Origin of the sequence: Rhizobium chutanense, from assembly GCF_002531935.1 — a bacterium.
Classification (GTDB): Bacteria; Pseudomonadota; Alphaproteobacteria; order Rhizobiales; family Rhizobiaceae; genus Rhizobium; species Rhizobium chutanense.
Genome location: NZ_NWSV01000016.1, coordinates 55,475 through 110,953, shown reverse-complemented (window position 1 = coordinate 110,953; position 55,479 = coordinate 55,475). Strand labels below are relative to the sequence as shown.

At 62.6% G+C, this 55,479-nt stretch carries 57 protein-coding genes; 28 read left to right on the top strand and 29 right to left on the bottom strand.

All coding sequences use genetic code 11. The features are described 5' to 3' along the window. The first annotated feature begins 187 nt into the window (after nt 1-187). A complete protein-coding gene (locus CO666_RS21895) occupies nt 188-589 on the top strand; it encodes an acyl-CoA thioesterase (RefSeq protein WP_097614288.1) in 402 nt (133 codons plus the stop codon). A 27-nt stretch (nt 590-616) separates the two neighbouring features. Here CO666_RS21895 and CO666_RS21890 read toward each other — a convergent pair whose 3' ends face one another. Then, on the bottom strand, nt 617-1,231 hold the full coding sequence (locus CO666_RS21890) for a 2'-5' RNA ligase family protein (RefSeq protein ID WP_097614287.1): 615 nt from the start codon (nt 1,229-1,231) through the stop codon (nt 617-619). A 698-nt stretch (nt 1,232-1,929) separates the two neighbouring features. On the opposite strand from CO666_RS21890, the gene CO666_RS21880 reads away from it, so the two are divergent. Beyond that, nucleotides 1,930-3,066 (top strand): acyltransferase family protein, encoded by a 1,137-nt coding sequence (locus tag CO666_RS21880; protein ID WP_097614285.1) that lies wholly within the window; start codon nt 1,930-1,932, stop codon nt 3,064-3,066. A 218-nt stretch (nt 3,067-3,284) separates the two neighbouring features. Here CO666_RS21880 and CO666_RS21875 read toward each other — a convergent pair whose 3' ends face one another. From CO666_RS21875 to CO666_RS21865, 3 genes are read right to left on the bottom strand one after another with little or no spacing between them, the layout of a single operon-like run. Then, entirely contained in the window at nt 3,285-3,848 is a 564-nt protein-coding gene (locus CO666_RS21875; RefSeq protein ID WP_097614284.1) for a biotin transporter BioY, read from the bottom strand. 23 nt (nt 3,849-3,871) lie between these two features. After that, a complete protein-coding gene (locus CO666_RS21870) occupies nt 3,872-4,480 on the bottom strand; it encodes an energy-coupling factor transporter transmembrane component T family protein (RefSeq protein ID WP_097614283.1) in 609 nt (202 codons plus the stop codon). After that, complete coding sequence (locus CO666_RS21865; RefSeq protein ID WP_097614303.1) at nt 4,480-5,154, bottom strand: energy-coupling factor ABC transporter ATP-binding protein; 675 nt, start codon at nt 5,152-5,154, stop codon at nt 4,480-4,482. Before CO666_RS21865 ends, CO666_RS21870 begins: the two co-directional genes overlap by 1 nt. 347 nt (nt 5,155-5,501) lie before the next feature. Here CO666_RS21865 and CO666_RS21860 point away from each other — a divergent pair, with 347 nt between their 5' ends. After that, on the top strand, nt 5,502-6,692 hold the full coding sequence (locus tag CO666_RS21860; protein ID WP_097614282.1) for a winged helix-turn-helix domain-containing protein: 1,191 nt from the start codon (nt 5,502-5,504) through the stop codon (nt 6,690-6,692). A gap of 188 nt (nt 6,693-6,880) precedes the next feature. Here the strand turns inward: CO666_RS21860 and ribB are convergent, their stop codons facing one another. From ribB to CO666_RS21845, 3 genes are all read right to left on the bottom strand, one after another. Then, nucleotides 6,881-7,984 (bottom strand): 3,4-dihydroxy-2-butanone-4-phosphate synthase, encoded by a 1,104-nt coding sequence (gene ribB / locus CO666_RS21855; protein ID WP_097614281.1) that lies wholly within the window; start codon nt 7,982-7,984, stop codon nt 6,881-6,883. Between the two features lie 9 nt (nt 7,985-7,993). After that, nucleotides 7,994-9,091, bottom strand: coding sequence for a chorismate synthase (aroC, locus tag CO666_RS21850; protein ID WP_097614280.1), 1,098 nt, complete (start codon nt 9,089-9,091; stop codon nt 7,994-7,996). Between the two features lie 174 nt (nt 9,092-9,265). Then, nucleotides 9,266-12,439, bottom strand: a complete 3,174-nt coding sequence (locus CO666_RS21845; protein ID WP_097614279.1) for a bifunctional diguanylate cyclase/phosphodiesterase — start codon at nt 12,437-12,439, stop codon at nt 9,266-9,268. 253 nt (nt 12,440-12,692) lie between these two features. On the opposite strand from CO666_RS21845, the gene CO666_RS21840 reads away from it, so the two are divergent. Next, nucleotides 12,693-12,953 carry a DUF1344 domain-containing protein gene (locus CO666_RS21840; RefSeq protein WP_003569889.1) on the top strand — a complete coding sequence of 87 codons (261 nt, stop codon included), beginning with the start codon at nt 12,693-12,695 and terminating at the stop codon, nt 12,951-12,953. 22 nt (nt 12,954-12,975) lie between these two features. Next, complete coding sequence (locus CO666_RS21835; RefSeq protein ID WP_097614278.1) at nt 12,976-13,215, top strand: DUF1902 domain-containing protein; 240 nt, start codon at nt 12,976-12,978, stop codon at nt 13,213-13,215. A gap of 19 nt (nt 13,216-13,234) precedes the next feature. Here the strand turns inward: CO666_RS21835 and CO666_RS21830 are convergent, their stop codons facing one another. The 4 genes from CO666_RS21830 to CO666_RS21815 all read right to left on the bottom strand — a co-directional run bounded on the left by CO666_RS21830 (nt 13,235) and on the right by CO666_RS21815 (nt 16,767). Further along, a complete protein-coding gene (locus CO666_RS21830; protein ID WP_097614277.1) occupies nt 13,235-13,825 on the bottom strand; it encodes a histidine phosphatase family protein in 591 nt (196 codons plus the stop codon). 21 nt (nt 13,826-13,846) lie between these two features. After that, nucleotides 13,847-14,665, bottom strand: a complete 819-nt coding sequence (gene fabI, locus CO666_RS21825) for an enoyl-ACP reductase FabI (protein WP_049736024.1) — start codon at nt 14,663-14,665, stop codon at nt 13,847-13,849. Between the two features lie 122 nt (nt 14,666-14,787). Then, nucleotides 14,788-15,990, bottom strand: coding sequence for a J domain-containing protein (locus CO666_RS21820; protein WP_097614276.1), 1,203 nt, complete (start codon nt 15,988-15,990; stop codon nt 14,788-14,790). Nucleotides 15,991-16,308: 318 nt separating this feature from the next. Then, entirely contained in the window at nt 16,309-16,767 is a 459-nt protein-coding gene (locus tag CO666_RS21815; protein ID WP_085736446.1) for an RT0821/Lpp0805 family surface protein, read from the bottom strand. Between the two features lie 65 nt (nt 16,768-16,832). On the opposite strand from CO666_RS21815, the gene pdxH reads away from it, so the two are divergent. Continuing rightward, complete coding sequence (gene pdxH, locus CO666_RS21810) at nt 16,833-17,453, top strand: pyridoxamine 5'-phosphate oxidase (RefSeq protein ID WP_097614275.1); 621 nt, start codon at nt 16,833-16,835, stop codon at nt 17,451-17,453. Nucleotides 17,454-17,458: 5 nt separating this feature from the next. On the opposite strand, the gene CO666_RS21805 is transcribed toward pdxH, so the two are convergent. Next, a complete protein-coding gene (locus tag CO666_RS21805) occupies nt 17,459-18,496 on the bottom strand; it encodes a polysaccharide deacetylase family protein (RefSeq protein ID WP_097614274.1) in 1,038 nt (345 codons plus the stop codon). Between the two features lie 334 nt (nt 18,497-18,830). On the opposite strand from CO666_RS21805, the gene CO666_RS21800 reads away from it, so the two are divergent. The 3 genes from CO666_RS21800 to CO666_RS21790 all read left to right on the top strand — a co-directional run bounded on the left by CO666_RS21800 (nt 18,831) and on the right by CO666_RS21790 (nt 21,153). Next, on the top strand, nt 18,831-20,114 hold the full coding sequence (locus CO666_RS21800; RefSeq protein ID WP_097614273.1) for a serine hydrolase: 1,284 nt from the start codon (nt 18,831-18,833) through the stop codon (nt 20,112-20,114). A gap of 76 nt (nt 20,115-20,190) precedes the next feature. Beyond that, the gene (locus CO666_RS21795; protein ID WP_097614272.1) at nt 20,191-20,508 is read left to right on the top strand and encodes a nucleoside triphosphate pyrophosphohydrolase family protein; all 318 of its coding nucleotides are present in this window, start codon (nt 20,191-20,193) and stop codon (nt 20,506-20,508) included. A gap of 162 nt (nt 20,509-20,670) precedes the next feature. After that, nucleotides 20,671-21,153 carry a hypothetical protein gene (locus CO666_RS21790; protein ID WP_097614271.1) on the top strand — a complete coding sequence of 161 codons (483 nt, stop codon included), beginning with the start codon at nt 20,671-20,673 and terminating at the stop codon, nt 21,151-21,153. A 114-nt stretch (nt 21,154-21,267) separates the two neighbouring features. Here CO666_RS21790 and CO666_RS21785 read toward each other — a convergent pair whose 3' ends face one another. From CO666_RS21785 to CO666_RS21775, 3 genes are all read right to left on the bottom strand, one after another. Beyond that, nucleotides 21,268-21,759 carry a GNAT family N-acetyltransferase gene (locus CO666_RS21785; protein WP_097614270.1) on the bottom strand — a complete coding sequence of 164 codons (492 nt, stop codon included), beginning with the start codon at nt 21,757-21,759 and terminating at the stop codon, nt 21,268-21,270. An 11-nt stretch (nt 21,760-21,770) separates the two neighbouring features. Beyond that, entirely contained in the window at nt 21,771-23,186 is a 1,416-nt protein-coding gene (gene tldD / locus CO666_RS21780; RefSeq protein WP_097614269.1) for a metalloprotease TldD, read from the bottom strand. Between the two features lie 364 nt (nt 23,187-23,550). After that, nucleotides 23,551-24,216, bottom strand: coding sequence for an invasion associated locus B family protein (locus CO666_RS21775; RefSeq protein ID WP_179869741.1), 666 nt, complete (start codon nt 24,214-24,216; stop codon nt 23,551-23,553). Between the two features lie 317 nt (nt 24,217-24,533). Between CO666_RS21775 and coxB the strand changes: the two genes are divergently transcribed. The 6 genes from coxB to CO666_RS21745 all read left to right on the top strand — a co-directional run bounded on the left by coxB (nt 24,534) and on the right by CO666_RS21745 (nt 29,841). Continuing rightward, the gene (gene coxB / locus CO666_RS21770; protein ID WP_097614267.1) at nt 24,534-25,418 is read left to right on the top strand and encodes a cytochrome c oxidase subunit II; all 885 of its coding nucleotides are present in this window, start codon (nt 24,534-24,536) and stop codon (nt 25,416-25,418) included. An 18-nt stretch (nt 25,419-25,436) separates the two neighbouring features. Further along, nucleotides 25,437-27,143, top strand: coding sequence for a cytochrome c oxidase subunit I (ctaD, locus tag CO666_RS21765; RefSeq protein WP_097614266.1), 1,707 nt, complete (start codon nt 25,437-25,439; stop codon nt 27,141-27,143). 66 nt (nt 27,144-27,209) lie between these two features. Then, complete coding sequence (locus CO666_RS21760; RefSeq protein ID WP_097614302.1) at nt 27,210-28,160, top strand: heme o synthase; 951 nt, start codon at nt 27,210-27,212, stop codon at nt 28,158-28,160. Further along, nucleotides 28,160-28,297: a hypothetical protein gene (locus CO666_RS34220; RefSeq protein ID WP_089152703.1), complete on the top strand. Its 138-nt coding sequence runs from the start codon at nt 28,160-28,162 to the stop codon at nt 28,295-28,297. The genes CO666_RS21760 and CO666_RS34220 overlap by 1 nt, the downstream gene beginning before the upstream one ends. Beyond that, nucleotides 28,294-28,902, top strand: coding sequence for a cytochrome c oxidase assembly protein (locus tag CO666_RS21750; protein WP_097614265.1), 609 nt, complete (start codon nt 28,294-28,296; stop codon nt 28,900-28,902). Before CO666_RS34220 ends, CO666_RS21750 begins: the two co-directional genes overlap by 4 nt. 60 nt (nt 28,903-28,962) lie before the next feature. After that, on the top strand, nt 28,963-29,841 hold the full coding sequence (locus CO666_RS21745; protein ID WP_097614264.1) for a cytochrome c oxidase subunit 3: 879 nt from the start codon (nt 28,963-28,965) through the stop codon (nt 29,839-29,841). Nucleotides 29,842-30,301: 460 nt separating this feature from the next. Here CO666_RS21745 and CO666_RS21735 read toward each other — a convergent pair whose 3' ends face one another. Beyond that, complete coding sequence (locus CO666_RS21735; protein WP_097614262.1) at nt 30,302-30,943, bottom strand: chloramphenicol phosphotransferase CPT family protein; 642 nt, start codon at nt 30,941-30,943, stop codon at nt 30,302-30,304. A gap of 216 nt (nt 30,944-31,159) precedes the next feature. Here CO666_RS21735 and CO666_RS21730 point away from each other — a divergent pair, with 216 nt between their 5' ends. The 5 genes from CO666_RS21730 (at nt 31,160) to rnhA (ending at nt 34,860) form a co-directional block, all read left to right on the top strand. Next, entirely contained in the window at nt 31,160-31,540 is a 381-nt protein-coding gene (locus tag CO666_RS21730; RefSeq protein ID WP_097614261.1) for a DUF983 domain-containing protein, read from the top strand. Continuing rightward, on the top strand, nt 31,533-32,288 hold the full coding sequence (locus tag CO666_RS21725; RefSeq protein WP_097614260.1) for an SURF1 family protein: 756 nt from the start codon (nt 31,533-31,535) through the stop codon (nt 32,286-32,288). The genes CO666_RS21730 and CO666_RS21725 overlap by 8 nt, the downstream gene beginning before the upstream one ends. Nucleotides 32,289-32,364: 76 nt before the next feature. After that, nucleotides 32,365-33,366, top strand: a complete 1,002-nt coding sequence (gene ispH, locus CO666_RS21720) for a 4-hydroxy-3-methylbut-2-enyl diphosphate reductase (RefSeq protein ID WP_097614259.1) — start codon at nt 32,365-32,367, stop codon at nt 33,364-33,366. Nucleotides 33,367-33,442: 76 nt separating this feature from the next. Further along, the gene (locus tag CO666_RS21715) at nt 33,443-34,408 is read left to right on the top strand and encodes a homoserine kinase (protein ID WP_097614258.1); all 966 of its coding nucleotides are present in this window, start codon (nt 33,443-33,445) and stop codon (nt 34,406-34,408) included. Then, complete coding sequence (gene rnhA, locus CO666_RS21710; RefSeq protein WP_003584727.1) at nt 34,405-34,860, top strand: ribonuclease HI; 456 nt, start codon at nt 34,405-34,407, stop codon at nt 34,858-34,860. The genes CO666_RS21715 and rnhA overlap by 4 nt, the downstream gene beginning before the upstream one ends. 251 nt (nt 34,861-35,111) lie before the next feature. Here the strand turns inward: rnhA and CO666_RS21705 are convergent, their stop codons facing one another. The 3 genes from CO666_RS21705 to CO666_RS21695 all read right to left on the bottom strand — a co-directional run bounded on the left by CO666_RS21705 (nt 35,112) and on the right by CO666_RS21695 (nt 37,206). Further along, nucleotides 35,112-36,185 (bottom strand): zinc-binding metallopeptidase family protein, encoded by a 1,074-nt coding sequence (locus CO666_RS21705; RefSeq protein ID WP_097614257.1) that lies wholly within the window; start codon nt 36,183-36,185, stop codon nt 35,112-35,114. A gap of 94 nt (nt 36,186-36,279) precedes the next feature. Beyond that, nucleotides 36,280-36,471 (bottom strand): CsbD family protein, encoded by a 192-nt coding sequence (locus tag CO666_RS21700; protein ID WP_097614256.1) that lies wholly within the window; start codon nt 36,469-36,471, stop codon nt 36,280-36,282. A 129-nt stretch (nt 36,472-36,600) separates the two neighbouring features. After that, nucleotides 36,601-37,206: a YqgE/AlgH family protein gene (locus CO666_RS21695; RefSeq protein WP_097614255.1), complete on the bottom strand. Its 606-nt coding sequence runs from the start codon at nt 37,204-37,206 to the stop codon at nt 36,601-36,603. Nucleotides 37,207-37,346: 140 nt separating this feature from the next. On the opposite strand from CO666_RS21695, the gene CO666_RS21690 reads away from it, so the two are divergent. The 6 genes from CO666_RS21690 to CO666_RS21670 all read left to right on the top strand — a co-directional run bounded on the left by CO666_RS21690 (nt 37,347) and on the right by CO666_RS21670 (nt 42,057). Next, nucleotides 37,347-38,210, top strand: a complete 864-nt coding sequence (locus CO666_RS21690) for a protein-disulfide reductase DsbD domain-containing protein (RefSeq protein ID WP_097614254.1) — start codon at nt 37,347-37,349, stop codon at nt 38,208-38,210. An 89-nt stretch (nt 38,211-38,299) separates the two neighbouring features. Continuing rightward, on the top strand, nt 38,300-38,785 hold the full coding sequence (locus CO666_RS21685) for a peroxiredoxin (protein ID WP_097614301.1): 486 nt from the start codon (nt 38,300-38,302) through the stop codon (nt 38,783-38,785). Nucleotides 38,786-39,400: 615 nt separating this feature from the next. Beyond that, nucleotides 39,401-39,532 carry a hypothetical protein gene (locus CO666_RS34910; RefSeq protein WP_280951817.1) on the top strand — a complete coding sequence of 44 codons (132 nt, stop codon included), beginning with the start codon at nt 39,401-39,403 and terminating at the stop codon, nt 39,530-39,532. Further along, nucleotides 39,529-40,278 carry a metal ABC transporter ATP-binding protein gene (locus tag CO666_RS21680; protein ID WP_097614253.1) on the top strand — a complete coding sequence of 250 codons (750 nt, stop codon included), beginning with the start codon at nt 39,529-39,531 and terminating at the stop codon, nt 40,276-40,278. Before CO666_RS34910 ends, CO666_RS21680 begins: the two co-directional genes overlap by 4 nt. Further along, nucleotides 40,275-41,147 (top strand): metal ABC transporter permease, encoded by an 873-nt coding sequence (locus CO666_RS21675; RefSeq protein ID WP_097614252.1) that lies wholly within the window; start codon nt 40,275-40,277, stop codon nt 41,145-41,147. Before CO666_RS21680 ends, CO666_RS21675 begins: the two co-directional genes overlap by 4 nt. A gap of 16 nt (nt 41,148-41,163) precedes the next feature. Further along, complete coding sequence (locus CO666_RS21670) at nt 41,164-42,057, top strand: metal ABC transporter solute-binding protein, Zn/Mn family (protein ID WP_097614251.1); 894 nt, start codon at nt 41,164-41,166, stop codon at nt 42,055-42,057. Between the two features lie 38 nt (nt 42,058-42,095). Here the strand turns inward: CO666_RS21670 and CO666_RS21665 are convergent, their stop codons facing one another. The 6 genes from CO666_RS21665 to CO666_RS21640 form a co-directional block, all read right to left on the bottom strand. Next, a complete protein-coding gene (locus CO666_RS21665; RefSeq protein WP_097614250.1) occupies nt 42,096-42,800 on the bottom strand; it encodes a substrate-binding domain-containing protein in 705 nt (234 codons plus the stop codon). 76 nt (nt 42,801-42,876) lie between these two features. Beyond that, nucleotides 42,877-43,185: a Dabb family protein gene (locus tag CO666_RS21660; protein ID WP_097614249.1), complete on the bottom strand. Its 309-nt coding sequence runs from the start codon at nt 43,183-43,185 to the stop codon at nt 42,877-42,879. Nucleotides 43,186-43,289: 104 nt separating this feature from the next. After that, entirely contained in the window at nt 43,290-43,715 is a 426-nt protein-coding gene (locus CO666_RS21655) for a hypothetical protein (RefSeq protein ID WP_097614248.1), read from the bottom strand. A 119-nt stretch (nt 43,716-43,834) separates the two neighbouring features. Further along, nucleotides 43,835-44,995, bottom strand: coding sequence for a M20 aminoacylase family protein (locus CO666_RS21650; RefSeq protein ID WP_097614247.1), 1,161 nt, complete (start codon nt 44,993-44,995; stop codon nt 43,835-43,837). Continuing rightward, nucleotides 44,992-46,236, bottom strand: a complete 1,245-nt coding sequence (locus tag CO666_RS21645; RefSeq protein ID WP_097614246.1) for a Zn-dependent hydrolase — start codon at nt 46,234-46,236, stop codon at nt 44,992-44,994. Before CO666_RS21645 ends, CO666_RS21650 begins: the two co-directional genes overlap by 4 nt. Then, nucleotides 46,233-47,444, bottom strand: coding sequence for a diaminopropionate ammonia-lyase (locus tag CO666_RS21640; protein WP_097614245.1), 1,212 nt, complete (start codon nt 47,442-47,444; stop codon nt 46,233-46,235). Before CO666_RS21640 ends, CO666_RS21645 begins: the two co-directional genes overlap by 4 nt. A 105-nt stretch (nt 47,445-47,549) precedes the next feature. On the opposite strand from CO666_RS21640, the gene CO666_RS21635 reads away from it, so the two are divergent. Continuing rightward, nucleotides 47,550-48,035 (top strand): Lrp/AsnC family transcriptional regulator, encoded by a 486-nt coding sequence (locus CO666_RS21635; protein ID WP_097614244.1) that lies wholly within the window; start codon nt 47,550-47,552, stop codon nt 48,033-48,035. Between the two features lie 13 nt (nt 48,036-48,048). Here CO666_RS21635 and CO666_RS21630 read toward each other — a convergent pair whose 3' ends face one another. The 4 genes from CO666_RS21630 to thrC are packed head-to-tail and all read right to left on the bottom strand — an operon-like array spanning nt 48,049 to nt 54,324. After that, nucleotides 48,049-50,961 carry a sensor domain-containing phosphodiesterase gene (locus tag CO666_RS21630; RefSeq protein WP_097614243.1) on the bottom strand — a complete coding sequence of 971 codons (2,913 nt, stop codon included), beginning with the start codon at nt 50,959-50,961 and terminating at the stop codon, nt 48,049-48,051. Continuing rightward, nucleotides 50,958-51,572: a GNAT family N-acetyltransferase gene (locus CO666_RS21625; RefSeq protein ID WP_097614242.1), complete on the bottom strand. Its 615-nt coding sequence runs from the start codon at nt 51,570-51,572 to the stop codon at nt 50,958-50,960. Before CO666_RS21625 ends, CO666_RS21630 begins: the two co-directional genes overlap by 4 nt. A 28-nt stretch (nt 51,573-51,600) precedes the next feature. Then, nucleotides 51,601-52,896, bottom strand: a complete 1,296-nt coding sequence (locus CO666_RS21620) for a M16 family metallopeptidase (protein ID WP_097614241.1) — start codon at nt 52,894-52,896, stop codon at nt 51,601-51,603. Between the two features lie 3 nt (nt 52,897-52,899). Continuing rightward, complete coding sequence (gene thrC, locus CO666_RS21615) at nt 52,900-54,324, bottom strand: threonine synthase (protein WP_097614240.1); 1,425 nt, start codon at nt 54,322-54,324, stop codon at nt 52,900-52,902. A 263-nt stretch (nt 54,325-54,587) separates the two neighbouring features. Between thrC and CO666_RS21605 the strand changes: the two genes are divergently transcribed. Further along, nucleotides 54,588-55,232, top strand: a complete 645-nt coding sequence (locus tag CO666_RS21605) for a hypothetical protein (RefSeq protein WP_097614300.1) — start codon at nt 54,588-54,590, stop codon at nt 55,230-55,232. The last annotated feature ends 247 nt before the right edge of the window (nt 55,233-55,479 follow it).

Here is a 55,479-nt window from a genome sequence, read left to right as displayed (position 1 = left end):
CATCGCCATGCCTATTCCGGCGTTTTCCCCGAGCAATACCGCTGCGACAGCGCCGCACCTTCACGCAGACGCGTAAATTGCGCTGTAACACTTTGAACTGCTGCATTATTTCGTCTTTAAACCGTTTCCGATTTGAAGATTTATGCAATACTGTCGGCCCTGGGGGATTTTGTAAGGCAGTTTGTTGATGAGTCAGTCGAAACGACCTGGTGTGGCGGAAATACATGTGCCGTTTCGCGATGTCGACATGACCGGCCGGATGTTTCTAGCCTCCTATATTTCCTACGCCGAGTCCGTCCTTGTGAGCTTCTGGTCGTCCCGGCCCGACGTGGATGACGAACCGCTCTATAGCCCCAGCAAGGTCTCCTGCATTCTCCACCGCCCGCTGCACTACGACGAGCCGGCAGTCTTCACCGCCGCCGTCGACAAGATCGGCGTCCGCTCGATCGGCTTCCTCATCTCGGTCGACATCGGGGAAGAACGCGCCGCCGAGGTGGAAATCATCTGGCAGGCCCGCAGCAAAGAAGACCAATCGCCGGCCTCATTGCCGGAGGAGACGCGCGACTGGCTTTATCGGTTTTTGGACTAATGCCTCGGCTCGAAAACCGGGGCATTGTTATCCCGTGCTTTTGCCCTGGAGAAGCGGCTCGCCGAGTATGGTGATCTCGACATTCGGATAAATCCGTTCCTCCAGCAATGTCAGGGATCCAACTCTCACCTCCGTGGGCAAAAGACCTGTGTCGAAGTCGACCGGCGGCAGCCATTCTTCGGCAAAAAATCTGAACAGGGTGATGTGCGCTATTCGCGGCGGGGTTGGACGCCAATCTTCGAAGCAGACGACATCGGAAATGGCCAAGCGCAGCCTGCGCAATGCAGGCGGCTCCTCTGCTTTTACAAAGATAGCGGCTTCCGAGGCCGCCACCTCATGAAAATGGAGGTCAAACGGCGAAGTCTCCTCGACCGATCTCTCCACGATCTCCTTCCATCTCTCCCCGTTCAGCTTCCAGACCGCGTCATTTGCAATACTGACCCGGGTCGCTGCGTTGACCAGAGTGACGATCGTCATGTGCAGGCTCGTTGCCGGAACGCGCGAAAGCGGCGCCGGGCTGTTGCGCTCGATACTGTCCTGCAAGTCGCAGAGCTTTGACAGCGTCTCATGATCAGGCAGGAACTGCAGGTGAAACGCGCAGCACCGCCTGAACCAAAGAGTGTCGACCTTCGTGCGGATCACAGCAGCAGGGTCCTTTCGCCCGGCACAGGCGCGCTGGAGCAGTCGCGCGCAATCCTTATGTCCTGCCATCAGATCATGAAATCCAATGGCGGCACAGTCCGTTTTGACGTGATCGAGAATGTCATAAAAGTTTCACATCGAGGCTCTTGCCGGGATCGGGAAAGTAATCCACTATTTTAATCAGGAAACGAGATTTCCTGAAGCAAACGAAAGGAAACTGATTGGATTCATATCTGTTGATGACCATGCTCGTTGCAGGCGTCCTGGCTTTTGCCCTGACTGCGGTGACAGAAAGAACGACCGCCCAGGCCACCGCAAACACCAGAGCCGGTCCGGACGTAGGCGGTGATGCTGGAGTTGGGTTCGAGGCCTCTGACGACGGGGGGTGCCATGGCGGCGATGACGGAGCCTGCGACGGCGGCGATGGGGGTGGTGGAGATGGTGGAGGAGACTAAATCAAACTGAAATCGATAGAATGCCCGACCGCCTCAAGGCGGTTTTTTGTTGCCCGGAATCCGGGCCGTGCCGTGACGGCTTTAGGCCGGAATGTCAGATGCAGACGGGAATTGCCGAACTGACCCGACCGGCAAGCAGATGAACGGATCCGGCACTTAATCCAATTTCTCGCTCGCCGCGATGATCCTGCGCCCTATGTCAGTCGAGGCGGTGCTGGGCGGAAGGTGTTGGAGACAATCAATATGGTAAAATCCGCGGCCGCTAGCCCGTATATTTACGGGATCGACGCACTGCGCTTTGTGTGTGCCCTCATGGTGACGCTATTTCATCTTGGATTTGCTTCCTGGGCTTCTCCCTTATATCTCAGGCCGTACCGAATGCCGCTGATCGAGAATATCGCCCAGCCCGGATGGGTCGGCGTCGAATTGTTCTTCGTCATATCGGGCTTCGTCATCGTCAACTCCGCCGCTTCGGCCACTGCGATGTCGTTTCTCAAGGGGCGAATTCTGCGGCTCTATCCGGCGGTATGGATTTGTGCGTCGCTGACGCTGATCGTCATCGCAACCGACGATGTCAACCGGCGCATCCTCAAGAATTATCTGCGCTCGATCACGCTCTATCCTGGCGGGCCATGGATAGACGGCCAATATTGGACGCTGGCATGTGAGATCTGTTTCTATGCGATCGTCTTTGTCATGTGCGTAACCGGGCAAAAGACGAGGATGCCCGCGTTGGCTTTCGGACTGTCGCTGGCCAGCACGGTCTTCATCGCCCTGCTATATGCCTTTCCCGATGCAGCCATCCCGACGATATTCACCGAGACCGCCTGGCGGGCGATTCCCTTCTATTACGGCTGCCAGTTTGCCCTCGGCATCTACATATGGCTGCTGTTTCAAGGTCGGATGAGCCGGATTTCCTGGCTGGGTTTCCTCGGCGCCCTGGTGACGGGGGCTGTGCAGATCTACATGGCAGGCGAAAACGCCAGCGACCGCACGCTTGCGACAGCGGGTCATTCCTTCTCATCATTCCCCGCAATCGGAATCTGGCTGGGGGGGGTGACATCGATCGCTGCAAGCGTTGGCTACGGCAGGCGGATCAGCCGGCTGCCGGCCTCCTTCCTTCAATCGATCAAGACCGTCGGCGCGATGACTTACCCGCTCTATCTCCTGCATTTCGCAATCGGCGTCCAGCTTCTCGATTGGCTGACCGACCTGGGAATGGCGCCGCTGCCGGCGCTCACTCTCGCCGTCGCGATCATCTGCGCAATGTCCTTCGCCGTGTGCAAATGGGGAGAACCGCCTATCCGCAGCTTTTTGCGGGAGTTCCTCGACCGGCTTGGGCAACGCGTCGATTTTCGGGCGAAGGAGTCCCGGGTTTAGGGGTGAAATCAAGGAGGGGAGTCGGCCGAGGCGGAGCGCACCCACCCTCTGTCCTGCTCGCGCTTGACCCGAGCATCGACGCGCCGCTCTCGGCACGAGGCGCCACCGGCCGCCGCCGAGCCGGGTCGATGACGCAAGTTGACCACCAACGCACAACGGCCGCCTTCGCTTGGAAGGCGGCCGTTGGCGGCATGCGCAGTAATCTGGCCTTTACGCGCTCAAGCGCGCGCCGGCAGCAGGGGATAGCCGACCATGACGGCGCGGCCGACGAGGGCGGCGACGAAAGCCTTGATCACGTCGCCGGGAATGAAGGCCATCGAGCCGATGAAGGCCTTCTGGAAGCCCATGCCGCCGGCGGTCGCGAGATAGGTGATGCCGAAGGCGTAGAGCACGGCGATGCAGCCGATCACGGCGGCGAGAAAGAAGCTCACGCCCTGCACCAAACCGGATTGCTGATGGTTGACCAGCCGCTCGCTGAGATAACCGGTGACGAAGGCGGCGAAAATCCAGCCGACCAGGAAGCCGGCGGACGGCGAGGCGAAGATGGCAAGCCCGCCGCGGCCGCCGGAAAGCACCGGCTGGCCGGCCGCAACCAGCGCCAGCACGATCAGCACGGCAATGGCGCCACGCCGGGCGCCAAGCACGACGCCGGCCATCATGACGCCGAGGGATTGGGCGGTGATCGGCACCTGGATGAAGCCGAGCGTGATCGGCGGCAGCAGGCCGAGCGCCACGATGATCGCGGCAAAAAGGGCGGTAAGAACGAGGTCGCGAGTGCTCATCATCAATTCCTGTTTATAGATCGTTAACTCACATGCCGCCGAATGCCGCGCGCGTCAATCGCCGCGGCGATATTATCCGCATCCCTGAGCGTCAGGATGATCAGCGGCGCAAGCAGCGTTATCGGCCGGACCTTCAGCCCGCGCGCCCGATGCGCCTCGCGAATCGCCTGGTAACGGCCGACGATCTCAGGCACGAAACGCAGCGCCAGACCGAGCGCCAGACCGATATCGTCGGCCTGCACCAAGCCGGTGCGTTCGAGCGGCCGGGCAAGCGCCGTCACCTCGTCGATGAACTCGGTGATCGAGGTCGTCGCCGTCACCGCGGCGGCCAGAAGCATCAGCGCCGTCAGCCGCAGCAGCGGCACGAGCGCTGCCTGCCAGGGATTGAAGATCAGATTGAAGAGCGCCACGACCGCAATCGTCAGGAAGATCGGCCGCAGCCGCTTGAGCGCCTCGCCGAGCGGCTGGCCGACCATGCGGTAGAGAACCGCCGTCAGCAGCACGGCGATCGAAAGCAGGATGAGGTTGTCGCTGATAAAAAGCACGATGCCGAAGGCCGTCAGCGACAACAGCTTCAGCCGCGGCGAGAGCCGGTGCATCAGGCTGTTGCCTTCGACATAGAGCGACTGCATCAGACGGCGATCTCCCTGTAGCGCGCGATCGCTTCGGCAGCCGGCGCATCGGCGGCAAGCCGCCCTTCATGAAACAGCAGCACCCGCTCGAAACCGGCGATCAGCTCCAAATCATGGGTGATGATGATGGCGCTTTCGTCAAGTCCGGCAATGATCTTCTCGACCAGCGCCCGGTTCTTCAGGTCGAGCTGATTGGTCGGCTCGTCGAGGATGAGAATGCCCGGCCCCGTCGCCAGCACCGAGCAGAGGGCGGCCACCTGCAATTCGCCGCCGGAAAGCTCGTGCGCCCGGCGCTCGGCCAGCGCCCCGGCGCCGAAGCGGGCCAGCACGCCCGCTACCTTCGCCTCGATCTCCGCCTTGGTGAAGCCGCGCCGCTTCAGCCCGAAAGCGATGTCGTCTTTGACGATCGGCAGGATGATCTGGTTCTGCGGCGATTGGAAGATGAACCCGACATCGGTCGCAGCGGTCTTTTCGTCGCTGGTATCGCGGCCATTGACGGTGACGCGGCCGACGGTCGGCTTGGTCAGCCCGTTGATCAGCCGGGCGAAGGTGGTCTTGCCCGAACCGTTGAGCCCGATGACGCCGATGCGTTTGCCGCTGACGCCGAGCGTCAAGGGCTGCAGCGCCACTCGCGTCCCGAAACTGACCCCGGCACCTTCGAAACGAATATCCAAACCCATCCCTCGCATTTTTCACCGGAGGAGATTGCCGAGACCAGCCCCTCATCCGCCTGCCGGCGCCTTCTCCCCGCAGGCGGGGAGAAGGGGATATGCCGCACCGGCTTCCTTTACCCTCGACGTTGCGTTTGGCACGTCCCTTCTCCCCGCGAGCGGGGGTCCGAAGGACGGGCCGAGACGAGTGGCTCGGCCCCGGCAAGGTTGGGGTGAGCGGCAGCCATTGGCGCCAACCTGACAGCAGTGCTTCTATACGGGGAATCGATGATGATGAAAGCGCAAATCGCGATGTCGATATTGGGTCGATATCGGGTGGCTAGGAAGATTTTCCGCGTTATGATGTGCCCATGACGAATCTGCTTTCCAATTCCGACGCCCGTCGTGTCTTTCTTGCCAAGCAGGGCCTCAGCGCGCCGCCGAACCGCGCTTTGACCAAGGAGGGCCTGTTGCAGCTCATCCGTGAGCTGGGTTTCGTCCAGGTGGACAGCATCCAGACGGTGGAGCGGGCGCATCATCAGATCCTGTTTTCCCGCAACCAGACCTACAGGCGCGAACACCTGACCGCGCTGCTCGAAAAGGACGGGGCGCTGTTCGAACATTGGACGCACGACGCCTCCATCCTGCCGAGCGCCTTCTTCGTCTATTGGAAGCACAAGTTCCGCCATCAGGAGAAGGTGATCGTCGAACGCTGGCGCAAATGGCGCGGCGAGGGTTTCGAGGCGGCATTCGCGGAAACCTACGAGCGCGTCGAGCGCGGCGGCGCGATCCTGGCGCGCGACATCAAGGCCGATGGCCACGTCTCCGGCGGCTGGTGGAACTGGCATCCGAACAAGACGGCGCTCGAATATTTCTGGCACACCGGCAAGTTCGCCATCGCCGGGCGCTCGAACTTCCAGAAGATCTATGATCTCACCGAGCGCGTCATCCCGGAGGAGTTCCGCAAGCCGGAGGTGAGCCGCGAGGAATTCGTCGACTGGGCCTGCCGCAGCGCGCTCGCCCGGCTCGGTTTTGCCACCCATGGCGAGATCGCAGCCTTCTGGAACCTCGTCTCGCCCGATGAGGCCAAGGCCTGGGTATCAGCCCATCGCGACGAGTTGATCGAAGTGCTGATCGAACCGGCGCTCGAGGCCAAGCCGCGCCCTTCCTGGGCCTTTGCCGATTTCCTCTCGACCCTCGACAACTACCCCGGCGCGCCGCCGCGCATCCGCGTCCTCAGCCCCTTCGATCCGATGATCCGCGACCGCAACCGCACCGAACGCCTGTTCGGCTTTTTCTACCGCATCGAGATTTTCGTGCCCGAGCCGAAGCGCGAATATGGCTATTACGTCTTCCCGCTGCTCGAAGGCGACCGGCTGATCGGCCGCATCGACATGAAGGCCGATCGGAAGAAATCGACGCTCGACGTCAAACGGCTCTGGCTGGAACCGGGCGTGAAGGCGTCTGTCGGGCGGCTGGAGCGGCTGGAGGCCGAGCTGGACCGGGTGGCGCGGTTTGCGGGGGTGGAGAAGGTGGTGCTTTTGGAGGGGTGGAGAGGGTAGTCCCCTTCGCCGGAGCTGCGGCAGAAAAAGACCCCTCCCCAACCCCTCCCCACAAGGGGGAGGGGCGGCCGTGTGGCCCCGTCGAGTTTCATTCCTGACGATGCAGCATGTAGCGGCGCTTTTTGGTGGCAGGACCCCGCCGCGGGTTAGTCCCTCCCCCTTGTGGGGAGGGGTTGGGGAGGGGTTTTTCAGCAGATCTCCGTCTTGCTGATCTTGATCCCAAAACCTTCCAGGCCGACATAATGCCGCTCGCGGCTGGTGAGCAGCTTGATCGAGCTGACGCCGAGGTCCTTCAGGATCTGGGCGCCGAGGCCGATTTCCAGCCATTCGCTGTCGCGGGTCTGCGCTTCGGCATGGGCCTCGCGGCCCTGGCTGCGGGCCTTGCGGCCATTGTCGGTGTGGCCGACGCCGACCGAGCCTTCGCGCAGATAGACGATGACGCCGCGGCCTTCCTCGGCAATCTTCTGCATGTAGAAATCGACCGGGCTGTTCTTGCCGAACAGATCCTCGGCGACATTTTCCGGATGCAGGCGCACCGGAATGTCGACGCCGTCGCGGATGTCGCCGAAGACGACGGCGAGATGCTGCATCGGGTCCCAGGGCAGGGCATAGGTATGGGCCTTGGCCTTGCCGAACGGCGTGTCGACATCGAAGCTCGCGCCATGTTCGATCAGCGTTTCCTTGCGCTGGCGATAGGCGATGAGATCGGCGACGGAGACGAGCTTCAGCCCGTGCTGCGCGGCGAAATCGACCACCTGCGGGCCGCGCGTGACGGTGCCGTCGTCATTGACCAGCTCGGAGATGACGCCGATCGGCGGCAGGCCGGCAAGTTTGCAGAGGTCGACGGCGGCTTCCGTATGGCCGGAGCGCATCAGCACGCCGCCTTCGCGGGAGACCAGCGGAAAGATGTGGCCGGGACGGACGAAATCGGCCGCACCCACATTCGGATTGGCGAGGTTGCGCACCGTCAGCGTCCGGTCGTCGGCCGAAATGCCGGTCGTCGTGCCGTGCTTGAAATCGACCGAGACGGTGAAGGCCGTCGTATGGGCCGAATCGTTTTCCGCCACCATGGCGTTGAGGTTGAGGCGCTTGGCCTCTTCCTTCGGCATCGGTGCGCAGACGATGCCGGAGGTATGGCGCACGATGAAGGCCATCTTTTCCGGCGTCGTATGGACGGCGGAGACGATCAGGTCGCCCTCGTTTTCGCGGTCATTGTCGTCCATGACGACGACGATCTCGCCGGCCTCGAAGGCCCTGATGGCGTCGACGACGCGCTTCTGATCATAAGCCATGGGACGCTCCTATTTCAGGCGGCCGGTCTGGCCGCGGTCGCGAAGATAATGATCGGCGATGGCGCAGGCGACCATCGCCTCGCCGATCGGCACGGCGCGAATGCCGACGCAAGGGTCGTGCCGGCCCTTGGTGCGGATGTCGACATTCTTGCCGTCGGCATCGATCGACTGGCGCTCGGTCAGGATCGACGAAGTCGGCTTGACGGCAAAACGCGCCACCACCGGCTGTCCGGTCGAGATGCCGCCCAGAATACCGCCGGCATGGTTGGAAAGGAAGATCGGCGTGCCGTCATTGCCCATGCGCATCTCGTCGGCATTGTCTTCGCCCGAGGTTTCGGCAGCGGCAAAACCATTGCCGATCTCCACACCCTTGACGGCGTTGATCGACATCAGCAGCGAGGCGATATCCTGGTCGAGCTTGGCATAGATCGGCGCGCCGAGGCCGGCCGGCACACCTTCGGCGATCACTTCGATGACGGCGCCGATCGACGAGCCGTTTTTGCGGATGCCGTCGAGATATTCTTCCCAGACCGGCACGATCGCCGCATCGGGCGAGAAAAACGGGTTCTGCCCGACCTGGTCCCAGTCCCAGTTGCGCCGGTCGATCTTGTGTTTGCCGATCTGCACCAGGGCGCCGCGCACCGTCACGCCAGGCACGACGAGGCGGGCGATGCCGCCGGCGGCAACGCGCGCAGCGGTCTCGCGCGCCGAGGAGCGGCCGCCGCCGCGATAGTCGCGAATGCCGTATTTGAGGTCATAGGTATAATCGGCATGGCCGGGGCGGTATTGCCGGGCGATCTCGCCATAATCCTTGGAGCGCTGGTCGGTGTTTTCGATCAGCATCGAGATCGGCGTGCCGGTTGATGTCATCGTCTCGCCGTCGGCATCCAGCATGACGCCGGACAACACCTTCACCAGATCCTCCTCGCGCCGCTGCGTCACGAAGCGGGACTGGCCGGGCTTGCGCTTGTCGAGCCAGACCTGCAGGTCGGCAAGCGTGAAGCGCAGCCCCGGAGGGCAGCCGTCGACGACGCAGCCGAGCGCCGGCCCATGGCTTTCGCCCCAGGTGGTTACGCGGAAGAGGTGACCGAATGTATTGTGCGACATGTGTTCCCACGGTGGCGCGCCAAAGCCGGTCGCGCCATTGCTTGAAAAGGCGCGACACTCATAGGCCAAAAAACCGCTGAGGCAAAAGCCTTTCTTTGCGTCGAACCGGCCGCGGCGGAAATGCTGTTTCCGGACGACGGCGCATTCCGACGTCCCTCCATCCGAAGGCGGCGGTCACGAGGCCAGCCGCCATCCCGTTCCTGTGGCTTCGGTGGTGAAATCCTCGAAGGAGAGCGGCCGCGAGAAGGCATAGCCCTGCAGAATATCGCAGCCGAGATCGCGCAGCAGCGCGGCATGGGCTGCCGTCTCCACCCCTTCGGCCACCGTCTCGACACCGAGCGAGCGGGCGATCTCGATGATCGAGCTGACCAGCGCCCGCTCCTGCGAGGCATTGACGATCGGCTGCACCAGCTGGCGGTCGATCTTCAGCCGTTTCGGCTTCAGCTTCAACAGGCTGACGATCGAGGTATGACCGGTGCCGAAATCGTCGACCTCGATATCGATGCCGAGCGCCTTGATGCGTTCGAGATTGTGCGAGACGACATCCTCGCTCTCGTCGAGGAAGATCGATTCCACCAGTTCGAAGGAGAGCTCGCCCGGGCGGATCGACAGATCGGCCAGCGATTCCAGCAGGCTGCCGTCATGCAGCCGCCGTGCCGAGACATTGACCGAGACCTTGGGCACGGCAATGCCCAGCGCCGTCCAGCGCATCTTGTCGCGCAGCGCCGTTTCCAGCACGATGCGGTCGAGTGTCTGCACCACATTGATCTCGTCGGCGATGCGCAGGAACTTGTCGGGGGTGAGCAACCCTTTGGCAGGATGCTTCCAGCGCACCAGAGCCTCGACGCCCGTCAGTTCCATCGTTCGGGCTGAAAATTGCGGCTGATACCAGGCGGTGAATTCGCCATTGTCGATGCCGGCGAGGATCTCGTCGGCCGTGCGCTTGGTGTTGATGACATCGGCCTGCAGATTGTGATTGAAGAATTCGAAGCGGTTGCGGCCCAGGCTCTTGGCACGGTAGAGCGCGATATCGGCATTGATCAGCACCTTGCGCGCATCGACATGGATGCCGTTGGCGAGAGCCACCCCGATCGACACGCCGCAGCGGCAGGAAAAACCCTGGAAATCGATCGGCTGGCGCATCTCCTCGATGATCCGTGTCGAAAGCTCGGCCATCTCCTGGTCGCCGACGTCGAGCGCGAGGATGACGAACTCGTCGCCGCCGATGCGCGCAACGAGATCGCTGCCGCGAACGTTCCTGGCGAGCACGTTCGAGGCATGCACCAGCATCGCATCGCCGGCAGCATGGCCGAGCGTGTCGTTGATTTCCTTGAAGCGGTCGAGGTCGATGTGCAGGATCGAGAATTTCTGCCGCTGCCGGCGGCCGTCATGGGTGAGCTTTTCAAGCGCGATATCGAGCTTGCGGCGATTGGCGAGCGCGGTCAGCGGATCATGCAGCGAGTTGTGTTCGATCCTGTTCTTGGCAAGCTCGAGCTCGATATTCTTGGCGACCGCCTCGTCCTTGGCCGCCTTCAGCCGGATGGTCATCAGCATGTCTTCGGTGGCATCGAAGGCGATGCCCATGATCTTCGTCTCGCCGCTTCCCGTCTGGTGAACCTTGCCGACCGAGCGCACATAGCGCACCGAGCCGTCGCTGGCGATGACTCGGCAGACCAGGGTGTGCGTATCGCCGTTCTTCTTGAAGTAACGTGCGCTTTCGAGCGCCAGGCCCCGATCCTCGGGGTGGATGCAGCCGAGCCAGGTCTCCTCGGTCATGAAGCCGTTGCGCGGGGCAAGCCCGTAGAGCTCGTGCATGCGCTCGTTCCAGATCGAGCCGCCCCGGCCGGGCCGCGCTTCCCAGATGCCGCATTGATAGGAGTTGAGCGCAAGGTCGAGCCGGCTCGACAGCTCGGCGAGCTCTCCCTCGCGGCTGGAAAGCTCTTCAAGCGCCAATTCCAGCTCGGCATTCTTGACCTCGCTCGTGTCCCTGGCCTTGCGCAGCGTGTCGGTCGTCTCCGCATCTGTCGTCACGTCCCAGACGATGCCGATCGTCTTGCTGACGCCGCCGGCATCCTTATAGAAGGCGCCAACCGAGCGCAGGTGGCGGATGCCGCCATCGGCAAGCAGGATGCGGTACTGCGCCGTACAGGCAGCGCCGGCAATGCTGCAGCTGAAGAAGTGCACTTCGGCGATGTCGCGGTCCTCGGGCAGGATCGCCGCCAGCCACTCATCGAGCCCCCAGCCTGTCTCCTGCGCCGGCTTGCCGTGCAGGGCCGCGGCGCGCGCATCCCAAAGCAGGTTATTGGTCTGATCCTGCAGCTCCCAGATGCCGATATTCGAAGATTCCAGCGCCAGATCGAGCCGCTGCGACAGCTCCTTGAGTTTCGCCTCGCGTGTCTCCAACTCGGTGATGTTGCGGTTGCGCTCGCCGAGCAGCAGCGTGGCGAAGAAGATCGGGATGATGATGATGCAGCCGGCGGCAGCGACGATCAGGCGCAGCTCGGTTCGGTTTTCCGGTATCGCGTCCCAGCCGCTGTTCGGAACGACGGAAAGCTCCCATTTGCCGCCGGGAAAGCCGATCCTCTGGCGTATCGGATCCTTGTCGTCGATATCGGACGACCCGAAGAAGGGGGCGGCCGTCGCGGCCTTCGCCGGCGAGCCGACATCGCGGATGGCGATCGAAAGATGGTCGAGATGCGGATAACGTTCCTGGCTCTCGCGGTCGCGCGCCGGCATCAGCCCGGTCGCCTCGTAGAACATCTGCTGGTCGATGACGAGTTCGACCGCCCCCCAGATCCGCCGCTGGCCGTTCTCCTTGACGAAAACCGGGAAGAATATGGCAAAGGCGCCCCGGCCGTCGATCGCGACCGGGCCATAGAAGCGCGCCGACTGATCGCCGGCCGCGGGCGTCATCGCCTGGCGTGAAAACAGTGTCTCGCGCACGTCGCGGCCGATCTGCTCATTGCCGGATTGCGGGGGATAGACGTTGCTGACGATGAAATCGGGGGCGACGGCGATATGGATGAAGGGCGGATTCTGGATCAGCAGCCAGTTGATCTGCCGCTCTATCTCCTCTCCGCTGGCCGCGCTGACGGAGATCAGGTTGGAAAGGTCGCGGACGATGCTGAGGTCCATGTTGATCTCGGCCATCACCCGGGCGCGGATGAGGTTCGCCTCGCTTTCGGTGCGGATATGAAGTTCGCGCATGGAAGATTGAGTATTGGCCCGGTCGAGGCCGAAGCCGACCAGAATGACGACAAGGGCGGCGAACGATGAAACCAGAAACGAGACGCGGGTATTCTTCAACACGCGCCGTAACTGCTTGTTGTCGCTCAGCCTGGAAAGCAAAATGAAACTCCCATATTCCGGGCAACTGTAGGGCGCGGGGGTTAATTTACGATTGCCCGAAGGCGATGCCGAAAAATCATGGGAAGGGAAAACCGCGGTAAACGCGGCATCTTGATTATATTTAAAATCCTATTCATCAATTGGGCGGGAAAAGCCATTCTTCCGGGCAATTTTCGCCATATTCAGGAGGCTATCTGTGGCCAGTCATTTTTTCGTGCAGCTTCTCGTGCAGCGTTTCAAAAGGATTGTCGCCATGCGTTTCGTCGTCGCCACGCTTCTGGCCACAGCAAGTTTCCTGTCGCCGATGAGCGGTTTTGCCGAGAGCGCCGATGTCGAGGCGACCATCAAGAAGGTCGACACAGCAAATCTCGTGCTGACGCTCGATGACGGCAAAACCTATCAGGCGCCCGAGGAATTCAATTTCGACGGCCTCGAAGCCGGCGTGAAGGTGATCGTCTTCTATACCGAGGTCGACGGCAAACGCGTCATCAACGATCTCGATATCGTCAAGTAGGCGGTTTCTGGAGAACAATCGTATGAAGCACGCCTCGATCGTAGTGCGCGCGGATTGGGATGAAGAGGCTGGTGTTTGGGTTGCCAGCAGCAAGGATATCGAAGGGCTGGCCATCGAGGCCGACACTTTCGAAGCCCTCAAGCCCAAAGTTGTCGCTGTTATATCAGACCTTTTCGAGCTGAATGGCTTCACTTCAAGTCTGCCGGAAATCCCGATTCACATCATGGCCGAACAGCTCGTTCGCATCCCCAATCCGACCTAACTGAACGGGCTGGCGATGCCTACAGCCAGACGATCGTCCGCTCAGCGGTGTCGATCCTGGCGATCCGGTCCTGTGGGATTGCGCCTTCCGCGGCGCTGCTCTTTGGCAGGTCTGAAATCGTCTGGAACAGCGTGCGGATGACGCCGCCATGGGTGACGCAGACCGTCGGGCGATCGACCGATTGCAGCCATGAGCCGGTGCGCCAGGAGAGGATTTCGTAGCTTTCCGCGTCGTCGCCGGGCGGGATGAAATCCCATTTCGAGGCGTTGCGCTCGGCCACCCGCTCGCGCTGCGTCGCCTTCAGTTCCTTCAGCGTCGAGCCCTCCCAGTCGCCGAAAGAAATCTCCACCAGTCTGGGATCGGTGCGATAGGCAAGCGGCGGCAGGCCCATGGCGGTGCGGACGATTTCCATCGTCGCGCGCGTGCGCTGGAGCGGGCTTGCGACGAAATCGAATGCATCGACCGTGTCACCGAGAATTTCGCCAAGCGCCAGCCCGTTCTGACGGGCCTGTTCCAGGCCGGTGGCATTCATCGGAATGTCCTTCTGGCCCTGCAGGCGGCGCTCGGCATTCCAGTCGGTCTGGCCGTGTCTGATCACGTAGATAAGCACGGTCTAGGCTCCGGGAATGCTTCAGTCCTTGACGACCGAAATGTCGGGGGCGTCGACCGCCTTCATGCCGATGACATGATAGCCGCTGTCGGCATGGTGCACTTCGCCGGTGACGGAGCGCGACAGATCCGACAGCAGATAGAGGCCGACATCGCCGACTTCCTCGATGGTGACGGTGCGGCGCAGCGGCGCGTTATATTCGTTCCACTTCAGAATGTAGCGGAAATCGCCGATGCCGGAGGCGGCGAGCGTCTTGATCGGGCCGGCCGAGACGGCGTTGACGCGGATGTTCTGCGGTCCGAGGTCGACGGCCAGATATTTGACGCTTGCCTCGAGCGCGGCCTTGGCGACACCCATGACGTTATAGTTCGGCATTACCTTTTCGGCGCCGTAATAGGTCAGCGTCAGCATGGCGCCGCCATCCGTCATCAGCTTCTCGGCGCGGCGTGCGACCGAGGTGAAGGAATAGACGGAGATCTGCATCGTCTTGGCGAAATTGTCGGCCGAGGTGTCGACATAGCGGCCGGTCAGCTCGTCCTTGTCGGAAAAGCCGATTGCATGCACGAGGAAATCAATCTTGCCCCACAGCTTTTCGACATTGGCGAAAACCTCGTCGATGGTGGCTTCGTCGGCGACGTCACAGTGGCCGACCAGCGTCGCGCCGATTTCGGCGGCGAGTGGCTCGACGCGCTTCTTCAGCGCATCGCCCTGGTAGGTGAGCGCGACTTCGCCGCCCTGCGCATGAATGGCCTTGGCAATACCCCACGCAATCGAGCGATTGTTGGCGACACCCATGATGACGCCGCGTTTGCCTGCCATGAGGCCGGATGCTTGAGCCATATTTCGCTCCCTAGGAATTCTGATCGATCCTGCCTATGGCATAGGCCGTTAATCGGTTCAAGCTTGGCCTGGATCATCAACTGTTAGGTATCGTAACAAAGGGTGCGAATGTCATAAAAATTTCACAGGAACAGGCCCTCGCGCATGCTCCGCATGAGATCGGTGACTTTGTCGTCGGGTTTTTCCCACAGGATAATGCGCAATTCGACGACGAGATCGCCTCTGCCGCCCTCGTCACGGGGCAGGCCCTGGTCGGGGATTCTGATCGTCTTGTCCGAGCCCGACCATGCGGGGATGGTCACGTTGAGCGGCCCGCCCGGTCCCTCGATGCGCGCCTCGGTGCCGAGAACGGCATTTTCGATGCTGAGCGGCAGCACGGCGTGCAGGTCGAAACCGTCGACCGTGAAGCGCGGATCGGGCGCGATGCGAATGGCGATGACGGCATCGCCCCGCTGCATGCCGGGCAGCTTGAAGCCCTGGCCCTTGAGCCTGATCTCGTCACCATCCCTCGTGCCGGCCGGCAAGGCGAAGCCGATCTCGCGGCCCTCCGGCAGCGACGCGGTGATCCAGGCGCTCTTCAGCACGTCGTCGATCGTCACCGTCGCCGTCGTTACCTCATCCGGCGCCTTTTCCATGCCCGTATCCTTGGCGCCGGTGAACCGGCGCACCAAATTGGTCAGGATGCTGAGCGGCAGCGGCAGGTTGGCGCCAGCATTGGCTACGGTCTCGCCGGTCTCCTCGTCGCTCTTGGCGTCGGTCTCGGCGGCCTCGCCATCCACGCGCCTGCCGGCCTCGCTCTGGGCGGTGTGTGTCTGCTGGTTTTGGGTCTGCTGCGACTGCGCCTGCTGGTATTGCGCCTGCTGGGCGCGACCCTGCGACCGGCCGCCGCCAGCAGCGCGCGCCTGGGCGCCGAAAATACGCTCGACCATCTCGTCGGCGGGCTCGGCCGATCCTGCCTGTTGCCTGGAGTTGTCGGCTGCCGCCTTCTGGGCGGCGCGCGCAATCTCTTCCATCACCCGTTCGGCATTGGCCTGCGCCGCCTTGGCGCGCACGGCAGCCTCGCGGGCGGCCTGGCGCTGCTGCATGATCGTCTGTTCCTGCTTCTTGGCTTCGGCCATCCGCACGGCATTGTCGAACAGGCTGCGTTTGCGCGGGTCTTTCAGCGTTTCATAGGCGCGGCCGATCTCGGCGAACCGGGCCGTCGCCGTCGGGTCGCCCTGATTGTGATCGGGATGGGCTGATTTGGCCATATTGCGCCAAGCCGCCTTGATCTCGTCGGCTGCCGCGTCGCGCTTGACGCCGAGAATTTTATAAGGATCGCGCATGTCAAAACCGCCGGTGTTGCGATGCGGGAAGCCATTGCCTTGCCCGCATCCCCGTCCAATATCGAAAGTCCAAAATCAACCCGCGAGGCGCCACCTGCCGGAAAGGCAGGCAGAGCCACTCTCAACACCGATCGTGCGGGCGGAGTTGCTAATCACTTCTTATTTCTTTGAAGAGATGCGGAGTGTTTTGCCCTGAATGGTTAGCTCTTTGCTAAGCATTCTGCAGGACGGGGTCGGATGTTAACCTGTGGGACAGGCGGATCGGCCTTCCCGCCGGAAATTAACTTTCCCGCCGGAAATTAACTTTCCCGCCGGAAATTAACTTTCCGGCTGAAAGCTTAAAAGCTGCCAGTTGCCGCCGCCGACGAGGCAGGTCTTGCCGTAGAATTTGGCGATGCCGACATAGGAATGGCGGGTGGTGCGGAACTGCCGGCAGACCTGGCCTGATTCGTTGTTCTCGACGATCGTATCGATGACGCCGGCGCTGCCGGTCGATGCATTCGCCCAGGGAAGCGGCTGGCCCTCGAGCCTCTGCACGTCGGCCGAGGTCACCGCGTTGCGCACGGTCATCTCGTCGGACAGCGTGTCGGTGCTCGGCGGCGTCTGCGGCACGGTGCCGGTTGCAACCGAGCGGTCGACCTTGGCTTCACTCAGGAAATCCATGCCGCCCGAAACGCAGCCGGAAAGCGAAAGCATGGCGACGCCGATGACGAAGAAGGCGCTGCTGCGGCGCTGCAGGCTCTTTGTATGGCGAGATGACTTTGCTATGACTTCCACCCTGCATCCTGTCCAGTTATCAAAAGCTGGGCGAGTTTTGAATAATCCGGGGCATTTGAACCAATATGTCGGCAAACGAGTTAACAAGCGGTGACTTTACCGAAAGTGGCGAACCCTTCAAGCTCTTTGCCGAATGGCTGAAGGAAGCGGAGGCTTCCGAACTCAACGACCCGAATGCCGTGGCGCTGGCAACGGTCGATGATGAGGGGCTTCCCAATGTCCGCATGGTTCTCCTGAAGGGATTCGACGATGACGGATTCGTCTTCTACACCAATTTCGAGAGCCAGAAAGGTCGTGAAATCTTGGGGCAGAAGAAAGCCGCGATGTGTTTCCACTGGAAAAGCCTGCGTCGTCAGGTGAGGCTGCGCGGCCCGGTCGAGATCGTCACCGACGCCGAAGCCGATGCCTATTTCAAGACGCGGGCCCGCGGCAGCCGCATCGGCGCCTGGGCGTCGAAACAATCCCGCCCGCTTGAAAGCCGTTTCGCGCTCGAGAAGGCCGTGGCCGAATATACCGCCCGTTATGCCATCGGCGATATTCCGCGGCCCGCCTACTGGTCGGGCTTCCGCATTCGGCCGACCTCGATCGAATTCTGGAAGGATCAGAACTTCCGCCTGCATGACCGGGTCGAATTCCGCCGGCCGTCACCGGAAGGCAAATGGGACAGGATCAGGATGTATCCCTGAGGGGCCTACCGGCCCATCAGCTTCAACGGAATGCCGGAGGCGAGCGCCGAGACATAGCGCCGCTTCTGGTAGAAGCCGTTGAGCGAAATGCGCGGGAGATAACCGGTCAGCCGCGCTGCCGGCAGCCCGGGTTGGGTGGTGACCGCGACGGTAAAGCCGAGATTGCGGGCGATCTTCGCCTCGCGGGCGGTCGCAGCCTCCGGCGTGCCGTAGGGATAGGCGATCGTCTGAGGACGGATGCCGGTCACGGCCTCGACGTAATCGGCCGAAACCTGCATCTCTATCCGCGCTTCGGCTTCCGGCAGCCGGGCGAGCGCGCGATGGCTGATCGTATGGGCGCCAAGCGCTGCGAGCGGATGGCCGGCGAGCCGTTGCAATTGACCGGGCGACATCACCAGTTGGCGGGTGAGATCGGTCGGCTCGATGCCGTTTTCCCGCGCCAGCCTGTCGATGGCGGCGACGGCGCCGGCCTCGTCGGAGCGGTGGATAAACCAAGCGAAGCGGTCGAAGGCGTGCCATTGCTGCTGCGGATTGTCGAGCCCCAGGCGCTCGCTGCCGCGGCCGAAATCGAAGCGGATTTCGCGTTTCCGGCGCAAGAGCACGGCAAGCGTCTCCCACCAGATGCTGTGCGAGCCCTCGGCAAAACCCTTGGCGATAAACACCGTGAACGGCGCCCGGTGCCGCTCGAACACCGGCAGCGCATGCTCGAGATTGTTGATATAGCCGTCGTCGAGCGTGAAGGCCGCAAATGGCGGTCCGCCATCGGGTGCGGCGAGCAGCGCCGGCACCTGATCGAGCCGCACGAAGCGATAGCCCTCCCGCCTGAGCCGCCCGAGCGCCGCATCGAGAAAACGCGGCGTGATTTCGAGATGCGCGTTCGGCTCGAAAGCCTCAGGCATGTGCGGACGGACATGATGCAGCGTGAAGATGACGCCCGGTCCGCGCGCTTGCCGCATCAGCCCGGCCGAAGAAAGCAGCCAGGAAAGCTCGAGCCCGGCGCCGATCGCCAGTCGCTTGCCCAATCGCTTGAATTGTCCCGTCATGAAGCGTCTATCCCGAGAGCAATTCCAGGAAAAGTGTGAAGCGGTTTTCCGCCCGGAATTGCGTTCAATTGAAAACCGAGAGCGATTCTCCGCTTCCATGAAAGCTGAAGCGCTCGAGCTTTCCCGGAAACTAGCAAGCTGGACTTAAGCCTTGCTGAATCCCGAAACGGCACGGGTCTTTGATTTCCTGTTAACCAAGACGATGAAAAGACTGGAAAAATGATAGGCGTTGCCTCAAAGTCGCGCCAAACTTGCCGCTTCTGTCACATTACGGCACAAGCGCCGGCCGATCGAGCCAGCGAAACCAGGGCCAGGGCATCAAGGGGAATAATGCATGAGAACGCTTTTGGCGGCTGTTTTGACCGTAACGCTTGCCGTTTCGGCGCCTCTTGCAGCCCTTGCCGGCAGCGCTTCCCTGATCCTCGATGCCCGCACCGGCAAGGTTCTCGCCGCCGAAAACGCCGATACGCTGAACCATCCGGCCTCGCTGACCAAGATGATGACGCTTTATCTCACCTTCGAGGCGCTGAAACGCGGCAAGATCGCCTGGGATACCCCGATCAAGGTGTCGAAATACGCCGCCGCGCGGCCGCCGACCAAGCTTGGCGTCAAGGCCGGCGGCACGATCACCGTGCGCGAGGCGGTCTATGGCATGATCATCAAATCCGCCAATGATGCGGCCTCCGCCATGGGTGAGACGCTCGGCGGCTCGGAAAGCGGTTTTGCCCGGATGATGACGGCCAAGGCCCGCCAGCTCGGCATGAGCCGCACCGTCTTCGTCAACGCATCGGGCCTGCCGGACGGCCGTCAGGTGACGACGGCGCGAGATATGTCGACGCTCGCCGTCGCGCTGATGAAGAATTATCCGAATGAATACCGGCTGTTTTCGGCGGCCAGCTTCAATTTCCGCGGCCGCACCGTGCGCGGCCACAACAATCTCATGTACCGCTACCAGGGCATGGACGGCATCAAGACCGGCTACACCAACGCTTCCGGCTTCAATCTCGTCAGCGCCGTCAGGGACGGCAACCGCCGCGTCGTCGGCGTCGTGCTCGGCGGCCGCACCGCCCGCAGCCGCGACGACAAGATGGCTGGTTTGCTCGACCGTTATCTCGGCCGCGCCTCCGCTTCCGGCAGCGCCAAGCTGGTGGCGAGCGTCGGCGGCAGGGAGCCTGTCGAAGTGGCGTCGGCGGCCGACGATTCCGATGTTCCGGTGCCGCTCAGCGCGCCGCGCCCGGCCGACGATCTCGCGGCAAAGAGCCTGGCCTATGCCGATGACGCGGTCGTGCCGTTGGACCGCCCGGTCGCGATGGACGAAATCCTGAATGCCGGCAAGGCGCCGAAAATGTCTGCAGCAAAGACCGACGGCGACTGGCAGATCCAGATCTCGGCCGCCCCGAGCGCCGATGCCGCGCGCGCACTTCTCGCCCAGGCGAAGTCTGAAGGCGGCGCGCCGCTGGTTTCCGCCTCGCCCTATACCGAAGCGGTCGGGCAGGGCGCCAACAAGATCTATCGTGCCCGCTTCGTCGGCTTCGCCAGCAAGGATGCCGCCGTCTCGGCCTGCGATGCGCTGAAGCAGCGCTCCTATGACTGCATGCTGCTGCCGGACCACAGCTGATCGCAACGCCTCACATTCTCACTCTGGACAAGCAACGGGAATCAGCGTCTCCTCCATAAACAAAAGGAGAACATTCATGTTGCGTCGTCTTGCCGACCAGTTCGAAATCGCATCCTCCGTTCATGTCGCTGCCAACAACATCGAGCGCGATGCCGACTGGTTCCTGCTGAAGCTGCAGGAGGAAATGGGTGAATTGACCCAGGCATGGAACCGGCTGACAGGCCGCGGCCGTGCGAAGGGCCGCTCTCCCGAAGACATCAAGCGCGACCTGGCCGACGAGACCGCCGACGTTCTCGGCCATCTTCTGCTGTTTGCCCGCCACAACGATCTCGATCTCGCCGCCGCGATCGAACGTAAGTGGCTGTTTCGGCCAGCGGAGGTGGCGAAGAGCTGATGCAGGACGAGGACACCAAGTCCGTCGCAAGAGTTCTGTGATAGGTATCCAGCCGCGAAGCTTTCTGTGGATATAGCTGGGGTACGCCTGTTTTCTTTTAAGCTTTCTTCTATTGCGAAAACAAAACCCAATCATAGCTTGGGAAGACTTTCTGGGGATCACATGAAATTCAAGAATGCCATCGTGCTTATGGCTGTACTCCTCTCCTCCTGTGCGGCATCCAGTTCAATGCGCACCTCGGAGAACGAACTCATCATCAAGACCGAAGCCGCTCCAGTATGCGGCGATATCGGTGCGATGAAAGTCGCTGAGAAGCAGGCCGCGATCGAGACGATCAAGGCCGGCTATGATCGATATATTATTCTAGGACAAGCAGGCACGGATACCACCCGTGTCGTGCAGATGCCCGGATCATACACGACAACGGGCACGGCGACTGTCTACGGGAACACCGGCTACTACAGCGGCAACACCGTTTACAATCCTGGCCCCACTTTCGTGGCGGGCGGGCATAATCAGGATCTCGCGGTCAGGATGTTCAAAGAGGGCGAGCCAGGAAGTGAAAGGGCGCTTTCCGCTCGCGAAAGGCTTGGGCCAAAGTGGGCGTTGATCGTTCGCGACGGGATCAACACATGTGCGGGGTAATCTCGACGCTTGCCGTTGCAGATCCCTTTGGTGATGCGCCGCGAGCGGACCCAGTTTAGCCGGGCCGTCCGTCTTCGGAAAATCCGGCTGCGCCTTCACCTTCCCGAAATCGAGTCAGCCGACCTTATAGCGATAAAACTTGCTGTCCACCGCCATCAGCGGGAAGGCGCGGGGCAGGGCGCTCTTGGCGATCTCGCTAAAGCCGTTCTTCTCGTAGAAGCGATGGGCGGCGATGAACTTGTCTGTCGTGCCGAGGAAGATATCGGTGAGGCCGGCATCCCTGGCATGGGCGATGAGGCGATCGAGGAGCAACGCTGCCACGCCGTGCTCGCGGCCGCGAACCGCGGCTGAGACGAACATCTTGCGCAGCGCCGCCTGGTTGTTGCCGATATCCTTCAGCCCGACCGTGCCGACGATGGCGCCGTCCTTGACGGCGACCCAGAACTCACCTTTGCCGGACTGATAGAAATCCGGGATGACCCGGAGGTCCGGCTGCGCATCGGCGGTGATGTCGATGCCGAATTCCTCGCGCTGGATCGGCAGGATCACCGATAGCACGGCATCGGCGTCATCTGATGCGAAGGGTCTGATTTCGATCTCCGCCATCGGTTCCCCCCTCAGGTCTGCGTGCCGCCGACGGTGATCTGATCCATGCGCAGATGCGGCTGGCCGACGCCGACCGGAACCCATTGGCCGGCTTTGCCGCAATTGCCGATGCCGGTGTCGAGCTTCATGTCGTTGCCGATCATCGATACCCGCTTCATCGCATCCGGGCCGTTGCCGATCAGCATCGCACCCTTGATCGGCGCGCCGACCTTGCCGTTCTCGATCAGATAGGCCTCGGTGCAGCCGAAGACGAATTTGCCGGAGGTGATATCGACCTGGCCGCCGCCGAAGGAGACGGCGTAGATGCCCTTCTTCACCGAGGCGATGATTTCTTCGGGCGTCTTGTCGCCGCCGAGCATATAGGTGTTGGTCATGCGCGGCATCGGCACATGGGCATAACCCTGGCGGCGGCCGTTGCCGGTAGGCGCCATGCCCATCAGCCGGGCGTTCTGCCGATCCTGCATATAGCCGACGAGCTTGCCGTTCTCGATCAGCACGTTGTAGCCGGACGGCGTGCCCTCGTCGTCGATGGTGATCGAGCCGCGGCGGTTGTCGATCGTGCCGTCGTCGACGACGGTCACACCGGGCGCGGCGACGATCTGGCCGAGAAGGCCTGAAAAGGCCGACGTCTTCTTGCGGTTGAAATCGCCTTCCAGCCCGTGGCCGACCGCCTCATGCAGCATCACGCCCGGCCAGCCGGAGCCGAGCACGACATCCATCGTGCCCGCCGGCGCGTCGATCGCCTCGAGATTGACGAGCGCCTGGCGCAGCGCCTCGTCGGCGCCATATTGCCAGCTGCCCTCGGCGATGAAATCGCCGAAGCCGATGCGCCCGCCGTGGCCGTAGGAGCCGCTCTCCTGCCGATCGCCTTCGCCGACCATGACCGAGATATTGATGCGCGTCATCGGCCTGATGTCGCGCACACGATGTCCGTCGGCGCGCAGGATATCGACGACCTGCCAGCTGGCGGCGACCGAGGCCGTCACCTGCCGCACCTTGTCGTTCTTGCCTCTGAGATAGGCGTCGATATCCTGCAGCACCTTGACCTTCTCTTCGAAGCTCGGCTGGCCGATCGGGTTCTGGTCGCCGTAGAATTTCTTGTTTGTGCCCTGGGGGGCCGCAGCATAGGAGCCGGAATAGCCGCGCGTCACCGCCCCGACGGCATCGGCCGCCCGCTTCAGCGCCGCGACCGAGAGATCGCCGGCATGGGCGTAACCGACAGCTTCGCCGGCAACGGCGCGCAGGCCGAAACCCTGTTCGGTGTTGAAGCTGCCGCCCTTCAGCCGGCCATTGTCGAAGCTTAGCGCTTCGGCCTGCGCATGCTCGATGAACAGCTCGCCGTCATCGGCGCCGGACAGCGCCTCGGCGACATGCCTGCGCATCGTCGCTTCATCGGCATCGAAAAGCGTCAGGAGATCGGTGGTCATGGTCTGGCTCCAATGGGCATGCGTTCGGGAATGCGCTTCGTCATCTAGATAGGGCTCTACCTTATAGGGAGTGAAGCCCTGCGGCCGAATTATTCTTTTCGAAGGAGATGTAAGCGTTTCCACCGTCTTGCTCTGCGTGGTTGCGAGACCCTTTGACATAGTCAGTTTGGCGGCTGATTTGTTCGGAATGACGAGTAAGTGGCTGCCCCTCACCCTAACCCTCTCCCCGCTCGCGGGGCGAGGGGACTTGCCCTGCGAGAGGTTGGAGGGAGCGGAGAGCTTGCGGCTTGGTCCCTTCGCCCCGCGCGCGGGGAGAAGGTGGCGGCAGCCGGATGAGGGGCGGACCCACGGCAGACGGCCACCCTCACGGCAGCGCATCAAAACCTTCGGCAAAACCCTTGAGATCGACAGGGATGCCGATGCCTTCCTCAGGTGTCTGGAAGACGATGAAGGTTGCCTGGGCGCCGCTGCGGAAGGTCTTGAGCAACTCGTCCTCGAGCACGACCTCGGCATAGCAGCCGTCGGCGAAGCAGCGGACGAAATAGGCGCGGCCGATATCCTTGCCGTCGACATTGAGCCCGAGGCCGTTCGGCAAAAGCACGCCGAGCGGCGCCAGTACGCGCAGGATCTTCGACTTGCGGTCGGCAGTCTTCAGCACGACGACGGAAAGACCGACCTCCGGCCGATCCTCGGCGATGACATTCTGCATCAGCGCGCATTGCTCGGCCGACGCCCCGGCCGGCTTGTCGCAGACGACAGACCAAGCGCCGTGATTGGATTTGACCGTGCCCGGCGCCTGCGGCTGGGTCTGGCCGGGCGACACCTGGATATTCGGGGCGGCGGCCGGGGGCTGCTGGGCCGGGGTGGGGGCGGGCGCAGGGGCCGGCGTGGAAGCCGGGGGCTTGGCTGGCGATGGCGTGGGTTGCTGTGCGAAAACGGGCGTCGCCGCTGCGGCCGCGATGCTGGCGGTCACGAGAAGCGACTGCGCGAGGGAACGGAAACCCATGGAAACCTCTGGATATCGAATCATTGCGGCTATTGTTGAAGCTGCCCAGCAGAAATGAAAAGCCCCACCCCGTGAAAACCGGGGGACTGCGGCGGAAATTGGACCTTTGCGAAATAATGTGTCGCGCGCGGATTGGCCGGAAAGCCGATTTTTCATATGCTGATGAAAAACTTGGGATGTTTTGCCGTTCCGGCCTGCCTATGCTTTCAGCAAAAATGCCGCATAGACAATTGCTCTGACCTGTTGCGGCAAATGCCAAACTGTGGTTTGAAGCGCAGAAGATGGCAAGGATTCTGCGCTCTATTTTTGCAGGTCAAGCGCTCGAGGGAGATAATAAGGTGATGAAGAAGGCTTATGCAGCCCTGACCACGCTGGTCTGTCTGCTTTTTGCTTCCGGCACATATGCCGACCAGCCAATGCCGTGGCAGGCGACGCTGCAGCCGGCGGCAACGCCGATCATGCGGGAGATCCACTGGTTCGAACAATATACCCTGTGGTTTATCGTTCCGATCACGCTCTTCGTTCTGGTCCTGCTGATCGCCGTCTGCGTCAAGTTCCGCGCCGGCGCCAACCCGGTTCCCTCGAAGACGAGCCACAACACGCTGATCGAGATTGCCTGGACCGTGGGGCCGGTCCTGGTGCTGCTTCTTCTCGCCATTCCCTCGTTCAACCTGCTGACGGCGCAGCTGACGCTGCCCGAAAATCCCGACGTGACGATCAAGGCGACCGCCACCCAGTGGCAGTGGAATTACGAATATGAAGGTTCGGGCGACAGCCCGCTGGCTTTCGATTCCTACCTCCTGAAGGATCAGGATCGCGCCGCCGCCGGCAAGGAAGACAAGTCGATCTATCCCCGGCTCCTGGCCGTCGACAACGAGCTGGTCCTGCCTGTCAACAAGACGGTCCGCGTTCTCGTGACCTCTGCGCCGACCGATGTCATCCACGCTTTCGCCATGCCGTCCTTCGGCGTCAAGATCGACGCCGTGCCGGGCCGCCTGAACGAAACCTGGTTCAGGGCCGAGCGCGAAGGCCTGTTCTACGGCCAGTGTTCCGAGCTCTGCGGCAAGGACCATGCGTTCATGCCGATCGCCATCCGCGTCGTCTCCGAGGACAAGTACAAGCAGTGGCTGACCACGGCCGCCAGCGACCTGCCCGGCGCTTACAAGACACTCATGGCTGCAACCGATGGTCCCGCAAAGACCGTCGATGTTGCCGAAGCACAGTAATTAAAGGGGATCGGGACAATGGCTGGACCTTCCGCTCACGACGATCATTCTCACGGTCACGCGCATCACGACCACGCGCATGACGATCACGATCACCACGATCACGGCCACAAGCCGAGCTTCGTCAATCGCTGGCTGTTCTCGACGAACCACAAGGACATCGGCACGCTCTATCTGATCTTCGCGATCATCGCCGGCATCATCGGCGGCGCGCTGTCGGTTGCCATGCGCATGGAACTGCAGGAGCCTGGCATCCAGATCTTCCACGGCCTGGCCTCGATGGTCTACGGCTATGAGGGCGATGCGGCGATCGACGGCGCCAAGCAGATGTTCAACATGTTCACCACGGCGCACGCGCTGATCATGATCTTCTTCATGGTCATGCCGGCGATGATCGGTGGCTTTGCCAACTGGATGGTGCCGATCATGATCGGCGCGCCCGACATGGCCTTCCCGCGCCTGAACAACATCTCCTTCTGGCTGATCGTTCCGGCCTTTGCGCTGCTCTTGCTGTCGATGTTCGTCGAAGGCCCGGCAGGCGCTTACGGCGCGGGCGGCGGCTGGACGATGTATCCGCCGCTGGCGACCAGCGGCACGCCCGGACCGGCGGTCGACCTGGCGATCTTTGCGCTCCACATTGCCGGCGCCTCGTCGATCCTCGGTGCGATCAACTTCATCACCACGATCCTCAACATGCGCGCGCCCGGCATGACGCTGCACAAGATGCCGCTGTTTGCCTGGTCGGTGCTGATCACCGCCTTCCTGCTCCTGCTGTCGCTGCCGGTTCTGGCAGGCGGCATCACCATGCTGCTGACCGACCGTAACTTCGGCACCTCCTTCTTCTCTCCGGAAGGCGGCGGCGACCCGATCCTCTACCAGCACCTGTTCTGGTTCTTCGGTCACCCTGAGGTCTACATCCTTATCCTGCCGGGCTTCGGCATGATCAGCCACATCATCTCGACCTTCTCCAAGAAGCCGATCTTCGGTTATCTCGGCATGGCCTACGCCATGGTCGCGATCGGCGCCGTCGGCTTCGTCGTCTGGGCTCACCACATGTACACGGTCGGCCTGTCGCTCGATGCACAGCGCTACTTCGTCTTCGCGACGATGGTCATCGCCGTGCCGACGGGTGTGAAGATCTTCTCCTGGATTGCGACGATGTGGGGCGGCTCGATCTCGTTCCGCACGCCGATGCTCTGGGCGATCGGCTTCATCTTCCTGTTCACGGTCGGCGGCGTCACCGGCGTCCAGCTCGCCAATGCCGGTCTCGACCGCTCGCTGCATGACACCTATTACGTCGTGGCCCACTTCCACTACGTTCTGTCGCTCGGCGCCGTCTTCGCGATCTTCGCCGGCTGGTACTACTGGTTCCCGAAGATGACCGGCTACATGTACAACGAGTTTGTCGGCAAGCTGCATTTCTGGGTCATGTTCATCGGCGTCAACCTGGTGTTCTTCCCGCAGCACTTCCTCGGTCTCGCCGGCATGCCGCGCCGCTACATCGATTATCCGGATGCCTTTGCCGGCTGGAACTATGTTTCCTCGATCGGCTCCTACATCTCGGCCTTCGGTGTGCTGATCTTCCTCTTCGGCGTCTTCGAAGCCTTCGCCAAGAAGCGCGTCGCCGGCGACAATCCGTGGGGTGAGGGTGCAACGACGCTCGAATGGCAGCTGCCTTCGCCGCCGCCCTATCACCAGTGGGAACAGCTTCCGCGCATCAAGTAATTGCGCGGGTATCGGGACGCCGCATTCGATACGGCGTCCCGATATTCTGACATTCAGGACGGAATGATGACGGTTATCGACAATCACGAGGTGCTTGCAAAGGACGGCGAATTGTCGGAAGCGAGTGCACGCGATTATTTCGAATTGCTGAAGCCGCGGGTGATGTCGCTCGTGGTCTTCACCGCCTTTGCCGGCCTCGTGCTGGCGCCGGGCCACATCCATCCCGTCCTCGGCCTGATCGCCATCCTCTGTATCGCCGTCGGCGCCGGCGCCTCTGGCGCGCTGAATATGTGGTACGATGCCGATATCGACGCCGTCATGAGCCGCACCGCCAACCGTCCGATTCCGGCCGGCCGCGTCGCACCCTCCGAGGCGCTGGCCTTCGGCCTGGTGCTGTCGGGCTTTTCGGTCGTCATCCTCGGCCTTGCCGTCAACTGGCTCTCGGCCGGCATCCTCGCCTTCACCATCTTCTTCTATGCCGTCGTCTACACCATGTGGCTGAAGCGCTCGACGCCGCAGAACATCGTCATCGGCGGTGCTGCCGGCGCCTTCCCGCCGATGATCGGCTGGGCCTGCGTGACCAACAGCGTGACGATCGAGAGCACCGTTCTTTTCCTGATCATCTTCCTGTGGACGCCGGCGCATTTCTGGGCGCTGGCTCTCTTCAAGATGCGCGACTACGAGGCCGTCGGCGTGCCGATGCTGCCGAATGTCGCCGGCGAGCGGGTGACCAAACATCAGATCGTCGCCTATGCGGTGCTGACCGCCGTCTGCGCTGTCCTGCCGTCCTTCCTCGGGTTTGCGAGCTTCGGTTATGGCCTGGTGGCCACCGCCCTCGGCGCGATCTTCATCATCTGTTCCATCGCCGTCTGGCGCATGCCCGACGGCGATCTGAAGATGATCCCGGCCAAGAAGCTGTTCGCCTTTTCGATCTTCTATCTCTTCGCCGTGTTCTCCGCCTTGATGATCGACCGGCTGGTCTCGGTGCTGGCTTCGCATGCGGGAGGGTGGTTCTGATGGAGTTTGTCAAGCTTACCGAAAAGCAGATGAAGGCGCGCCGCAACCGCAACATCGCCCTCGGGCTGGTGCTGGCCGGCCTCGTCGTCTTGTTCTACGCGATGGCCATCGTGAGGATCGGCGGAGGAATGGGATGAGCGACAACGCCGCCGCGCCGAAGAAACAGGGCCGCAACAACGGTGCCGTCGTCATAATGTGCCTGAGCTTTGTCTTCGGCATGGGCGCGATGAGCTACGCCGCAGTGCCGCTCTACCGCATCTTCTGCCAGGTGACCGGTTACAACGGCACGACGCAGCGCGTCGACCAGATGTCGAGCGTCGTGCTCGACCGCACGATGCGCGTCACCTTCGACGCCAATGTCGCGCCCGGCCTGCAATGGGACTTCAAGCCGGTCGAGCGCGAGGTGAATCCGAAGATCGGCGAAACCATCCAGGTGAATTTCACCGCCGAGAATCGTTCGAACGAGACCCAGCGCGGCCAGGCGGTGTTCAACGTCACGCCGGGCGAAGCGGGCGTCTATTTCAACAAGGTGCAATGTTTCTGCTTTACGGAAACGGACCTGAAGCCGGGCGAAAAGCTCGACATGCCGGTGGTGTTCTACATCGACCCTGAAATCGTCAAGGCGGTGGAATCCAAGAACATTCATACGGTCACGCTGTCATATACGTTCTACCCGAAAGAGGGTCCGAAGCCTGTGGCTTCGAATGAGGGTGGAGCGGTGAAGATTGAAAAGAAACTTTGATCAAGGCTCGTTTCCGGCTATGCCGGGAGCGGAGTGAAGGAAGACACCGGGGATAGCTACATGGCCGATGCTCATCAGAAGAATCACGACTATCACATCATCGATCCGAGCCCGTGGCCGATACTCGCCTCGCTCGGCGCCTTCATCATGGCGATCGGTGGCGTCTGCTACATGCGCTATCTGAGCGGCGGCTCCTTCAAGCTCGCCGGCGCCGAACTTGCCAATCCCTGGCTCTTCTACATCGGCTTCGCCCTGGTTCTCTACGTCATGTACGGCTGGTGGGCCGATACGGTGAAGGAAGCCCATGAGGGCGCCCACACCCGCGTCGTCTCGCTGCACCTGCGCTACGGCATGATCATGTTCATCGCTTCGGAAGTGATGTTCTTCGTTGCCTGGTTCTGGGCCTATTTCGACGCCAGCCTCTATCCGAACGAAGCGATCCAGGCCTCGCGCCTGCTTTACACCGGCGGCACCTGGCCGCCGAAGGGCATCGAGGTTCTCGATCCCTGGCACCTGCCGATCTACAACACCGTCATCCTGCTCTTGTCCGGCACGACGGTCACCTGGGCGCACCATGCACTGCTGCACAACGACCGCAAGGGCCTGATCCAGGGCCTGGTTCTGACGGTGCTGCTCGGCATCCTGTTCTCTTCGGTGCAGGCCTACGAATATGCCCACGCACCCTTCGCCTTCAAGAATTCGATCTACGGCGCGACCTTCTTCATGGCGACCGGTTTCCACGGTTTCCACGTCCTGGTCGGCACGATCTTCCTGCTGGTCTGCCTGCTGCGCGCGCTGCGCGGCGACTTCACCCCGAAGCAGCATTTCGGCTTCGAGGCGGCCGCCTGGTACTGGCACTTCGTCGACGTCGTCTGGCTGTTCCTGTTCTTCTGCATCTACGTCTGGGGCGGCTGGGGCGCTCCGCTGGCCGCAGGCTGACCGGAACGAGATTTGAGAAAAGGCGGGCCTGGTGCCCGCCTTTTTTGTTGGTGGGATCCACGACAGCCCGACCTTTCCGGAGGCCAGAGGGCGTGCCATGCAAGAGCGGGCGAGGAACCGAGAGGTTGCCGCATATGTCCTCTTCTCCCCAGCGGGGAGAAGGTGGCCCGAAGGGTCGGATGAGGGGGCCACACGGCAGGCCCTATCATCTTAACTATCCCGCCTTGCCGACGCGAGCGCGGTCGCATCCCGCATGAATGTTGTTGGAAAGACCGGCATTCCTGGCCCCCTCATCCGCCCTACGGGCACCTTCTCCCCGAGGGGAGAAGAGGGAATCGAGACGCTGCGGCATATCCCCTTCGCCCCATTAACGGGGGTCCGAAGGACGGTACCGGCAGGCGCAAGGGGCTGCCATCGGCAATCTCCTGGGCCGAGGTGAGGGGGCTTCGTGCCAGACGCCTCAACGCCCCCCGGCGATCCGTTCGAAGGCTGAAGGCTGGGGAGGGCCGAGATCCAGCTGATGGCGGATCGCCTCGGCGCATTCGAGCGGTGTCAGAACCGACGTATCGACCTCCATGTCGTAGATGCCCGGGCGGTGTACCTCGTCCTGCCAGCGCTGCACCGGTTCGGGGACCGGCACATCTTCGGTGGCTCTGAGGTAAAGAGTCTCGCGTCCCTCTTGGCTGATCTCGCGCCGCCGCATGATCGTCTCGATCGGACAGCGCACGCCGACGAACAGCACGGGAAAATCTTCCAGGCGCCGGGCGCAGTCGGCGAGAATGCCGAGTGGCTTGCTATAGCTGTCATGGTGGCCGAGATCGGCGACCACATTGAGCCCCAGGCCGGCATGGATGGCGATCGATTCATAAAGAGCGGCATAGAGGAACGGCACCAGTTCTTCGAGCTCCGGCCGCTCGCCGCCTGGCCTCAGGCCGATGCCGGGCAGGTAGCGCTTCGGCGTCATGGCATTGTAGCTGTCGACGCCGAGATTGAGCCAGGGCCCTTCGAACTCCTCCTGGATTGCGCGCGCGATGCTGGATTTGCCGCTGCGCGGCGCACCGTTGAGGATAATGATTTGTCCGGCGTGGCTGTCATTGGTCATCAGTTTTCTTCTTCTGTTTGGCGCGAATCATTACAGCGCCGCGTGTCTTTTCAGAGACGCAAAGGACGCTGTAACACTTTGAATTGCTGTATAATCCTCACATCAATTCCGATGTGAGGATTATGCAGCGTGGCGAAAGCGCGCAGGCATTTCCATTCGGGCTGCGAATACTTTATGGGAGAGTTAAGGCAGAATGGGATGCCGAGAAGGAATGACATGAACAAGGACAGTGCTCATTTTCCCCCTGTCGATCCGGTCAAGACCGGCATCAAAGGCTGCTGCCCGCGCTGCGGCGAGGGTAAGCTGTTCGATGGCCTGCTCGGCCTGAAGCCGCGCTGTGCGGCCTGCGGCCTCGATTATTCCTTCGCCGATGCCGGCGACGGTCCCGCCGTCTTCGTCATCCTCATCGTCGGCTTCATCGTCATCGGCATGGTGCTGTGGCTGCAGGTGAATTACGGCCCGCCGATCTGGGTGCATATCCTGCTCTTCGGTCCGCTGACGATCATCCTGTCGCTCGCGACGCTGCGCTGGTTCAAGGGCATCCTGATCGCCATGCAATATCGCCATAATGCCCGCGAAGGACGCCTGAGTGACTGATATCGACCATGCCATGCCGCGCCGCCGATTGCCTGTGGCAACCGGCATCCTGGTGCTGATTGCGCTCGCCATCCTGATTTCGCTCGGCACCTGGCAGCTGCAGCGCCTTCACTGGAAGGAAGGCCTGCTGGCCGATATCGCCGCGCGGCAAGTGGCCGCCCCGGTGCCGCTCGCCGATATCGAGGCGATGGCGGCTTCCGGCGGCGACATCGAGTACCGCAAGGTCACCGCCACCGGCCGCTACATCAACAACAAGGAGCGCCACTTCTTCGCCACCTGGCGCGGCCAGACCGGCTATTACATCTATACCCCGCTGGAGATTGCCGACGGGCGCGCGCTCTTCGTCAACCGCGGCTTCGTTCCCTTTGACAACAAGGAACCGGAGATGCGCATGCAGGGCCAGCTGACGGATCAGCAGACCGTCACCGGTCTCGCGCGCAGCAAACTGCCCGGCAAGCCCTCATGGGTGGTGCCCGACAACGACGTCGCCAAGAATATCTTCTACTGGAAGGATCTCGACGTCATGGCCGAGAGCGTCGGGCTCGACAAAGCCCGCGTCATTCCCTTTTTCGTCGATGCTGATTCCACCCCCAATCCGGCCGGCCTGCCGATCGGCGGCGTCACCCAGGTCGATCTGCCGAACGACCATCTGCAATATGCCTTCACCTGGTACGGGCTTGCCGCCGTGCTCGTCGTCGTGGTGGCGATCTCCTGGTTCCGCAAACCCGGCACGCAGCCTCGGCAATAGTATCGCTTCAATTCCCGGCCATATTGGGCTAGAGGTCGCTTATCCCGATGCGGTACGGAATTTTGACGGAAAAGACATGAATATTGCGGCGAAACCTCCCTTGACGATCAGGCTCTGCGGCCCGCGCGGTTTCTGCGCCGGCGTCGACCGCGCCATCCAGATCGTCGTGCTGGCGCTGAAATCCTATGGCGCGCCGGTCTATGTGCGCCACGAGATCGTCCACAATCGGTATGTCGTCGAGGGGCTGGAGGCCAAGGGCGCCGTCTTCGTCGAGGAACTGGACGAGATCCCGACCGAACATCGCGCCCAGCCGGTGGTCTTCTCCGCCCATGGCGTGCCGAAATCGGTGCCGGAGGATGCGGTAAGCCGCAATCTCTTTTATCTCGACGCCACCTGCCCGCTGGTCTCCAAGGTCCACAAGCAGGCGATGCGCCACAATCGCCTCGGCCGCCATGTCGTGCTCATCGGCCATGCCGGCCACCCCGAGGTGATCGGCACGATGGGGCAATTGCCGGAAGGCTCGGTGTCGCTGATCGAGACGATCGAGGATGCCGACGCCTATCTCCCCGCCGATCCCGACAATCTCGGCTATGTCACCCAGACGACGCTGTCGGTCGACGATACGGCCGGCGTCATCGCCCGGCTGCAGCAGCGTTTCCCGAACCTGACGGCGCCGGCGGCCGATTCGATCTGTTATGCCACGACCAATCGCCAGGAAGTGGTGAAGCAGGCCGCCCCCGGCTGCGATCTCTTCATCATCGTCGGCGCGCCGAATTCCTCCAATTCCAAGCGCCTCGTCGAAGTGGCGCTGAGGGCAGGGGCGAAGAAATCGATCCTGGTGCAGCGCGCCGCCGAACTCGACTGGGAGGAGATCGGCGCGATTTCGACGCTCGGCCTCTCCGCCGGCGCCTCCGCCCCCGAGGTGATCGTCAACGAGATCATCGAGGCGTTCCGCGCCCGCTTCGACGCTCAGGTCGAACTGGCCGAGACGGTGCAGGAAACCGAGAATTTCCTGGTCAACCGCGAATTGCGCAGCATCGAGCTGACGGCGGCCGACATGGCCTTCGTCAACGGCTGATCGTCAGGATCAAGTCACGACGCCGGATGATCAACGCGGCGGACCCAATAACAGCAATGCATGAAGGCGACCTCACTTGGCAGTCTATACCGATATCGCCGAAGACGATCTGAAATGGTTCCTGACGGAATATGACGCGGGAAGCCTGCTCTCCTACAAGGGCATTGCCGAAGGCGTCGAAAACTCCAATTTTCTGCTGCACACCTCCAAGGATCCGCTGATCCTGACGCTCTATGAAAAGCGCGTGGAAAAGACCGACCTGCCGTTTTTCCTCGGCCTGATGCAGCATCTCTCCGCCCGGGGCCTGTCCTGCCCGCTGCCGCTGCCGCGGCGCGACGGCGCACTGCTCGGCTCGCTCTCCGGCCGGCCGGCGGCACTGATCTCCTTCCTCGAAGGCATGTGGCTGAGAAAGCCGGAGGCCAAACATTGCCGCGAGGTCGGCCGGGCGCTGGCCGAAATGCATGTGGCCGGCGAGGGATTCGAACTGAAGCGGGCGAATGCCCTGTCGATCGACGGCTGGCGGGGGCTCTGGGAAAAGTCGGCGGATCGCGCCGGCGAGGTCGAGGCCGGCCTGCAGACCGAGATCCGCGGCGAACTCGATTTCCTCTCCGCTGCCTGGCCGAAGAGCCTGCCTGCCGGCGTCATCCATGCCGACCTTTTCCCCGACAATGTCTTCTTCCTCGGCGACGAGCTCTCCGGCCTGATCGATTTCTATTTCGCCTGCAACGACCTGCTCGCCTATGACGTCTCGATCTGCCTGAACGCCTGGTGCTTCGAAAAGGACGGCGCCTACAACATCACCAAGGGGACGGCGATGCTCGAGGGTTATCAGAGTGTCCGCCCGTTGAGCGATGAAGAGATCGCCGCCCTGCCGGTGCTGTCGCGCGGGTCGGCGCTGCGCTTCTTCCTGACGCGGCTCTATGATTGGCTGACGACGCCGGAAGGCGCCATGGTCACCAAGAAGGATCCGATCGAATATCTCCGCAAACTGCGTTTCCACCGCCAGATCGGCTCAGCCGCCGAATACGGATTGAGCCTATGAAACACGTCGATATCTTCACCGACGGCGCCTGCTCCGGCAATCCCGGTCCCGGCGGCTGGGGGGCAGTGCTGCGTTACGGCGACGTCGAAAAGGAACTTTGCGGCGGCGAGGCGGATACGACCAACAACCGCATGGAACTGCTGGCGGCAATCTCGGCGCTGCAGGCCCTGAAGAGCCCCTGCGAGGTCGATCTCTATACCGACAGCGCCTATGTCAAGGACGGCATTTCCAAGTGGATCTTCGGCTGGAAGAAAAACGGCTGGAAGACCGCAGACAAGAAGCCGGTGAAGAATGCCGAACTCTGGCAGGCGCTCGAGGAAGCCCGCAACCGCCACAAGGTGACGCTGCACTGGGTCAAAGGCCACGCCGGCCACCCGGAAAACGAACGCGCCGATGAACTTGCGCGCAGGGGCATGGAGCCGTTCAAGAAGGGCAAGGCGGTTTCGTTTTAGGGGGTGCCTCTCCTCGTGCTCCTCATTCCTGTGCTCGTCCAGTGCGCCCAAGTCCTTGGGCGCGGGAGACTCTTTACTGTCGAATGAGTCATTCACCGCGCCGACGCGCGGTGGCTGGATTCCTGTGACGAGCACAGGAATGAGGGTGGGGATAGGGCGGCGCCTGACGCCAGCGAGGCCGCCGGTTGGCATTTCTCGCGCGACATCAGCGAAGTTTCCCGCGGCAACACATGTCCACCAATCTACCCCGGCTATTGCCGCACCGCCGCCGCGCCCTGGATCAGCCGGTGCAGATATTCGAGCTTGGTGACGACGGGTGAGGACAGCACGAAGGGGTAGGAGTCCGGCTGGCCCATGCTGCGCTGGATGGCGTTGATGGCGATGCTGAGCGGCACCCAGGCGCTGACCAGCTGTTCGGCGCTTTTTGCCCGGTAGGGGAGGAAATCGACCTCGCCGGATATTTCCTCATGGCCGCGCGGATCGATGGCGATGCCGAAGGCGCGGGCGGTTTCCAGCGTGTCGACGATATGGAGGTAGTGGGCGAAACATTCGGCGAAATCCTCCCAGGGGTGCGACGCCGCATAGGCGCTGATGAAATTGTCCTGCCAGCCCAAGGGCGCGCCGCCGGCATAATGGCTTTGCAGGGCTGCGGCATAATCCTGCCGTTCGTCGCCGAAGACGGCGCGGAAATCCGCAAGCCCATTCTGATCGCGCACCAGCTTGTTCCAGATGAAATGGCCGCTCTCGTGGCGGAAATGGCCGAGCAGCGTGCGATAGGGTTCGTTCATCGAACTGCGCGCCTGTTCGCGCGTCGCATCGTCGGCCTCGGCGGCGCGGATGGTGATCAGGCCTTCCTCGTGGCCGGTCATGGCGGGCACGACATAGCCGTCGCTCTGCAGGCAATCCTCGAGGAAATCGAAGACCAGGCCGCCTTGCGGATCCTGCAGCCGGTCGGGATGCGGCAGCCTCCAGCGCAAGAGCGAATAGAAGAGATGACGCTGCGCCTGGCTGATGCGCCGCCAGCGGTCGATGCCGTTCTGGGTGTCGGTGTTGGGAACCAGCCGGTTATGGCGGCAGGCCGCGCAGAATTCGCTGTCGCTTTCGCCGTCCACCAGCCAGTTGCAGATGTCGAGGCCGGCATTGGCGCAGAAGCGGACGTGGCGGTCGGGATCGGAAACCAGCTGCCACAGCGTCTCGTCACGCGCCTCCAGCGCATGCATGGCGAGATCGCCGGGCAGGAAGCCGAGGCGATGGTTGCAGCGCACGCATTGCCGGTTGTCGAAGTGGACGACCTGATCGCAATTGTCGCAGGCGAAAAGCTTCATCGTGTCTATCTCTGCACAGCGAGAGGGGTGGATTAAAAATGCCTGCCGCGCGAGAGGCGCAGCAGGCATGGTTCATGACGGATGCGCTTCTGGCTCAGAGCCGGTCGACGGCGCCCTTGAGCTTGTCCTTGACCTTGCCGGTTGCGACCTGTCCCTTGCCTTTGGCTTCCTGAACGGCGCCCTTGGCCTGCATCTCGCGATCGCCCATGGCCTTGCCGGCGGCCTGCCTGGTCTTGCCGGCAATTTCGTTGGCCTTGCCTGATATCTTGTCGCTGGTGCTACCCATAAGTGATGTCTCCTTCGTCGACATGGACCTCGCGTCCATGTTCGCCGAAATGAAACGTCATCTGGCGCAATTCGTTCCCGCTATCTTCGGGCCAGCCACATCAAGACCAGCCACCTCGGGCCGGCCACCTCAGGCGTGGCCGGCTTCGGCCGAAAGCATGGCGGCGGTGACGCCCATGCCGGCGAGCGCCCGCTCGTATTTGTCGTCGAGGCTGCGGTCGAAGATCAGTTCCTCATTGGCCGGGCAGGTGAGCCAGCCATTGTTGACCACCTCGTTTTCGAGCTGGCCGGCCGACCAGGAGGAATAGCCGAGCAGCATGGTCGCCCGCGTCGGCCCATCGCCCTTGGAGATGGCGCGCACGATATCGAGCGTCGCCGTCAGGCAGATGTCGTCGCTGACCGGGATCGAGGAGTCGCTGGAATAATCGTCCGAATGCAGCACGAAGCCGCGGCCGCTTTCCACCGGGCCGCCGGTCTGGATCGGGAAGTCGCGCGCCCGCTTCGGCAGCACGATCGAATCTTCCTGCTTGATCATATCGAGATGCAGCAGCACATCGGTGAAGGTCAGGCTCTGCGGCCGGTTGATGACGAAGCCCATGGCGCCGGCATCCGAATGCGCGCAGATATAGATCACCGTGCGGGCAAAGTTGCGGTCTTCGATACCGGGCATGGCGATGAGGAACTGGCCATCGAAGAAGCCACGTTCCCGCCTGTTCTTCAGCGTCGATAAGGACATCGTTCCTCCTGCTGCCAGCCGCACCGAGGCCTTGACAAGAGAAACATGGGCCAATGTCACACATCAATCAACTGAAAATGAAGATTTGAATCGCAGCGACTTCTGGCGGTGAAACCTCAGTTTCGGTAAACCGTTGTTCCATGATGATTATTTCCTCAGTCTCGCGTCGGCTTTTCATGGCGGTCTTTTCGGCGGCAGCAGCCCTTGTCCCCCTTTGTTCCGCTCATGCGGAAATGAGCGCCTGGGCGGACAATGAGGGCGGCCGCATGCGGCTGGTGGCGCTGGCGCCCGATGCCGGCGGCAAAATCCGCGCCGCCCTGCAGATCGAGCCGAAACCCGGCTGGATCACCTATTGGAAAGAGCCCGGCGGCAACGGCATTCCGCCGCAGGTGACCATCGCGGCCGGCAGCGGTGTTTCGCTCGATGCCATCGGCTATCCCGTTCCCAAGCATTTTTTCAACGGCGCGATCGAGGATATCGCCTATGATGCGCCGGTGACGCTGCCGCTGTCGTTGACGGCGGCAGGCAAGGCCCCGGTCGCGATCGATGCCTTGGCCTTCATCGGCATCTGCAGGGATATCTGCATCCCCTTCCAGGCGAATTTTCAGCTGAAGCTCGGCCCCGCCATCCAGTCGCACCCGGAGGAGGAGGCGATCCTCCAGGCGGCCGAGGCCAGGCTGCCGAAGCCGCCATCGGCCGATTTCGACGTGACCGCGCATGCGATGTCGCCTGACCGGAAAACGCTGTCGTTGACGCTGGTCTTGCCGGCCAAGGGGCCAGGCGAGAGCCCAGGCGCGGGAAAGTCCGCCCCCGATATCATCGTCACCGGGCCGAGCGGGCATGCCTTCACCAAGCAGGTCGGCGGTAAACGCGACGGCGCCAACTTCAAGGTCGATGTCGCCATCGGTAAGCTGCCTGAGAATTACGACATATCGGGCAAGCGCTGGGGCGTGCTCGTCATCGACGGCGCGCGGGCGATGGAAACCACGCTTGCCTTTGAATGACCGGCTCTTATAGTCGCCGCAGAGCCCCTGCGGCGCCCGCCGCCCAGCCGGAACCCAAAACCCAAAAACCGGAATTCAAGGAGAAGATCATGACCATCGCGATCGGCGACAAGCTTCCTGCCGCCACCTTCAAGGAAAAGACCGCCGACGGCCCGGTCGAAATCACCACCGAGCAGCTTTTCGCCGGCAAGCGCGTCGTCCTCTTTGCCGTGCCGGGCGCCTTCACGCCCACCTGCTCGCTGAACCATTTGCCGGGTTATCTGGAAAACCGCGACACCATCCTCGGCAAGGGCGTCGACGACATCGCTGTCGTCGCCGTCAACGACTGGCATGTGATGGGCGCCTGGGCGCAATCCTCCGGCGGCATGGGTAAGATCCACTTCCTCGCCGATTGGGACGCCGGCTTCACCAAGGCCGTCGGCCTCGACGCCGACCTCTCCGCCGGCGGCCTCGGCCTGCGCTCCAAGCGCTATTCGATGCTGGTGGAAGACGGCGTGGTGAAGTCTCTTAACGTCGAGGAAAGCCCCGGCCAGGCGACGGTTTCGGGCGCTGCGGCGATGCTGGAACAGCTCTGAGCTTCGGACCCGCCCAAGACCCCGCCCCAAACCCCTCCCCACAAGGGGGAGGGGCTTAACCTGCCGCACCGGTTTTCCATATCTGCGCCGTTTCGAGTGGATGAGGCGGGTGCGCCGGGTTAGTCCCTCCCCCTTGTGGGGAGGGGTTGGGGAGGGGACTTTCGCAAGGGCGGACGGGAACGGAGAGGGGCGCGGCATATCCCCTTCGCCCCGCAAGCGGGGGTCCGAAGGACGGTGCCGGCAGGCGGATGAGGGGCGGCCGCCGACGGCGAGTTTGGCAGAAACGCTCCCCCACTCTCCGTCATCCCAGGCCACCGAGCCTGGGATCCATGCCCGGTGCCGATCGAGGGCAGAGTGGATCCTCGGGGCAAGCCCGAGGACGACGGAGGGTGGGGCTGCTCTTGGAGCAAGGGCAGCGATGATTGGCGGAATGCGAACGCATTGCGCCCCGTCGATCGCCCTAGCAACCTTTACGCAGCTTTGACCTCGAGCATTATGTCTGCTGAAGCGCTGAAAAGCGCTTGCTGTCAAATGGCCGCACCTCACGAACTCTGCCTCAATCCTGCCGCAATCGTTATAACATAACCGTAATGTTATTACATTGTAGGATCAGCCATGCCCCCAAGCCCCGATCGCCCCTCCGTCAGCCTGCTGGCACAGTCGGCTTTATCGAGGGTGATCGGCATCACGCTGGTCGTCCTTGTCGTGCTCTGGCTGGCGATCCACTGGGCGGTTCTCCTGCCATGACGCCGCTGATCCGTCTCGATAATCTCACGGTCGCCTATCACAGGCACCCCGCCATCCATCATGTCTCCGGCGCTTTCGCCTCCGGCAGCCTGACGGCGATTGCCGGGCCGAATGGGGCGGGCAAATCGACGCTGCTGAAGGCGATCATGGGCGAGCTTCGGCCGGCCGAAGGCAGGGTCGAGCATCGGCTGGGGCGGGCGGAATTCGGTTATCTCCCGCAGGCGGCCGAGATCGATCGGCGCTTTCCGATCTCGGTGATCGACACCGTCCTGCTCGGCGCCTGGAAGAAGGCGGGCGCCTTCGGCCGCATTGCATCAGGCGAGGTGAAAAGGGCAGGCGAGGCGCTTGCCGCCGTCGGGCTCGAAGGCTTCGCAAAGCGGCATGTCGGGTCGCTGTCGGCCGGCCAGTTTCAGCGCGTGCTGTTTGCCCGGCTGCTGCTGCAGGATGCCGGCATCATCCTGCTCGACGAACCGTTTACCGCGATCGATGCCCGCACCACCAAGGACCTGATCGATATCGTCACCCGCTGGCATGGCGAGGGCCGCACGGTCATCGCCGTGCTGCATGATTTCGAACTCGTGCGCGCGCATTTCCCGCAGACCCTGCTGCTTGCCCGCGAATTGGTGGGATGGGGCCCGACCACTGACGTCATGTCGTCGACCAATCTCATGAAGGCGCGCGCCATGGCCGAGCGCTGGGATGAGGATGCCGAGGCCTGCGAACCTCAAGAGGCGCCGGCGGCATGACGGCCTATGATCTCCTCCTCGCGCCCTTTGCCGATTTCGGTTTCATGCGCCGTGCCCTCGTCGCCTGCCTTTGCCTCGGGCTCGGCTCCGGCCCGATCGGCGTCTTCCTGATGCTGAGACGCATGAGCCTGATGGGTGACGCCATGAGCCATGCCGTGCTGCCGGGGGCGGCGATCGGTTACCTCGTCGCCGGCTCGCTGTCGCTGACGGCGATGGGCCTTGGCGGCCTGATCGCCGGCCTGTCGGTGGCGCTGCTATCGGGCGCCGTCAGCCGGATGACCGTGCTGCAGGAGGATGCGAGCTTTGCCAGCTTCTACCTCGCATCCCTAGCGCTCGGCGTACTGATCGTCTCGCTGCGCGGCTCGAATATCGATCTCTTGCATGTGCTCTTCGGCACCATCCTGGCGATCGATGCGTCGGCCCTTTATCTGATCGGCGCGATCACCTCGCTGACCCTCGTCGTGCTTGCCGTCATCTACCGGCCGCTGGTGGCGGAATGTTTCGATCCGGGCTTCCTGCGCGCCGTCGGCGGGCGCGGACCGGTCTATCATGTGCTCTTCCTGCTGCTCGTGGTGCTGAACCTCGTTGCCAGCTTCCAGGCGCTCGGCACGCTGATGGCGGTCGGCTTGATGATGCTGCCGGCCGCCATCGCCCAGCTCTGGTCGCGCAGCCTGGCCGTGATGATGGCGATTGCGGCCATCAGTGCCGCCGCCTCCGGCTATCTCGGCCTGATCGCCTCCTATCATCTCGAACTCGCCTCCGGCCCGACGATCATCATGACGGCGGCGATCCTCTACGCCTTCTCGATCTTTTTTGCGCCCTCAGGCCTCGCCCGGCGCTTCTTTCCCCGCCCGCATTTGAAGGGCTGACCCCAAGGAGACTTCGATGAACAGACTGCTTCTCTCCGCAGCCATCCCCGCTTTGATGGCGCTGTCGGCCGTGCCCGCCTCTGCTGAAACGCTGAAGGTCGTGGCGTCCTTCACCGTGCTTGCCGATGTCGTCAGAGAGGTGGGTGGCGATCACGTCAAGGTGACGAGCCTCGTCGGGCCGAACGGCGACCCCCATGAATTCGAGCCGTCTCCGGCCGACGCCAAGAATTTGAACGCGGCTGAGGTGACCTTCGTCAGCGGCGAGGGGCTGGAAGGCTGGATGGACCGGCTGATCACCGCTTCGGGTTACAAGGGCAAACCGGTCACCGTCTCGGAAGGCATCGCGACCCGCACCATGGAAGAGGACGGCGAAAAAATCACCGATCCGCATGTCTGGAACAGCCCGGTCAACGTCAAGATCTGGGTCGCCAATATCGAAAAGGCGCTGTCGGCGGCCGATCCGGCCGATGCGAGCGCCTTCAAGGCCAATGCCGAGAAATATACCAAGACGCTGGACGCGTTGAACGCCTACGCCCATGCGAAATTCGACAAGATCGCCGACGATCGCCGAAAGGTGCTGACCAGCCATGATGCCTTCGGTTATTTCGGCCGCGAATATAATGTCAGCTTCCTCGCCCCGCTCGGCCTGTCCACCGAAAGCGAGGCCTCGGCCGCCGACGTCGCCAAGCTGATCGAACAGATCAAGAGCGAGCATGTGAAGGCCTATTTCTTCGAGAATTCCAACGATCCGCGCCTGGTCAAGCAGGTTGCCAAGGCAACCGGCGCCGAGCCCGGCGGCGAGCTCTATGTCGAGTCGCTCTCCGACGCCAAGGGACCGGCACCGACTTATGAGAAGATGTTCAAATACAATGTCGACCAGCTCGCCGCCGCCATGGCGAAATCGAGCTGATCATCGAGGATTGTGGGTCGTGCGCCGATCGTCGCTTATCAAGCATTCTCTCGACGGCGCTCGACACCTCTGGCCTTCAGGATATCGTCAACGGCAGGGGAAGCCAGAAACTCCGACAGTTGTTTCGCCGCTTCCGCGTCCGTTGAATCGGCGCTGATGCCGATGGCGAAGTCGATATAACTTTGGAGTTCCGCCGGAAACCGACCGGCAAGCATGACCTCGGGAGCCGCGGCGAGAATCGAAGTGACGGGAACGACGGCCAACTCGGCGCCCCCCCGGCCGACCGCCGCCGCCGTCTGCCCCCCGGCTGCGGCGACGAGCTTGGGCTTCACCGCATCGGCTATTCCCAGCCGATCCAGCAAGCCCAGGAAGTAGCCGCCGCTGGTTCCGTCACTGGCGTAGGCAATGGATGCAGCACTCTTCAAGGCATCTGCAAATGCTTCCACGGACCCGATGTCGAGCACTCGACTGCCCGCCTTGGCCGCCACGCCCATTCCTATTCGGCCGAACGCCACCTCACTTCCGGCCTTGACCTTTCCCGAGGCGATCAGATCCCGAACCATGGGCGGATTGATGATGACGAGGTCAAACGCTTCCCCGGCCTCAATCTGCTTCTTCACTGTCGGATTGACCTCCCACTTGACCGCCACCGTCAATCCCGTGGCGCTTTCGAACCGGGGAATGAGGGCAAGGACGGCGGGCCGGACCGCAATCGCGCCAAAAAGCCGGATTTCCTGATTCATGGCCCAACCTGAAGTCGATGGAAACGACGTCGTTACGATACGGCTGCAGCCTGTATTCCGCAACCGCCGGCCGTTCTCAGATGTTGAGGTCGAAGACCAGGATACCGGCGAGGCCGCCATCCGTCGACGAGGCGATGCGTTCGCCGACAATCACATGTTCGGGATGGATGAGATAGGCATCGCGCGCCTCGGGGCTTTCGAAGGTCACGGCAAAACCGTCGACGAAGCCGGCATGCAGGCCCTCGGGCGAAACATTCGGTCCGTATTTGATGTCCAATATGCCGGGAATGACCTGTTTCAGGGCGGCGATCGCTTCGAACAGCGACTGTTTGTCCTCGTTCGTCATCGCGGTCTTCAGCCGCAGGAATACGCAGTGCAGGATCATTCGTAGTCCTCCCGATTTCTGTGCCGCAGAATAACGGCGAAAGCCGGGAGGGCAATGAGATTATTTTCACGCAGACGTTGCGGCGCGGGCCGAGCCCGATCAGATCACATCTGATCGGTCGCCACCATCGGGCGCTTGTAGATCTTTTCAACGAGATCGCGCGACAAGGCGCGGGCCTGATCTTTCTCCGCCGGCGTCATCGGCCGGCAGGTGTTTCTGAGGTTGGAACCGTCGAGCACGGTCGCAGCACCCGAATTGGCGATGACGAGGTGCCAGCTGCAGGACGCGACCCTGTCGATGGTGACGGCAGCATGGCAGCCGGTGGACAGGCAGAAGGCAACGGTCACCTGTGCGCCGTGGTCGCCCTTATACGCCAGCTCCTGGGCTGTCTTGAAATCCTTGACCCACCGCTCGCAATGCGCCTGCTTTTCGCCCGACAGGCAGCTTTTGGTGGCGGGAGTGAGCTCGCCGGCCTGCAGCGGCGAGACGCAAAACACACCCAGCGAGAGGGTGAGCAGAAATTTGAGCATGGGATTTTCCTTGTGCAAGCAATGACAGGCGCACATCGCAAGCCGTTGGTCAATGGCCCTTTATGGGAGGGAAGGACGCGCGTCGCGCAGACGCTGGTGTGCCGGTGAAAAGTGCGATCTCAGCTTGCGTTCAGCCGCCTGCGGACGATGCTTGCGTGGAATTTGGCGCCATGGAGCAGTCCGTCGTCGTTGAAATCGTAGTTCGGATTGTGAAGCGGCGAGGAGGCTTCGCCATTGCCGAGGAAGGCGAAGCAGCCGGGGACATGTTCGAGGAACCGCGCGAAGTCTTCCGATCCGGTCATCGGCTCGCGCCGGACCCTTATATTGTCGGAGGCAAAGACGCTGCGGGCTGCGGCAAACGCTTCCTCGACCAGGGCGGCATCATTGAGAAGGGGAACGAATTCTCTCGTATAGGTCACCTCGGCCGCGACATTGTGGGCGAGCGCGGTGCCCTCGGCGATCAGGCGCATCTGCTTCTCGATCTCAGCGCTCACCTCGGGGCGGAAGCTGCGGGCATCGCCCAGAATGCGCGCCAGTCCGGGCAGAGCGTTGCGGGTGCCGTCGGTCAGGAGTTCCGTCACCGAGACGACGCCGATATCCGTCGGATCGAGCCTTCGGGAAACGATCGTCTGCAGGTTCGTCACCACTGCGCAGGCGGCGACCAGGACTTCGTTGCCCGAGTGCGGACGCGCGGCATGTCCGCCGACGCCCTTGAGCACGATCTCGAAATTGTCTTCCGCCGACATGATCGCGCCGGCGCGGGTCTGGAAAACGCCGACCGGAAGACCCGGCATATTGTGCAGGCCGTAGATTTCGTCGAAGGGAAAGCGCGTCATCAGGCCGTCGTCGAGCATTGCCAAGGCGCCTTTGCCCCACTCCTCGGCCGGCTGAAAAATGAACCGGACGGTGCCGTCGAAATCACCGTCCTCCGCCAGCATTCTGGCGGCGCCGAGCAGCATCGCCGTATGGCCGTCATGGCCGCAGGCATGCATCACGCCGGCGGTCTGCGACCGATAGGACTTCTCTCCCTGTTCGCTGATCCGAAGGGCATCCATGTCGGCGCGCAGCGCGATTGAGCGGTTGCCGCCGCCGCGCCTCAGGGTTCCGACAACCCCTGTGCCCCCAACAGCTTCGACGACCTCGTCAAGCCCGAACTCCCGCAGCTTCTGCGCGACGAAAGCCGCCGTCCGTTTCTCCTCGAAGCCGAATTCGGGATGGCTGTGGAGGTCGCGCCTCCAGGCAATCATTTGCTGTTCCAGCATCTGGTGGTCCACGCTCATTTCGGCAGTTCCCCTGTGGCAAGTCCGCAAACGACGTCGAGGAGGATATTCGCCCCGGCGACAAGGTCGGTGTCGGCGGTGAATTCCTTCGGATTGTGACTGATGCCGCCGCGGCTGGGCACGAAGATCATCGCGCTCGGCGCGATCCGGGCGATCATCTGGGCGTCATGGCCGGCACCCGATGTCATGCGCTTGCACCCCAGACCGCGATCGCTTGCGGCAGCCTCGATCAGGCGAACGATCGCCGGATCGAACTTGACCGGCTCGAACCGTGCCAGTCGCTCGACCGATATGCCGACCTTTTCGTCGGCCGCCAGCTGCTCGAGGAATGCAGCGAGCGCGGTCTCCTCTTGCCTGAGGCGGTCTTCGTCCGGATCACGCAGATCGACCGTGAACGTCGCGCGCGAAGGAATGACATTGACGGCATTCGGTTCGAAGGCGATGCAGCCGACGGTCGCGACCGTCGGGGTGTTCGATGCTGCTGCCCGGTCCCGCAGAAATGTGATGACGCGGGCCGCCGCATAGCCGGCGTCCCGGCGCATCGAGATCGGTGTCGTCCCCGCATGGTTGGCATCGCCGTCGATCGTCACCTTCTGCCAGGAAATACCTTGCAGGTCCTGGACCGCTCCAACCGGCACGCCCTCCCTCTCCAGGACAGGGCCCTGCTCGATATGCAGTTCGACATAGGCGTGCGGTGTCATGAAGCCGGGCGCATGGCTGCCGGCATAGCCGATCCGCGCCAATTCATCGCCGAGCACCGTCCCGTCCGTGCCCACCGCCTCCAGTGCCGTGGCGGCGTCGAGGCCACCGGAATAGACCAGCGACCCCATCATGTCGGGGGCATAGCGCACGCCTTCCTCATTGGTAAAGGCGGTAACGACGATGGGGCGCGTGGGTTCAAACCCCTGGCTTTTCAGCGTCTGGATCACCTCGAGGCCGGACAGCACGCCAAAACATCCATCATAGATGCCGGCGTTGATGACCGTGTCGATGTGCGAGCCGATCATGACGGGTTTTTCCCCGACACCCCCGGCATTCCAGATGCCGAAGATGTTGCCGATCCGGTCGACGGCAACCTCCAGCCCGGCATCCTCAAGCCAGGAGACAAGCCGATCCCGTCCAAGTCTTTCGGTCTCGGACCCCGCCAATCGGGTAAGCTTGCCGTCCGCGTCGCGGCCGATCTCGCCGAGTTCGTGGATGCGTCCGAGCAGGCGGGAGGGGTCGATGGAACGATGGCTCATCTTGAAGCTCCGGTCGTGTGTTGGGTGGCGACCGCAGATGGCGACAGCCCGACGATCTCTTCATATTTGCCGGGGTCGGTCGCGCCCTCGGTGTTTACCAGGAAGATGCGGGAATGCCCGTCGAGCGACAGTGCCTGCCGGATCGCCGGATCGCCGATGGCGCCGAGCAGCCCGGCAAGCCCCACCCCGCCGCTTTCGCCGGCGACGATCGCCGGGTCGTTGCCCGTGGGATCGGCAAGCCGCTTCATCACTGCGATCGCGTCGTCTTCGTCCACCGTCATGAATGCATCGGCGACCCGGGAGAGAATACGCCAGGCGACGAGGGAAGGTTCGTAGCATTCGAGCATCGCCATGACGGTCGGCGCGCCATGGGCAACGGTCACCAGATGGCCCGCCCGAGCCGTTTCGAACAGGCAGGCGGCTCGGGCGGGATCGACGACGATGAAGGTCGGGCGTTGGTCGCCGAAGGCGATGGCCATGTGGCCTGCGACAGCGGCGGCAATCCCGCCCACACCCGCCTGAATGAAGACATGGGTGGGCGGCTGCGGCATCGCCCTCAAGGCCTCCCGGACAAGGGCGGTGTAGCCCTGCATCACCAGCCCGGGAATGCGCTCATAGCCGGGCCATGAGGTGTCCGAGACGATCGTCCAGCCTCTTTCTTCGGCAATGCGCGCAGCCTGCCGAACGGAATCGTCATAGGTCCCGTCGACACGGATCATCTCGGCGCCGAAGCGGGCGATGGCGGCGACACGTTCGTCGCTGACACCGGAATGAACAAAGATTGCCGCCCGGGCGCCCACCAGCTGCGCACCCTGGGCCACCGAGCGGCCGTGATTGCCGTCGGTGGCGCAGGCGACCGTCATCGTCCCGGCGATTTCGCGGACAGTCGAAGAGTGCAATTCCGAGATATCGATTGTGCGGCCGAGCCGATGTGAGGCTTCATCGAGGACGAGCCGGATCACGGCATAGGCGCCGCCAAGCGCCTTGAAGCTGCCGAGGCCGAGCCGGTGGCCTTCATCCTTGATGTGGATCGAGGCGACACCGATTTCGGCGGCCAATGCCGGCAGAGTCACCAGAGGCGTCTCCGCATGGTTTTCCCGGAAGCTCAAATGGCGCTCGACGGCGTTTGCGGCATCCAGGCCGAGGATTTCGGCGTCGCGCGGGTCGAGCGCCTGACGATAGTCGGAATGGCTGTTAACCAGAAACATGCGGGCCTCACTTGTGCTACCGGTTGAAACATATTGCAACCCAAGTGAAAAAGGCGCTGTATTTCGCCGGTACTTTTGCAAGTTTGTTTCGTTGGAGCCTTCGTTTTGAGCCGATCGGTGAAATCTCCGCAGCTGGATGCTTTCGACCGCAAAATCCTGGCGATCCTGCAAAGGGACAATAGCACGCCGCAGCGAACCATCGGCGACGCCGTCGGCCTGTCTGCGCCGGCCGTCCAGCGCCGGATCAAACGGATGGCGGAGGAGGGGGTCATCCAGGCGAATGTCGCCGTTCTCGACCCCGCAGCCCTTGGCCAATCGATCACCATCTTCGTGGAGGTCGAGGTTATCAGCGAAACGGCAAAACAGATCGAAGAGGCCAAAAGCCAGTTCGCGGCCGCGCCTGAAATCCAGCAGTGTTACTACGTCACCGGCGAGGCGGATTTCGTTCTGGTCATCGTCGTCCCGGCCATGGCCGACTACGAGGCTCTGACGCGGCGGCTGTTTTTCGGCAATAACAACGTCAAGCGCTTTCGCACATTCGTCGCGATGGATCGGGTGAAGGTCGGCTTGAGCGTTCCTGTCGAGCGCTGAGGCCGACCGCCGCTCAGGCCCGCTTCGTCAGCGGAAAGCGCTCCCGCAGCAGTCGCAGCACCGATTCCGAAGGGATCGGCGGCCCGAACAGGTAGCTCTGACCGTAGCTGCAGCCCATCTTGGCGAGTTCGATCGCATCCTCGTTGGATTCGATCCCCTCCGCCACCACCTTCATCTCGAGTTCGCGCGCCATCGAGATCACCGATCGCAGCACGGTCGCCTTCTTGTCGCTGCCGTCGCGCACCAGCGCCTTGTCGAGCTTGATCGTATCGAAGGGGAAGCGGGTGAGATAGGCAAGCGACGAATAGCCGGTGCCGAAATCGTCGAGCGCCAGCCCGATGCCGGCTTCCTTCAGCTTCTGCAGCACGAGGCGCGCCTGCTCCGGATTTTCCATCACCATGGATTCCGTCAGCTCGAGCTTGAGGCGCGAGGGCTGGCAATGCGTCTTGGCGAGGACCGAGCGCACGTCGTCATAGAGTTCGTTGTTGAGCAACTGCACGCTCGACAGGTTGATCGAGACGAAGATCGGCAGTTCGCCGGTCTGGGTCTGCCAGCCCATCAGATCGTTGGTCGCCTGTTCCAGCGCGAACATGCCGAGCGGGCCGATGAGATCGGAGGCTTCCGCGATCGGAATGAATTCGGAGGGCGGGATATTGCCGCGTTTGGGATGTTCCCAGCGCATCAACGCCTCGAAACCGGCGACCTCGACGTCTTCCAGACGGGCGATCGGCTGGTAGACCATCGACAATTCCTTGCGCTCGATGGCGCGGCGCAGGTCCGTTTCCAGCTGCAGCCGGTCGGTGCCGAAATCGCGGAAGGCCGGCTGGAACGGTTCGACGCGGTTGCCGCCGGCCCGTTTGGCCCGGTACATCGCAAGCTCGGCGTCGCTGAGCAGGCCGGTGGCGCTCTCCTGACGGTCGACCCAGGAGGCCAGCCCGACCGAGGCCGTCAGGATGATCTCGCGATTGGCGAAGTTGATCGGCACCATGATCGCCTTGCTGATCGCATCGGCGAAATCGGCGACCTTGGCCGGATTGTGCTCGGACACCAGGATCAGGCCGAACTGGTCGCCGGCAAGCCGCGCCAGCGTGTCCTGCGGCTTCAGCAGCCGGCGCAGCCGCCGCGTCAGCGCGATCAGGATATTGTCGCCGGCAGCGACGCCGAGCGCATCGTTGACCAGCTTGTAGCGGTCGATGTCGATCACCATCACCGTCGGCCGCAGCGTCTCTCCGCCCGGCGCCAGCGCCAGCACCGACTGCAGCCGGTCGAGGAAGACCTGACGGTTCGGCAGGCCGGTGAGGTTGTCGTGCAGCGCATCGTGCAGCAGCCGCTCGACGGAGTTCTTCTGCTCGGTGACGTCGACGATCGTGCCGACGCAGCGGATGATTTCGCCGTTCGAGCCGAGCACCGGCCGGGCGCGGATCAACAGCCAGTGGAAATGCCCGTCCTCGGCGCGGATGCGGAATTCGTGGTTCAGCCGGCCGCGGCGGTGTTCGAGCAGCACGTCGAGCGTGGCGCGGAAGCGGTCGCGGTCATCGGGATGCAGCCGCGGCAGCCAGTTGCGCGCCGCCCCGTGCATGGCGCCCGGCGACAGGCCGAGCTTGACCGAGACGTCGGGGATGGTGACGACGCGATCGCGCGCCACGTCCCAGTCCCACACCATGTCGCCGGAGCCGGTCAAGGCCAGCGATTGCCGTTCGAGATCGGAAAACAGCCCTTGCTGGAAGGCGCCGCCGGCAAAGGCGTGCTGCATGACGGTGAAGCCGATCAGAAGCACGATCAGCACCAGGCCGCCGCCGAGCGCCGGCTGGATGATATCGTTGTCGAGCCGGCCGGTGACTGTCAGCCACGCCCCGAACAGCCAGACGAGGGTCAGCGCCCAGGCCGGCACCAGCAGAATGGCGCGGTCATAGCGGTTGAAGCCGAGATAGATGATCAAAAGCAGGCCGGTCGCCGCCGTCAGCGCGAAGGACAGCCTGGCGATGCCGGCGGCAATCGACGGATCGTAGATCGCCACGCCGAAGAGCAGGGCAAGGCCGAGCACCCAGGCAAGGGTGGCGTAACCGAGATGCGCATGCCAGCGATTGAGGTTGAGATAGGTGAACAGGAAGATGACGAAACTCGAGGCGAGCGCAACTTCCGCGCAGGCGCGCCATATTCGCTGGTCGGCCGAGGCGACGCTGATCAGCTTGCCGAGAAAACCGAAATCGACGCAGATATAGCCGAGCACCGCCCAGGCAAGCGCCGCGGTTGCCGGCAGCATCGAGGTGCCCTTGACGACGAAGAGGATGGTCAGGAACACCGCCAGCAGGCCGGCAATGCCGAGCACGATGCCGCGATAGAGCGTGAAGGCGTTGATCGTGTCCTTGTAGGCGTTCGGTTCCCAGAGATAGATCTGCGGCAGCTCCGGCGTCGACAGCTCGGCGACGAAGGTGATGACGGCGCCGGGGTTCAGCGTGATGCGGAAGACGTCGGCCTCGTCGCTCGGCTGCCGGTCGAGCGCGAAACCTTCGCTCGGCGTGATGGCGCTGATACGCTGCGAGCCGAGATCCGGCCAGAACAGCTTGGAATTGACCAGACGGAAATGCGGCGCGACGATGACGCGTTCGAGCTGTTCTTCCGAAACATTGGCGAGCGCAAACACCGCCCAGTCGCCCTGGTGGTTTTCCGAGCTTGCTCTGACCTCGATGCGGCGGCGGATGCCGTCGGCGCCGGCAGCCGTCGAAACCTGGAAGGCTTCGCCCTGGTTGACGTAGATTTCGGTCGTCGCCGTCAGGTCGAGCGCGGTATCGTCACGGGAAATCTTCACCGGTTCGGCCGCCTGGGCAGCGCCCGCCACCAAGGCGAACGCCGCCAGCAAAAAGGCTGCGATCACCGCGATCACTCGTCCGGACGGTGATTTGGGCAGCATGCGGTCTCTGGTCATCGGCTGTCGGTTTTCCTGCCTTTATCCGTATCGGTGGCGAGACGTGAAAACATCACATGGTCATGCCACTGACCGTTGATCTTCAAATATCCGCGCAGATAGCCTTCCCGCTGAAACCCGGCCTTTTCAAGCAGACGGATGCTGCGCGCGTTATCTGGAATACAGGCTGCTTCGATACGGTGCAACTCAAGCCCGGTGAAGATGTAAGGAATAACCATTTGAAGAGCGGCGAACATATGCCCCTGGCCGGCATGGCGTTCGCCCATCCAGTAGCCGATCATGCAGCTTTGTGCCGCACCCCGCCTGATATAACCGATGGTGATGCCGCCGACGAGCGTCTTGTCTTCCTTGAGAAAGATGAACAGCGGGATCGCCTGGCCCGAGGCATATTCCTGCTTGCCGCGGATGACGCGGGCGCGGTAGGCGCCCTCCGTCAGCTCGTCGCGCCGCCATGTCGGCTCCCAGGGTTCCAGGAACCGGCGGCTTTCGGCGCGCAGCCGATGCCACTGGTTGAAATCCTGGTAGCGCGGCAGGCGCAACAGATATCTGTCGTTTTCCAGCTCGACCGCATCCGGCTGCCGCGACAGAAACCGAAAAACGGATTTTGGCATCGATCACTCCCGGCAGACAGACGTCGGCTCAGCTTGCCTGCAGCGTCTTCGACGCCGGGACCGAAAGCGAGGCGGTGATGTCTTCCATCGGTGCGAGCTGTTCCAGCGGCCCGATTGCCGAAAGCGTCGGCACCGTGTCGTAGAACAGCCGGCCGGCGAGATCCGTCAGCCGCTCGATGGTGATGCCCTCAAGCCGTTCCATCATCTCCGGATTGGAGATCGGCCGGCCGTAGAGCATCATCTGCCGTGCGATCTGGCCGGCACGCGACGCCGGGCTTTCCTGGCCCATCAGCAGCTGGGCGCGGATCTGGGCGCGGGCGCGCTCGATTTCCTTCTGGTGGATCTGATCGGCTGACTTGTGCAGCTCGTCGATGATGACGGGCACCAGTTCCGGCAGGTTTTCGCCGCCGGTCGCGGCATGAATGCCGAAAATGCCGGTGTCGGAAAAGCCCCAGTGGAAGGCATAGACGGAATAGCAGAGACCGCGGAACTCGCGCACTTCCTGGAACAGCCGGGAGGACATGCCGCCGCCGAGGATATTGGCAAGGATCTGCGAACAGTAGAAATCGCGGGCGTGGTAGGGTTTGCCCTCGAAGCCGAGCAGGATCTGCGCATCCATCAGGTCGCGCGGTTCGCGTACGCTGCCGCCGATATAACGCGCCGCTTCCATCACCGGCGGGGCCGAAGGCTGGGTCGGGAGGCTCGCGAAACGATCCTCGACCATGCGGACGAATTCTTCATGCTCGACGGCACCGGTGGCGACCACGAACATGCGATCGGTCGTGTAGTTGCGGCCGAGATAGGTGCGGATCTGCTGCGGCGTGAAGGAGACGACGGTATCAGGCGTGCCGAGGATCGGCCGGCCGAGCGTCTGGTCGCGATAGGCGACCTCGGAGAAGCGGTCGAACACCACGTCGTCGGGCGTGTCGTTGGCGGCGTTGATCTCCTGCAGGATCACCTGCTTCTCACGCTCCAGCTCCTCCTCCTCGAAGGCCGATTCCGTCAGAATGTCGGCGAGGATGTCGACGGCGAGCGGCACGTGATCCTTGAGGACGCGGGCGTAATAGGAGGTCGTCTCGGTCGAGGTGGCGGCGTTGACTTCGCCGCCCACATCCTCGATTTCCTCGGCGATCTGGCGGGCCGAGCGGCGCGCCGTGCCCTTGAAGGCCATGTGCTCGAGCAGGTGGGCGATGCCGTGCTCGTCTTCCGTCTCGTTACGCGATCCCGATTTGATCCAGACGCCGAGCGCAACGCTTTCAAGGTGCGGCATGGTCTCTGTCACTACTGTCAGCCCGGATTTCAGCCGGGTGCACTCAACTGTCATTGGCTATCTTTCTGCGCCTGCCGTCGTCTCGCCGCGGGCGTGTTTGCCGATAAAGGTTTCTACGGCTTTCAGCTCCGGTTCGATGATCTGGAAGCGCTCCTCCCTGTGCATCAGATCAGCAAGCCACGTCGGAAGCGCCGGGTCAATACCGCAGGCCGATTTTACGGCGGCCGGGAATTTCGCCGGATGCGCGGTCGAAAGCGTCACCATCGGCGTATTCGGCTTTTCCTTCTTGTTGGCGACGAAGACGCCGATCGCCGAATGCGGATCGAGGAGATAACCGGTCTCGGCATGGGTCTTGCGGATCGTCGCGGCCACCTCCTTCTCGCTGGCGCGGCCGGCGCGGAAATCGCGGCGGATCGCCTTCAGCGCTTGCGCGCCGATCTCGAAACCGCCCGATTGCTTGAGGCTTTCCATCGCCGCGCGCACCTTGGAGGTGTCGCGCCCATAGGCTTCGAACAGCAGCCGTTCGAAATTCGAGGAGATCTGGATGTCCATCGACGGCGAGGTCGTCGCCTTGACCGCCTTCATATCGTAGCGGCCGGTCTTCAGCGTCCGCGCCAGAATGTCGTTTTCATTGGTGGCGATGACAAGCCGGTCGATCGGCAGGCCCATGCGCTTGGCGCAGTAGCCGGCGAAAATATCGCCGAAATTGCCGGTCGGCACCGTAAACGAGATCTTCCGGTCCGGCCCGCCGAGTGCGACGGCCGTCGTGAAGTAATAGACGATCTGGGCCATGATGCGCGCCCAGTTGATCGAGTTGACGCCGGAAAGCCGCACCTTGTCGCGGAAGGCCGCGTCGTTGAACATCGCCTTCACCAGATTCTGGCAGTCGTCGAAATTGCCTTCGACGGCGAGCGCATGCACGTTCGAAGACGTCGAGGTCGTCATCTGCCGCTGCTGCACCGGTGAGACCTTGCCGTGCGGGAAGAGGATGAAGATGTCGGTGCGCTCGCGCCCCGCAAAGGCATCGATCGCGGCACCCCCGGTATCGCCCGAGGTGGCGCCGACGATCGTCGCCCGCTCGCCGCGCTTTTCCAGCGCATAATCCATCAGGCGCGCCAGCAGCTGCATCGCCACGTCCTTGAAGGCGAGCGTCGTGCCGTGAAACAGCTCCATGACGAAGCTGTTCGGCCCGGTCTGGACGAGCGGCGCGATCGCCGGATGGCGGAAGGTGCCGTAGGCCTCGTCGATCATCGCCCGGAAGGTATCGTCGGGGATCTCGCCATTGGTGAAGGGCGACAGGATGGTGAAGGCGACCTCCTGATAGCTCTTGCCGCGCAGCGCCCGGATCTGCTTCTTGGAAAAACTCGGCCATTGCCGGGGAACGTAGAGCCCGCCGTCGCGCGCCAGCCCGGTCAGCAGGGCGTCGCAAAAGCCGAGGGCAGGGGCCTCGCCGCGGGTCGAGATATAGTCCACGTCAGTCATCCTTGATCTATCGCTGGAAGAAACCCGGCGGGGCGCAGCCGTGGCGCGCTTCGCCGAAAATGGGAGAGGGGCTGCCCTTGAGGCGCGCCATCGCGGGTATCCTGTTGAAGTTGCCCGCATCCGGCGGCGAAAAGTGCATCAAAACGGTGCTTACCCAATCGATTTTTGTTTGCGCCGCTGATATAGACCATCGCAAACCGTCATGAAAGGCCTCGCGGAAAAGACATGGGGCCGCCAAGAAACGCTTGTACAAGGGATGGAATATGGTGCTCGGCAAGGTCTCGCGTCTCATCGTCTCCGCATCTGTTCTTGCCCTGCTGACGAGTTGCAATTCCCTCGGCATAGGCGGCGACAGCAAGCCGGCGGCTGCGGCTCAGCCGAGCGGCAATGCCCAGATCATGCCGCTGGCACCCGCCAACCCCTCCTCGAACAATCCGTCGATCGGCACCGCCAAGACGGCGCAGGGCACCGTCGCACCCGTCGTCCAGGGCGCCTGCCCGCAGATCTTCATGCGTGACCAGGATGCGATCTTCCGCACCTATGCCAAGGGCAAGAAGGACGATCCGCAGCAGATCGTCGTCCAGGCCTCCTTCGGCGATTATACCCGCCAGTGCTCGCTGAGCGACACCAACCTGACGATGACCGTCGTTGCCCAGCTGCGCCTGATCACCGGCCCGGCCGGCGCCCCCGGCCCGGTGACGCTGCCGATCCGCGTCTCCATCGTCGACGGCGAGACCGTGCTCTATTCCGAGGTCACCAAATTCGCGACCGAAATCCCGGCCGGTGCCCCGGGCACCCAGGTGATCTTCCGCAAGGACGGCATCAAGATGCCGGTCGGCGCCGGCGCCCTGGTGCGCGTCAATGTCGGCTTCGACACCCAGCCGGCGAAGACCAAGAAGAGCAGTTAAAACGATTTCGGAAACTGCATCCGATAGCGGCCCCTCATCCGGCTGCCGCCACCTTCTCCCCGTAAACGGGGCGAAGGGACCATGCCGCAACCTCTCCGTTCCCCACCAATCTCTCGCAAGGCACGTCCCCTCGCCCCGTTTTTACGGGGAGAGGGCTAGGGTGAGGGGCAGCCAATTGGTCAACTATCTAGCCGGTTGCAAGACTGCCCCGAACCGGACAGCCGTGACTGTCCGCCAAGATCGAGAA

Excerpts from the sequence above, each read along its gene's own strand:
- CO666_RS21895 (WP_097614288.1), top strand. The coding sequence starts at position 188 with ATGAGTCAGTCGAAACGACCTGGTGTGGCGGAAATACATGTGCCGTTT.
- CO666_RS21880 (WP_097614285.1), top strand. The coding sequence starts at position 1,930 with ATGGTAAAATCCGCGGCCGCTAGCCCGTATATTTACGGGATCGACGCA.
- CO666_RS21875 (WP_097614284.1), bottom strand. The coding sequence starts at position 3,848 with ATGAGCACTCGCGACCTCGTTCTTACCGCCCTTTTTGCCGCGATCATC.
- CO666_RS21870 (WP_097614283.1), bottom strand. The coding sequence starts at position 4,480 with ATGCAGTCGCTCTATGTCGAAGGCAACAGCCTGATGCACCGGCTCTCG.
- CO666_RS21860 (WP_097614282.1), top strand. The coding sequence starts at position 5,502 with ATGACGAATCTGCTTTCCAATTCCGACGCCCGTCGTGTCTTTCTTGCC.
- ribB (WP_097614281.1), bottom strand. The coding sequence starts at position 7,984 with ATGGCTTATGATCAGAAGCGCGTCGTCGACGCCATCAGGGCCTTCGAG.
- aroC (WP_097614280.1), bottom strand. The coding sequence starts at position 9,091 with ATGTCGCACAATACATTCGGTCACCTCTTCCGCGTAACCACCTGGGGC.
- CO666_RS21840 (WP_003569889.1), top strand. The coding sequence starts at position 12,693 with ATGCGTTTCGTCGTCGCCACGCTTCTGGCCACAGCAAGTTTCCTGTCG.
- CO666_RS21835 (WP_097614278.1), top strand. The coding sequence starts at position 12,976 with ATGAAGCACGCCTCGATCGTAGTGCGCGCGGATTGGGATGAAGAGGCT.
- fabI (WP_049736024.1), bottom strand. The coding sequence starts at position 14,665 with ATGGCTCAAGCATCCGGCCTCATGGCAGGCAAACGCGGCGTCATCATG.
- CO666_RS21820 (WP_097614276.1), bottom strand. The coding sequence starts at position 15,990 with ATGCGCGATCCTTATAAAATTCTCGGCGTCAAGCGCGACGCGGCAGCC.
- pdxH (WP_097614275.1), top strand. The coding sequence starts at position 16,833 with ATGTCGGCAAACGAGTTAACAAGCGGTGACTTTACCGAAAGTGGCGAA.
- CO666_RS21805 (WP_097614274.1), bottom strand. The coding sequence starts at position 18,496 with ATGACGGGACAATTCAAGCGATTGGGCAAGCGACTGGCGATCGGCGCC.
- CO666_RS21800 (WP_097614273.1), top strand. The coding sequence starts at position 18,831 with ATGAGAACGCTTTTGGCGGCTGTTTTGACCGTAACGCTTGCCGTTTCG.
- CO666_RS21795 (WP_097614272.1), top strand. The coding sequence starts at position 20,191 with ATGTTGCGTCGTCTTGCCGACCAGTTCGAAATCGCATCCTCCGTTCAT.
- CO666_RS21790 (WP_097614271.1), top strand. The coding sequence starts at position 20,671 with ATGAAATTCAAGAATGCCATCGTGCTTATGGCTGTACTCCTCTCCTCC.
- CO666_RS21785 (WP_097614270.1), bottom strand. The coding sequence starts at position 21,759 with ATGGCGGAGATCGAAATCAGACCCTTCGCATCAGATGACGCCGATGCC.
- tldD (WP_097614269.1), bottom strand. The coding sequence starts at position 23,186 with ATGACCACCGATCTCCTGACGCTTTTCGATGCCGATGAAGCGACGATG.
- CO666_RS21775 (WP_179869741.1), bottom strand. The coding sequence starts at position 24,216 with ATGATTCGATATCCAGAGGTTTCCATGGGTTTCCGTTCCCTCGCGCAG.
- coxB (WP_097614267.1), top strand. The coding sequence starts at position 24,534 with ATGAAGAAGGCTTATGCAGCCCTGACCACGCTGGTCTGTCTGCTTTTT.
- ctaD (WP_097614266.1), top strand. The coding sequence starts at position 25,437 with ATGGCTGGACCTTCCGCTCACGACGATCATTCTCACGGTCACGCGCAT.
- CO666_RS21760 (WP_097614302.1), top strand. The coding sequence starts at position 27,210 with ATGACGGTTATCGACAATCACGAGGTGCTTGCAAAGGACGGCGAATTG.
- CO666_RS34220 (WP_089152703.1), top strand. The coding sequence starts at position 28,160 with ATGGAGTTTGTCAAGCTTACCGAAAAGCAGATGAAGGCGCGCCGCAAC.
- CO666_RS21750 (WP_097614265.1), top strand. The coding sequence starts at position 28,294 with ATGAGCGACAACGCCGCCGCGCCGAAGAAACAGGGCCGCAACAACGGT.
- CO666_RS21745 (WP_097614264.1), top strand. The coding sequence starts at position 28,963 with ATGGCCGATGCTCATCAGAAGAATCACGACTATCACATCATCGATCCG.
- CO666_RS21735 (WP_097614262.1), bottom strand. The coding sequence starts at position 30,943 with ATGACCAATGACAGCCACGCCGGACAAATCATTATCCTCAACGGTGCG.
- CO666_RS21730 (WP_097614261.1), top strand. The coding sequence starts at position 31,160 with ATGAACAAGGACAGTGCTCATTTTCCCCCTGTCGATCCGGTCAAGACC.
- ispH (WP_097614259.1), top strand. The coding sequence starts at position 32,365 with ATGAATATTGCGGCGAAACCTCCCTTGACGATCAGGCTCTGCGGCCCG.
- rnhA (WP_003584727.1), top strand. The coding sequence starts at position 34,405 with ATGAAACACGTCGATATCTTCACCGACGGCGCCTGCTCCGGCAATCCC.
- CO666_RS21705 (WP_097614257.1), bottom strand. The coding sequence starts at position 36,185 with ATGAAGCTTTTCGCCTGCGACAATTGCGATCAGGTCGTCCACTTCGAC.
- CO666_RS21700 (WP_097614256.1), bottom strand. The coding sequence starts at position 36,471 with ATGGGTAGCACCAGCGACAAGATATCAGGCAAGGCCAACGAAATTGCC.
- CO666_RS21695 (WP_097614255.1), bottom strand. The coding sequence starts at position 37,206 with ATGTCCTTATCGACGCTGAAGAACAGGCGGGAACGTGGCTTCTTCGAT.
- CO666_RS21690 (WP_097614254.1), top strand. The coding sequence starts at position 37,347 with ATGATGATTATTTCCTCAGTCTCGCGTCGGCTTTTCATGGCGGTCTTT.
- CO666_RS21685 (WP_097614301.1), top strand. The coding sequence starts at position 38,300 with ATGACCATCGCGATCGGCGACAAGCTTCCTGCCGCCACCTTCAAGGAA.
- CO666_RS34910 (WP_280951817.1), top strand. The coding sequence starts at position 39,401 with ATGCCCCCAAGCCCCGATCGCCCCTCCGTCAGCCTGCTGGCACAGTCG.
- CO666_RS21680 (WP_097614253.1), top strand. The coding sequence starts at position 39,529 with ATGACGCCGCTGATCCGTCTCGATAATCTCACGGTCGCCTATCACAGG.
- CO666_RS21675 (WP_097614252.1), top strand. The coding sequence starts at position 40,275 with ATGACGGCCTATGATCTCCTCCTCGCGCCCTTTGCCGATTTCGGTTTC.
- CO666_RS21670 (WP_097614251.1), top strand. The coding sequence starts at position 41,164 with ATGAACAGACTGCTTCTCTCCGCAGCCATCCCCGCTTTGATGGCGCTG.
- CO666_RS21665 (WP_097614250.1), bottom strand. The coding sequence starts at position 42,800 with ATGAATCAGGAAATCCGGCTTTTTGGCGCGATTGCGGTCCGGCCCGCC.
- CO666_RS21660 (WP_097614249.1), bottom strand. The coding sequence starts at position 43,185 with ATGATCCTGCACTGCGTATTCCTGCGGCTGAAGACCGCGATGACGAAC.
- CO666_RS21655 (WP_097614248.1), bottom strand. The coding sequence starts at position 43,715 with ATGCTCAAATTTCTGCTCACCCTCTCGCTGGGTGTGTTTTGCGTCTCG.
- CO666_RS21650 (WP_097614247.1), bottom strand. The coding sequence starts at position 44,995 with ATGAGCGTGGACCACCAGATGCTGGAACAGCAAATGATTGCCTGGAGG.
- CO666_RS21645 (WP_097614246.1), bottom strand. The coding sequence starts at position 46,236 with ATGAGCCATCGTTCCATCGACCCCTCCCGCCTGCTCGGACGCATCCAC.
- CO666_RS21640 (WP_097614245.1), bottom strand. The coding sequence starts at position 47,444 with ATGTTTCTGGTTAACAGCCATTCCGACTATCGTCAGGCGCTCGACCCG.
- CO666_RS21630 (WP_097614243.1), bottom strand. The coding sequence starts at position 50,961 with ATGACCAGAGACCGCATGCTGCCCAAATCACCGTCCGGACGAGTGATC.
- CO666_RS21625 (WP_097614242.1), bottom strand. The coding sequence starts at position 51,572 with ATGCCAAAATCCGTTTTTCGGTTTCTGTCGCGGCAGCCGGATGCGGTC.
- CO666_RS21620 (WP_097614241.1), bottom strand. The coding sequence starts at position 52,896 with ATGACAGTTGAGTGCACCCGGCTGAAATCCGGGCTGACAGTAGTGACA.
- thrC (WP_097614240.1), bottom strand. The coding sequence starts at position 54,324 with ATGACTGACGTGGACTATATCTCGACCCGCGGCGAGGCCCCTGCCCTC.
- CO666_RS21605 (WP_097614300.1), top strand. The coding sequence starts at position 54,588 with ATGGTGCTCGGCAAGGTCTCGCGTCTCATCGTCTCCGCATCTGTTCTT.